61 protein-coding genes (1 of these 61 running past the window's edge) are annotated in these 57671 nt (G+C 40.5%); 13 read left to right on the top strand and 48 right to left on the bottom strand.

Annotated elements, in window-relative coordinates:
* A protein-coding gene (locus H5200_RS07560) for a CNNM domain-containing protein (RefSeq protein ID WP_182718562.1) crosses the window boundary here: on the bottom strand, positions 1–585 show its 5' portion. The gene continues 492 nt to the left of window position 1, outside the view; the window shows 585 of its 1077 coding nt (coding positions 1–585); it begins with the start codon at positions 583–585; the stop codon falls past the left edge of the window.
* Between the two features lie 156 nt (positions 586–741).
* On the opposite strand from H5200_RS07560, the gene H5200_RS07555 reads away from it, so the two are divergent.
* Positions 742–3237 (top strand): S9 family peptidase, encoded by a 2496-nt coding sequence (locus tag H5200_RS07555; protein WP_182718557.1) that lies wholly within the window; start codon positions 742–744, stop codon positions 3235–3237.
* A gap of 154 nt (positions 3238–3391) precedes the next feature.
* A complete protein-coding gene (locus H5200_RS07550) occupies positions 3392–4099 on the top strand; it encodes a response regulator transcription factor (protein WP_149980436.1) in 708 nt (235 codons plus the stop codon).
* Positions 4100–4112: 13 nt separating this feature from the next.
* Here the strand turns inward: H5200_RS07550 and H5200_RS07545 are convergent, their stop codons facing one another.
* The 3 genes from H5200_RS07545 to dinF all read right to left on the bottom strand — a co-directional run bounded on the left by H5200_RS07545 (position 4113) and on the right by dinF (position 7725).
* Positions 4113–5627 (bottom strand): YifB family Mg chelatase-like AAA ATPase, encoded by a 1515-nt coding sequence (locus tag H5200_RS07545; protein ID WP_182761253.1) that lies wholly within the window; start codon positions 5625–5627, stop codon positions 4113–4115.
* A gap of 33 nt (positions 5628–5660) precedes the next feature.
* Positions 5661–6275: a trimeric intracellular cation channel family protein gene (locus tag H5200_RS07540; protein WP_182761252.1), complete on the bottom strand. Its 615-nt coding sequence runs from the start codon at positions 6273–6275 to the stop codon at positions 5661–5663.
* Positions 6276–6390: 115 nt separating this feature from the next.
* Positions 6391–7725: an MATE family efflux transporter DinF gene (gene dinF / locus H5200_RS07535; protein WP_149980434.1), complete on the bottom strand. Its 1335-nt coding sequence runs from the start codon at positions 7723–7725 to the stop codon at positions 6391–6393.
* On the opposite strand from dinF, the gene H5200_RS07530 reads away from it, so the two are divergent.
* Complete coding sequence (locus H5200_RS07530) at positions 7702–8733, top strand: polysaccharide deacetylase family protein (RefSeq protein ID WP_182739921.1); 1032 nt, start codon at positions 7702–7704, stop codon at positions 8731–8733. The genes dinF and H5200_RS07530 overlap by 24 nt on opposite strands.
* A 64-nt stretch (positions 8734–8797) precedes the next feature.
* On the opposite strand, the gene H5200_RS07525 is transcribed toward H5200_RS07530, so the two are convergent.
* The 13 genes from H5200_RS07525 to H5200_RS07465 all read right to left on the bottom strand — a co-directional run bounded on the left by H5200_RS07525 (position 8798) and on the right by H5200_RS07465 (position 21301).
* Complete coding sequence (locus H5200_RS07525) at positions 8798–9829, bottom strand: chemotaxis response regulator protein-glutamate methylesterase (protein WP_182761251.1); 1032 nt, start codon at positions 9827–9829, stop codon at positions 8798–8800.
* A 10-nt stretch (positions 9830–9839) separates the two neighbouring features.
* Complete coding sequence (gene cheD / locus H5200_RS07520; protein ID WP_182718552.1) at positions 9840–10457, bottom strand: chemoreceptor glutamine deamidase CheD; 618 nt, start codon at positions 10455–10457, stop codon at positions 9840–9842.
* Entirely contained in the window at positions 10450–11271 is an 822-nt protein-coding gene (locus H5200_RS07515) for a protein-glutamate O-methyltransferase CheR (RefSeq protein WP_182718551.1), read from the bottom strand. Before H5200_RS07515 ends, cheD begins: the two co-directional genes overlap by 8 nt.
* Positions 11272–11392: 121 nt before the next feature.
* On the bottom strand, positions 11393–14080 hold the full coding sequence (locus tag H5200_RS07510) for a methyl-accepting chemotaxis protein (RefSeq protein ID WP_182761250.1): 2688 nt from the start codon (positions 14078–14080) through the stop codon (positions 11393–11395).
* 47 nt (positions 14081–14127) lie between these two features.
* A complete protein-coding gene (locus H5200_RS07505; protein ID WP_149980428.1) occupies positions 14128–14613 on the bottom strand; it encodes a chemotaxis protein CheW in 486 nt (161 codons plus the stop codon).
* Complete coding sequence (locus H5200_RS07500; protein ID WP_182739923.1) at positions 14610–16697, bottom strand: chemotaxis protein CheA; 2088 nt, start codon at positions 16695–16697, stop codon at positions 14610–14612. The genes H5200_RS07505 and H5200_RS07500 overlap by 4 nt, the downstream gene beginning before the upstream one ends.
* A 15-nt stretch (positions 16698–16712) precedes the next feature.
* Complete coding sequence (locus H5200_RS07495; RefSeq protein ID WP_145237813.1) at positions 16713–17075, bottom strand: response regulator; 363 nt, start codon at positions 17073–17075, stop codon at positions 16713–16715.
* A 9-nt stretch (positions 17076–17084) separates the two neighbouring features.
* Complete coding sequence (locus H5200_RS07490; protein WP_149980677.1) at positions 17085–17357, bottom strand: lipid asymmetry maintenance protein MlaB; 273 nt, start codon at positions 17355–17357, stop codon at positions 17085–17087.
* 168 nt (positions 17358–17525) lie between these two features.
* On the bottom strand, positions 17526–18149 hold the full coding sequence (locus H5200_RS07485; protein ID WP_182761249.1) for an SCO family protein: 624 nt from the start codon (positions 18147–18149) through the stop codon (positions 17526–17528).
* Entirely contained in the window at positions 18146–19054 is a 909-nt protein-coding gene (cyoE, locus tag H5200_RS07480) for a heme o synthase (RefSeq protein ID WP_182761248.1), read from the bottom strand. The genes H5200_RS07485 and cyoE overlap by 4 nt, the downstream gene beginning before the upstream one ends.
* 8 nt (positions 19055–19062) lie before the next feature.
* Positions 19063–20052: a heme A synthase gene (locus H5200_RS07475; RefSeq protein ID WP_145237805.1), complete on the bottom strand. Its 990-nt coding sequence runs from the start codon at positions 20050–20052 to the stop codon at positions 19063–19065.
* 17 nt (positions 20053–20069) lie between these two features.
* On the bottom strand, positions 20070–20564 hold the full coding sequence (locus tag H5200_RS07470; protein ID WP_182718545.1) for a transmembrane cytochrome oxidase associated protein: 495 nt from the start codon (positions 20562–20564) through the stop codon (positions 20070–20072).
* Entirely contained in the window at positions 20561–21301 is a 741-nt protein-coding gene (locus tag H5200_RS07465) for an SURF1 family protein (RefSeq protein WP_182761247.1), read from the bottom strand. Before H5200_RS07465 ends, H5200_RS07470 begins: the two co-directional genes overlap by 4 nt.
* 12 nt (positions 21302–21313) lie before the next feature.
* Here H5200_RS07465 and H5200_RS24345 point away from each other — a divergent pair, with 12 nt between their 5' ends.
* Complete coding sequence (locus H5200_RS24345) at positions 21314–21628, top strand: DUF2909 domain-containing protein (RefSeq protein WP_149980424.1); 315 nt, start codon at positions 21314–21316, stop codon at positions 21626–21628.
* On the opposite strand, the gene H5200_RS07455 is transcribed toward H5200_RS24345, so the two are convergent.
* From H5200_RS07455 to H5200_RS07430, 6 genes are all read right to left on the bottom strand, one after another.
* Positions 21528–22403, bottom strand: a complete 876-nt coding sequence (locus tag H5200_RS07455) for a cytochrome c oxidase subunit 3 (RefSeq protein WP_182718544.1) — start codon at positions 22401–22403, stop codon at positions 21528–21530. The two genes, H5200_RS24345 and H5200_RS07455, sit on opposite strands and share 101 nt — an antisense overlap.
* 35 nt (positions 22404–22438) lie before the next feature.
* Positions 22439–22966, bottom strand: a complete 528-nt coding sequence (locus tag H5200_RS07450; protein ID WP_149980422.1) for a cytochrome c oxidase assembly protein — start codon at positions 22964–22966, stop codon at positions 22439–22441.
* A complete protein-coding gene (gene ctaD / locus H5200_RS07445) occupies positions 22966–24564 on the bottom strand; it encodes a cytochrome c oxidase subunit I (RefSeq protein WP_145237784.1) in 1599 nt (532 codons plus the stop codon). The genes H5200_RS07450 and ctaD overlap by 1 nt, the downstream gene beginning before the upstream one ends.
* Entirely contained in the window at positions 24564–25706 is a 1143-nt protein-coding gene (gene coxB / locus H5200_RS07440) for a cytochrome c oxidase subunit II (RefSeq protein WP_182718542.1), read from the bottom strand. Before coxB ends, ctaD begins: the two co-directional genes overlap by 1 nt.
* Positions 25707–26127: 421 nt before the next feature.
* Positions 26128–26745, bottom strand: coding sequence for a transcriptional repressor LexA (gene lexA, locus H5200_RS07435; protein ID WP_145237778.1), 618 nt, complete (start codon positions 26743–26745; stop codon positions 26128–26130).
* A gap of 74 nt (positions 26746–26819) precedes the next feature.
* Positions 26820–27614 carry a hypothetical protein gene (locus H5200_RS07430; RefSeq protein WP_182761246.1) on the bottom strand — a complete coding sequence of 265 codons (795 nt, stop codon included), beginning with the start codon at positions 27612–27614 and terminating at the stop codon, positions 26820–26822.
* 121 nt (positions 27615–27735) lie between these two features.
* Here H5200_RS07430 and H5200_RS07425 point away from each other — a divergent pair, with 121 nt between their 5' ends.
* A complete protein-coding gene (locus tag H5200_RS07425; protein WP_149980420.1) occupies positions 27736–28179 on the top strand; it encodes a PaaI family thioesterase in 444 nt (147 codons plus the stop codon).
* Here the strand turns inward: H5200_RS07425 and H5200_RS07420 are convergent.
* Positions 28176–28556, bottom strand: coding sequence for a hypothetical protein (locus tag H5200_RS07420; protein ID WP_145242456.1), 381 nt, complete (start codon positions 28554–28556; stop codon positions 28176–28178). The genes H5200_RS07425 and H5200_RS07420 overlap by 4 nt on opposite strands.
* Positions 28557–28723: 167 nt before the next feature.
* Between H5200_RS07420 and H5200_RS07415 the strand changes: the two genes are divergently transcribed.
* Entirely contained in the window at positions 28724–29440 is a 717-nt protein-coding gene (locus tag H5200_RS07415; protein WP_182761245.1) for a hypothetical protein, read from the top strand.
* A 112-nt stretch (positions 29441–29552) separates the two neighbouring features.
* Positions 29553–30206, top strand: a complete 654-nt coding sequence (locus H5200_RS07410) for an endonuclease (RefSeq protein WP_145242452.1) — start codon at positions 29553–29555, stop codon at positions 30204–30206.
* A 67-nt stretch (positions 30207–30273) separates the two neighbouring features.
* Here the strand turns inward: H5200_RS07410 and hmpA are convergent, their stop codons facing one another.
* A complete protein-coding gene (gene hmpA, locus H5200_RS07405; protein ID WP_182718539.1) occupies positions 30274–31455 on the bottom strand; it encodes an NO-inducible flavohemoprotein in 1182 nt (393 codons plus the stop codon).
* A 10-nt stretch (positions 31456–31465) separates the two neighbouring features.
* Complete coding sequence (locus H5200_RS07400; RefSeq protein WP_182731722.1) at positions 31466–32698, bottom strand: NnrS family protein; 1233 nt, start codon at positions 32696–32698, stop codon at positions 31466–31468.
* Positions 32699–32864: 166 nt separating this feature from the next.
* Here H5200_RS07400 and norR point away from each other — a divergent pair, with 166 nt between their 5' ends.
* Positions 32865–34433: a nitric oxide reductase transcriptional regulator NorR gene (gene norR, locus H5200_RS07395; RefSeq protein WP_182761244.1), complete on the top strand. Its 1569-nt coding sequence runs from the start codon at positions 32865–32867 to the stop codon at positions 34431–34433.
* 234 nt (positions 34434–34667) lie between these two features.
* Positions 34668–35717, top strand: coding sequence for a ribosome small subunit-dependent GTPase A (rsgA, locus tag H5200_RS07390; protein WP_149980415.1), 1050 nt, complete (start codon positions 34668–34670; stop codon positions 35715–35717).
* A gap of 84 nt (positions 35718–35801) precedes the next feature.
* On the opposite strand, the gene H5200_RS07385 is transcribed toward rsgA, so the two are convergent.
* Complete coding sequence (locus tag H5200_RS07385) at positions 35802–36698, bottom strand: LysR family transcriptional regulator (protein WP_145242443.1); 897 nt, start codon at positions 36696–36698, stop codon at positions 35802–35804.
* 126 nt (positions 36699–36824) lie between these two features.
* On the opposite strand from H5200_RS07385, the gene H5200_RS07380 reads away from it, so the two are divergent.
* The gene (locus H5200_RS07380; RefSeq protein ID WP_145242441.1) at positions 36825–37394 is read left to right on the top strand and encodes an NADPH-dependent FMN reductase; all 570 of its coding nucleotides are present in this window, start codon (positions 36825–36827) and stop codon (positions 37392–37394) included.
* Positions 37395–37399: 5 nt separating this feature from the next.
* Here the strand turns inward: H5200_RS07380 and H5200_RS07375 are convergent, their stop codons facing one another.
* On the bottom strand, positions 37400–37846 hold the full coding sequence (locus H5200_RS07375) for a TerB family tellurite resistance protein (RefSeq protein ID WP_145242439.1): 447 nt from the start codon (positions 37844–37846) through the stop codon (positions 37400–37402).
* Positions 37847–37942: 96 nt separating this feature from the next.
* On the opposite strand from H5200_RS07375, the gene H5200_RS07370 reads away from it, so the two are divergent.
* Positions 37943–38314 (top strand): hypothetical protein, encoded by a 372-nt coding sequence (locus H5200_RS07370; RefSeq protein WP_182718534.1) that lies wholly within the window; start codon positions 37943–37945, stop codon positions 38312–38314.
* Between the two features lie 3 nt (positions 38315–38317).
* Here H5200_RS07370 and H5200_RS07365 read toward each other — a convergent pair whose 3' ends face one another.
* From H5200_RS07365 to H5200_RS07335, 7 genes are all read right to left on the bottom strand, one after another.
* Entirely contained in the window at positions 38318–38911 is a 594-nt protein-coding gene (locus tag H5200_RS07365; RefSeq protein ID WP_182761243.1) for a hypothetical protein, read from the bottom strand.
* Between the two features lie 125 nt (positions 38912–39036).
* Positions 39037–40002, bottom strand: coding sequence for a hypothetical protein (locus H5200_RS07360; RefSeq protein ID WP_182761242.1), 966 nt, complete (start codon positions 40000–40002; stop codon positions 39037–39039).
* A 118-nt stretch (positions 40003–40120) separates the two neighbouring features.
* Positions 40121–40720: a 3-isopropylmalate dehydratase small subunit gene (gene leuD, locus H5200_RS07355; protein WP_182718532.1), complete on the bottom strand. Its 600-nt coding sequence runs from the start codon at positions 40718–40720 to the stop codon at positions 40121–40123.
* Complete coding sequence (gene leuC, locus H5200_RS07350) at positions 40720–42120, bottom strand: 3-isopropylmalate dehydratase large subunit (RefSeq protein WP_145242429.1); 1401 nt, start codon at positions 42118–42120, stop codon at positions 40720–40722. The genes leuD and leuC overlap by 1 nt, the downstream gene beginning before the upstream one ends.
* Before the next feature lie 75 nt (positions 42121–42195).
* On the bottom strand, positions 42196–43272 hold the full coding sequence (gene leuB / locus H5200_RS07345; protein WP_182761241.1) for a 3-isopropylmalate dehydrogenase: 1077 nt from the start codon (positions 43270–43272) through the stop codon (positions 42196–42198).
* Positions 43269–44822, bottom strand: coding sequence for a 2-isopropylmalate synthase (leuA, locus tag H5200_RS07340; protein WP_182761240.1), 1554 nt, complete (start codon positions 44820–44822; stop codon positions 43269–43271). Before leuA ends, leuB begins: the two co-directional genes overlap by 4 nt.
* Positions 44823–45376: 554 nt before the next feature.
* Complete coding sequence (locus tag H5200_RS07335) at positions 45377–46591, bottom strand: ankyrin repeat domain-containing protein (protein WP_182718531.1); 1215 nt, start codon at positions 46589–46591, stop codon at positions 45377–45379.
* Between the two features lie 142 nt (positions 46592–46733).
* Between H5200_RS07335 and H5200_RS07330 the strand changes: the two genes are divergently transcribed.
* Both H5200_RS07330 and H5200_RS07325 read left to right on the top strand, forming a co-directional pair.
* Positions 46734–49424 (top strand): hypothetical protein, encoded by a 2691-nt coding sequence (locus H5200_RS07330; protein ID WP_182761239.1) that lies wholly within the window; start codon positions 46734–46736, stop codon positions 49422–49424.
* Entirely contained in the window at positions 49421–50776 is a 1356-nt protein-coding gene (locus H5200_RS07325) for a tetratricopeptide repeat protein (RefSeq protein WP_182761238.1), read from the top strand. The genes H5200_RS07330 and H5200_RS07325 overlap by 4 nt, the downstream gene beginning before the upstream one ends.
* A 72-nt stretch (positions 50777–50848) precedes the next feature.
* Here the strand turns inward: H5200_RS07325 and H5200_RS07320 are convergent, their stop codons facing one another.
* The 13 genes from H5200_RS07320 to H5200_RS07265 all read right to left on the bottom strand — a co-directional run.
* Positions 50849–51292 carry a hypothetical protein gene (locus H5200_RS07320; protein ID WP_182718528.1) on the bottom strand — a complete coding sequence of 148 codons (444 nt, stop codon included), beginning with the start codon at positions 51290–51292 and terminating at the stop codon, positions 50849–50851.
* 155 nt (positions 51293–51447) lie between these two features.
* Positions 51448–51696 (bottom strand): hypothetical protein, encoded by a 249-nt coding sequence (locus tag H5200_RS07315; protein ID WP_182761237.1) that lies wholly within the window; start codon positions 51694–51696, stop codon positions 51448–51450.
* 1 nt (position 51697) lies between these two features.
* Positions 51698–52294, bottom strand: a complete 597-nt coding sequence (locus H5200_RS23950) for a hypothetical protein (RefSeq protein ID WP_259399189.1) — start codon at positions 52292–52294, stop codon at positions 51698–51700.
* Positions 52291–53424, bottom strand: coding sequence for a hypothetical protein (locus tag H5200_RS07305; RefSeq protein ID WP_182761236.1), 1134 nt, complete (start codon positions 53422–53424; stop codon positions 52291–52293). Before H5200_RS07305 ends, H5200_RS23950 begins: the two co-directional genes overlap by 4 nt.
* Entirely contained in the window at positions 53424–53732 is a 309-nt protein-coding gene (locus tag H5200_RS07300) for a hypothetical protein (protein ID WP_182719706.1), read from the bottom strand. The genes H5200_RS07305 and H5200_RS07300 overlap by 1 nt, the downstream gene beginning before the upstream one ends.
* The gene (locus H5200_RS23945) at positions 53732–53884 is read right to left on the bottom strand and encodes a hypothetical protein (protein ID WP_259398924.1); all 153 of its coding nucleotides are present in this window, start codon (positions 53882–53884) and stop codon (positions 53732–53734) included. The genes H5200_RS07300 and H5200_RS23945 overlap by 1 nt, the downstream gene beginning before the upstream one ends.
* A 202-nt stretch (positions 53885–54086) precedes the next feature.
* Complete coding sequence (locus H5200_RS07295) at positions 54087–54821, bottom strand: hypothetical protein (protein ID WP_259399188.1); 735 nt, start codon at positions 54819–54821, stop codon at positions 54087–54089.
* 73 nt (positions 54822–54894) lie between these two features.
* Positions 54895–55281 carry a hypothetical protein gene (locus tag H5200_RS07290; protein WP_182761235.1) on the bottom strand — a complete coding sequence of 129 codons (387 nt, stop codon included), beginning with the start codon at positions 55279–55281 and terminating at the stop codon, positions 54895–54897.
* 1 nt (position 55282) lies between these two features.
* Positions 55283–55939: a peptidoglycan-binding protein gene (locus H5200_RS07285; RefSeq protein WP_182761234.1), complete on the bottom strand. Its 657-nt coding sequence runs from the start codon at positions 55937–55939 to the stop codon at positions 55283–55285.
* Between the two features lie 49 nt (positions 55940–55988).
* Entirely contained in the window at positions 55989–56333 is a 345-nt protein-coding gene (locus tag H5200_RS07280) for a hypothetical protein (RefSeq protein WP_259399187.1), read from the bottom strand.
* Between the two features lie 126 nt (positions 56334–56459).
* Complete coding sequence (locus H5200_RS07275; protein WP_182761233.1) at positions 56460–56972, bottom strand: DUF2931 family protein; 513 nt, start codon at positions 56970–56972, stop codon at positions 56460–56462.
* A complete protein-coding gene (locus H5200_RS07270; RefSeq protein ID WP_259399186.1) occupies positions 56957–57223 on the bottom strand; it encodes a hypothetical protein in 267 nt (88 codons plus the stop codon). Before H5200_RS07270 ends, H5200_RS07275 begins: the two co-directional genes overlap by 16 nt.
* On the bottom strand, positions 57210–57671 hold a 462-nt coding region (locus H5200_RS07265; RefSeq protein ID WP_182761232.1), incomplete at its 5' end, for a DUF2931 domain-containing protein. The genes H5200_RS07265 and H5200_RS07270, both read right to left, overlap by 14 nt.

The raw sequence follows: 57671 nt of genomic DNA, 5'->3' as shown, positions 1-57671 counted from the left end.
ATCTAATTTGGCGTGACGAAAATGCAATAAACTACGGATGATTTCAGACTCTTCCTGATGTAAGGCACCTGATTGCGATCCCATATCAGCCATGGCTTCAATTTCTTGGCGAATATAGTACTCTTCGTTGTAATTACGACCCAACATACCGGTGAGTTTTTCAGCAAGCCACACAAAAGGTTTGAGTGCGATAACTAAATACTGTAATGCTTTGGTCACCATAGGAGCAAGCGTTCGCCAATGCTTTGCGCCCAGAGTTTTTGGAATGATTTCCGACAACACTAATACTAACAAAGTCATTATCGCCGAAGCAATTCCCACCGCCGCATCAGAAAAAACTACGGCAGCTTGTGCCCCTACACCGGCAGCTCCAGCAGTATGGGCAACCGTATTTAAGGTTAAAATAGCAGCTAAAGGCTGATCAACATTGGTTTTCAAGTGCTCGAAACGCTTGGCTAGTTTAGGCTTTTTTTTACGTAATACTGCAACATAGCTAGGCGTTATACTCAATAATACGGCTTCCATAATCGAACATAAAAAAGAAATCGTAATCGCCGCTACCATGTAAACGATTAATAATGTCACTGTTACCTCTACGCTACTCAATTGCTCAACACCTTACCAAGTGTCAGCCCTAACCTCAAACCTTATACTGCTGAGCAATGGAATCCATCGCAGAGCACTTTTTGACATCACAACCACATGCTATATTAAATTAAATTCCCTACATCAGGCTCAATAATGAATTTTAGTTCACTATGGCGCGGAAAAACACCTCGCCTAACAACCACACTCGCGGTGTTAACTTTAAGCACGTTAAGTAGCGCTCTAGTGGCTGCACCATTAGATAAAGCAGATATTAAGTTTATTGGCCCAATTGCAGCCGACATGCAGCTAAAGCCATACCAAACTGAGCATCAAGATGCGATTATTAACGCCCTATTACCTAGCATTCAACAACCAACAACAAGCATTACGGTATTTGGCGAAAAATTAAAATGGCAAACCTTAGATAAAGTAAATGCATTAACCCTCGGCGGTCTACAAGCATTAAAGTTTACCACTCATGCTGAGCGCTTTAGCCAAGGCACATTGACACTCAAAGGTATCGAAAAAGCGCAGTTGTTTATCAATGGTGAAAAACAAACAGCCACAAAAGAAAGCTATGAACTGGCATTACCGCAAGGCGATCACCAAATAGTGATTATTGCTGAACAAGTTGCTAATTGGCACGATGTTGACGTTGATTTCGAGCCTAAAGCAGCAATTGATCGATTAACTTTTAGCAATAAAGAGCAACATGGTTTATCTGCCAAGCAACTGTTTGATGCCACAACGGTCAGTTCACTATCTTTAGCACCTGATGCCAAACACTATTTAGTGGCAAAACGCCATTATCAAGATAGCACGGGTAATCAAGCAAATGTGATCACTGAGCTAAAAAATGATGATAATCAAATAGTTTACCGTTTTGAGTCGGGTCAACCGAGTAACATTATTTGGAGCCCTGATAACAATTATTTAGTCTATCTATTAGATGGAAAATTAAAGCAATTAAACCGCAAAACCCTTAATCTTAAAGTGATTGCCAACAACCTAGAGGGCGCGGGTGACTTTGCTTATTACGATAACAACAGCTTAATCTTCAGCTGGTCCAAATCACCAGCAGCTGATAACAGCCTAACTAAACACTACCAAGGTTTACAAGATCGCTGGTCATATGCCCGCACAACCTCACAAGCTTACTTATTAGATATAAGTACAGGCCTGAGTAAAGCATTGAGCCAAGGACCACTTAGTCACAGTATTGAAGATTTTAATAGCAAACGTGGTACGGTATTACTGAGTCGTGGTGTGCAAGTAATGCAAGCGTCGACTCACCCCACCACAGAGTTAGTGGAACTGAATATTGCCAATGCGAGCAACACAGTTATTGGTCAGTTTACTACGTTTAATCAAGCTAAATACACAGGTGATGACATTTATGTCACTGCGGGTCCTGATTTTAAAGATGGTTTAGGCAGAAACCTACCTGAGAATATGCTTGCCAACAACTATGATGGACAGCTTTACCTATTAACTGATCATGGTAAAAATGCAGCACCATTAAGTCGTGAATTTGATCCTGCCATTGGTCAACTTGAAGTACTCGCTAATGGCGATGCCCTCGTTAAAGTCACTGAGCAAGATACGATTGCTTTATACCTGTACGATAAAAGTAAACAACGCTTTAGCAAACTCAAAACAGGTTTTGATGTAGTTGAACAATTCAGTTATTCAAACAACCGCAGCCCAGCTATTTTAGTTAGCGGCTCTAATGCATCATCTCCACAGCAATTAAAACAGTTAAGTATTAATAAAAACACCGCAACCACATTGTGGGATTCTAAACCACAAGCGTATGCAAATACCGATATAGCCAGCTTAGATGAATTTAACTTCATCAATACCGCAGGTGTTGAAATTAAAGGTCGTGTTTACTTTCCAAGCAATCTTGATAAGAACAAACACTACCCAGCATTAGTATATTACTATGGCGGTACATCACCGGTTACTCGTGGTTTTACTGGGCGTTATCCTTTCAATTTATGGGCAGAGCATGGCTATGTGGTTTATGTAGTGCAACCGACCGGTGCAACTGGATTTGGCCAACAGTTCTCTGCTAAGCATGTGAATGCGTGGGGTCAATATACTGCTGACGATATTATGCAAGGTACCCAAGCACTATTAAAACAGTATCCATTTATTGATAAAAATCGTTTAGGTAATTTAGGCGCATCATACGGTGGCTTTATGACTATGTTACTGACCACTAAAACAGACATGTTTAGTGCCTCAATCGCACACGCGGGGATTTCTAATATTACCTCGTATTGGGGTCACGGTTGGTGGGGCTATTTATATTCTGGCGAAGCCTCTAAAAACAGCTATCCTTGGAATAATAGTGAACTATACAGCCAACATAGCCCGGTTTTCCATGCAGACAAAGTAACCACACCGCTACTGCTATTACATGGTGATGCTGATACCAATGTACCTGTAGGCGAAAGTCACACTATGTATACTGCGCTGAAACTACTAGGCAAAGATGTTGACCTTATTGAATATAAAGGGGCGGACCATCAAATTTTTGCTCGCGATCAACGCTTTGATTGGTGGAATACTATGCTTGCCTACTTCGATAAGCATTTAAAAGAGCAACCACAGTGGTGGCAGTACTTATACCCTGAAAAGTAGCTTTTATTCTGTTCAACAGGTAAACCTAGTATGTTTACCTGTTGATAATAATTAAATAATCACCTAAATAGTGCATAAATACTAAAAATCGCCCTTCTCACCTTTTACGAATGAGTGATAACATAGAGGCATCATTAAAGGTAATTAAGATACTATGACTATTCATGTTTTATTGGTTGAAGATGACGAACTATTAGTTAAACGCATAATCAATCATTTTGCAGAGACTGAATTTTGCATTGAGAATGATGCAACTGGCGCTGATGCCTTAGCTATAGTGCAATCTCGCGCTAATAATTATGATGCCATATCATTAGCAATTATTGACATAGTATTACCTAAACGTGATGGCTTACATTTAGCAAAAGAACTCAACACCCTCACAGACATTGGTGTGATCATGCTTTCAAGCCGAGATTCTCAAGCCGATCGTATTGCCGGACTTGCTCAAGGCGCTGATGACTATATTTGTAAACCTGTTGATTTATTAGAGCTTGAACTGCGTATAAGAGCACTTTATAAGCGCTTAAAAAGCAATAATAACAGTAGCGATGAAAGCGAAGAATTTATTGAATATGCTGACTTCAAACTGCATCCAGACAACCGCACTTTAATCACTGCTAATGGCATTGAATCTAGGCTCACTGAAGCGGAACATAAAGTGTTAATTTGTTTGATCTCAAACGCAGGAAAAGCCACGTCTCGTGAAAAAATATCAGAAGAAATTGGCCAGCCAGATTGGAGTCCAAATGACAGAACTGTTGATGTTTTAATTGGTCGCTTACGTAAAAAACTGAGCGATGAAAAAGACCAAAAACGCATCGTTACGGTACGCGGTAAAGGCTACATGCTGTCAATTTAATGCAATCTAACCACTAATACTGGGTTAATTGTGATAACAAACGTTCAAATGCACGATAATTGAGTGCCTCTTTTAGTTCATCTAAACTAATATTATCTTGCCCTTTTAGATCACTAATAGTTCGCGCTACTTTGATCACTCGATGATAAGAGCGTGGCGATAATGATAGCTTTTCACTGGCTTTAGCTAAAAACTGTAACTCTGGCGCTGCAAGCGCGCAATACACACTCATTTCTTTATTATTAAGTCGCGCATTGACTTTACCTTGGCGACGCAATTGCAGATTATATGCCGCCTCCACCCGCGTGCGCACAGTCGCACTACTTTGTTCTTCTTGAGTGCTTTGCAATTGCGCACTGTTTAAACGTGGTAGCTCTATTTGTAAATCAATACGGTCAATAAATGGTCCTGACACTCGCGATAAATAACGCATAACTTGATCCGGAGTCGCGCGCTTATCATTATGGCAACCCGTAGGACTTGGATTGAGAGCCGCATTTAATTGAAACTGTGCAGGAAACTCCATTTGCCTTGCCGCTCTTGAAATCGTTACAGTGCCTGTCTCCATTGGCTCGCGTAATGAGTCAAGCACCTTACGTTCAAACTCAGGTAGTTCGTCAAGAAATAATACGCCATTATGTGCCAGTGAAATCTCCCCTGGTTTTGGGTTTGAAGAGCCTCCGACTAGCGCCACAGCGGAGCATGTGTGATGAGGATTACGAAATGGTCGCTTGCGCCAGTTAGTTAGATCGACACTTTGGCCAATAATTGAATACAACGCTGCGGTGGAAAGTGCCTCATCATCAGACATGCCCGGCATAATAGTCGGCATACGTTGCGCGAGCATTGACTTCCCCGTACCAGGTGGCCCCAAAAAAAGTAAATTATGGCCACCCGCCGCAGCGATTTCTAACACCCTTTTCGCGCCCGGCTGGCCTTTTACATCACTTAAATCAATTAAGAATTCAACACCGCTATGTTGCTGTTCTGGGTAGCTAATATTAAGAGGTAAAGGCTGCTGATTGAGTAAATCACTCCATACTTCTTGGATAGAAGAGACCGCTTTGCGCTCAACGCCATTTACTAAACTCGCTAAACTGTCATTTACTAAAGGTAAAAAACAACAACGCCCTTGTGCTTTAGCTGCTAAAACTGATGGGAGTATTGCATTCACGCCACGCACTTCGCCATTCAGTGCCAGCTCACCATAAAATTCATAGCGTTCAATATCAGTGCAAACAATTTGCTCTGAAGCGATGAGAATACCAACCGCAATCGCTAAATCAAAACGCCCCCCCTCTTTGGGTAAATCAGCAGGTGCTAAATTGACTGTAATGCGTTGGTCTGGAAAACCAAATTTAGAGTTTTCTAATGCGCTGCGTACGCGATCTTTGGCTTCTTTTACTGAGGCTTCGGGCAAACCTACAATATGAAATGCTGGTAAACCATTACCTAGATGCACCTCAACGATCACTTCAGGTGCTTGAATGCCCACTTGGGCACGAGAATAAATTCGAGCTAATGACATCCTTTGTCCCTGTAACGTTCTGTTCTTTACAGTCTAGTCAGGATATTTAAAAATATGTAGTGTTAGTTGCCATTTCATTGCTGCAAGGCGTAACAGCAAGGTGGTTAACATAGCTAACACCATCGCCATCTCTGTCTCAATGTTCAATACAATTGCTTGGGTATAAACAATACCACCAGCAATACAAGTAATTGCATATAGCTCACCTTTTAATAGCATAGGAATATTGCCTGCCAACACATCTCGCGTTACCCCGCCAAAGCAACCGGTGATCACCCCCATAATAATTGCGGTTGTAGCTGGCATCCCCGCGAGCAATGCTTTTTGCGCCCCCATTACAGCAAAGAACGCTAAACCAAACGCATCTGCAACTTGTAAATGATATAAAGGAATTGATTTTTGCTTATTGATCAATCGCGTGGTAACAAAGACAGACGCAAATATCGCGATAAAATAACTTTGGTCATGTAACCAAAATACCGGAACATCTAAAATCAAATCTCGAATTGTGCCACCACCTATCGCGGTGACCGTCGCCAGTACCACGACTCCAAAGCCATCCATTTTTTTATCATAGGCAATTAAAGTGCCTGACATGGCAAATACGGCGATGCCAATTAAATCAAACCAATGATAAAGTTCAGTCATATATCTAAGCCATCCCAAGATGCGAATCGAAGTTAAAATAAACATTGCTTAACGACGCCGTTTTAGCACAATAAATGCAAAGTTTTAAGCGAACTTAGATTTATTGCTATTTCTATTAATTCAGTAACTGCTGCGCTGTCTGCAACTGCTTATAGCGTACGATCAATGTAACACCACGCAGTAGCATAAAGCAGGTCATTGCTAACCAAAGCGCATGATTTTGCCAAGCATTAAACACCCAAAACACGCCAAAGAACCCAACTAATGCTGAAATTAGCATAGTATTTCGCATATCTTGAGCTCTGGTTAGGCCAACAAAAATACCATCAAACAAAAAGCAACTCATTGCCGCTAATGGCATAAAAATCAACCATGGTAAGTATTCATAGGCGGCTTTGATCACTTCAGGAATATCTGTTAATAAGGTAATAATTTGCGAACCAAACAATGCAAAAAACACGCTATAACAAAAAGCAAATAGCACTCCCCAAAATACGCTTATTTTTACCCATAAGTTTATACGTCGTACGCTATGTTGACCTTTTGCTTGGCCAACTTTTGCTTCACTTGCATAGGCAATACCATCAAGAGCAAAGCTCACTAGCATTAAAAAGTTCAGTAATACAGCATTTACCGCAAGCGTTACCTCGCCAATGCGTGCACCATAGAAGGTCATAAAGCTAAAACACAGTTGTAAAATTAAGGAGCGAATAAAAATATCACGGTTAAGACTTAATAACGCCCACATTTTATCTCGGCTAAACCACCCACCTAAAAATAGCGGCACAGTCATTTTTTTCGCCAACCTAAAAACCAAGAATAACGCAAATAATAGCGCGGTATAATCGGCAATCAACGATGCCCAAGCAGCTCCGGCGACTTGCCAATCTAAGTACACAACAAAATAAATATCTAAAACAATGTTGGTGATATTAGTAACTAGTAATAAATAAAAAGGCCCTTTACCGTAATGAATCCCTAACATCCAAGCTAATAATACCAAGTTACATAATGCCGCTGGTGCACTAAAAATACGAATTTCAAAATAACTATAAGCTTGTGCGAGCACCTGCGCACTGGAACCAGAAAGGTAAGCTATGGCATTTTTAATAAGTGGCGATAAAGCAATTAAAGAAAATGCCACGATAAGCGCTAATACTAAACTGCGCTTTAATAATCCGGCTAATTGAGGATAATCTTTCTTGCCATAAGCTTGCGCAACCAGCCCTGTGGTACTCATGCGTAAAAAGCCCGCCAACCAAAATAGCAATGAAATTACCGTGGCGCCCAAGGCAATTCCGGCAAGAAAATGAGCACTACCAAGATGCCCTATTACTGCAGTATCAACTATTCCTAACAGTGGCACGGTTATATTTGATAATATCATTGGACCAGCTAACAACAGCAAGCTTTTATGGTGTGCTTTATGACGATTAAGAAATTTTTTCACAGTCTGCTATCGATCCTATTTTGTCTATCTTTACCTGCTCACAGCGCAGTTATTTTACAGTATCACCATGTCAGTGAGACCCTGCCAGCAGTCACCAGTGTCAGTGCAGAAACCTTCACTGAGCATTTAAACTATCTAAAACAGCATGACTTTAACGTAGTGCCACTGAATGAATTACTATCTGCTTTACAACAAGGCCAAAGTTTACCAGATAAAACCGTCGCTATTACCTTTGATGATGGTTACAACAATAATTATGAACAAGCAGCGCCGATATTAGAAAAGTTTGCTTACCCCTATACGATTTTCGTTAATCCAAAATTGATTGATGAAGGTAAAGGCTATGTAATGGGCTGGAATAAACTCAGAGAACTTGCCAAAAAAGGTGCTCTGATCAGCAATCACAGCGCACAACATGATTACCTACATCGTAAATTAGCCGATGAAACACCCCAACAATGGCAGGCGCGTATTAAGCAAGATATTTTGTCATCACAACAACGGATCAAAGAAGAAATTGGCCATGACTATAAATACTTAGCATATCCATATGGCGAGTTTAATAACCAATTACAAAGTTTAGTGAAAGAGTTGGGCTTTATTGGTATTGGCCAACACTCTGGTGCCATCAACAAAGACTCTGATTTTAGCCGTTTACCACGCTTTCCGGCTTCTGGGTTTTATAGCAAGCTTGATACGCTAGTGACCAAACTAAACTCTCGCGCATTTTCAATCCAAGAGCTTACTTATATTGATAGCGTGACCAGCCAAAATCCACCTCAGATCAGCATTAAATTTAATATGGGAGACTTTCATAAAAGTCAGCTAGCTTGTTATGTATCGGGCATCGGTCAGGCAAAACTAGACTGGTCAGCAGCTGATACTGTGACCATAAATTCACCGAAAAATTTAGCTCAAGGGCGATCACGATTTAACTGCACAGCGCCATCAATTGCTCATAAGAATAGCTATTATTGGTTTTCACAACCGTGGGTAATTGTGCAGTAAAAATATAATCCCTTGATAATTATCAACCTGAGCCCGGGATAATCAGCTCAAGTTTATAAGGTGACTACTTTTTCATTGCTTGGTTTAGTAGATGCTGCGTCACTTTATCAAGCGAGACCACCGCTAAAGCTGCTCCGATCTCTACAGCGGCTTTAGGCATGCCCCATACCACTGACGATAGTTCATCTTGCGCTACGGTATAAGCACCATGCTGTTTTAGCGCCAGTAAACCTTGCGCACCATCGCTCCCCATACCCGTTAATAAAGCTGCGATGGTATTTTTAGGGCACACTTTAACCAGCGAGTTAAACAATACATCAACCGCAGGACGATGACGGTTAACCGGCTCGCTCTCATCAAGCTGACAATATAAGCTGCCTCCTTGCTGTATAACGCTTAAGTGTTGACCACCCGGGGCGATAAACGCCCAGCCAGCTTTTAACTTATCGCCTTTCTGCGCCTCTTTGACATTGATAGTACATGTCCTATCCATGCGCAAAGCAAATGAACTACTAAACACAGGTGGAATATGCTGCGTGATAACGATCGGAGGGCAGTTTTCTGGCATTCTTATTAGCACCTCTTTAATCGCCTCTGTTCCTCCTGTTGAAGCTCCAATCGCCAAAACCTTATTGATACTAAACTGTGCATTACTTAACGTTTCGATAGGTTGTACTTGGCTTAATTTAAAAGGCCGTACTCGTGCAGCCGCTGCCGTACGGACCTTTTGTTGCACTAATTTAGCATACTGGCTTAATTGCTCAGATACATTGACTGTCGGCTTAGCTATAAAATCAACTGCCCCTAATTCCAGCGCCTCCAAAGTCATCGGTGAACCTTTTTGGGTGAGCGTTGATATCATTACCACAGGCATAGGCCGTAGACGCATTAGGTTTTTCAAAAAACTAATGCCATCCATTTTCGGCATTTCAATATCTAAAGTCAGCACATCGGGATTAAGCTGTTTAATCATTTCTCGTGCTTGATAAGGGTCTTCTGCACACCCTACGACCTGAATATCATCAGCCTGGTGTAGTACCTCCGTCAATACTCGTCGAATCAATGGCGAGTCATCAATCACTAACACCTTGACCATTTTTTACCCCTTAAAATAACTCAATATCGGTTTTAGAATCTTGTTCTTCAATATCGTGTAAATAACGGACTTCGCGTTTTTCAATCACATCAGTGTGCATGTCGCGCAATTTTTTAACCTGTGCTTTGCCTGTTTGAGGGTTAAAATTGACCTTACGCGGCCAAGGCCCCCCCACATCATGAGACACTAATTCTAGCCCTTCTTCTTGCACATAAGAATAAGCAAAGCGAATATTACCAAGGCCAATATCTGTCATCGAGCGAATAATTTTACCGCCGCCAAACAGTTTTATTTTTAGATTTTGCCTAGAGGCGCCATTTTTAAGTACTTCATTAATTAAAAACTCCATCGCCCAGTTACCATAACGACAATTTAAGTTATGCGCACTAGTTGGCTCTGCGCCTTTTTCAATCGGTAACATAAAGTGATTCATGCCACCCACACCAAGCTTGTCATCATAAATGCAAGCTGCAATACATGAACCTAGCACAGTGGAAATCATCTCATCGTTTTTTGACACGTAAAATTCACCGGGCAATACTTTAGCAATAACTTGCCGCTGACCTGAGTCCCAAAACCGCTTAATATGCTCAAAGCCATGTAATACTGGCTTAAAATGACTATCCATAAATCACCTTCTGATACATAGTTTTACCTAAGTTTTTAAACTCACTATGCTCCTTTCCCATGGTTTCAGAATGACCTAATAATAGGTATCCATGATCAGCTAAAATATGACAATAACGGTGGAATAGCTGATCTTTTGTTTCTTTATCAAAATAAATCACCACATTACGACAAAAGATCACATCAAAAGGCCCTTTCATTGGCCAGTCTTGTAATAAATTCAACCGCTTAAAATGAATTTTTTGCTGTAATTCAGGTTTAACTTTGAATAACTCACCATCTTTAGTTTTTAAAAACCAGCGCTGTAATTGATGTTGTTCAAGTCCATTCACATTAGCCGCAGTGTAGGTACCTGATTGTGCTTTAGCTAATACGTTTGAATCCAAATCAGTGGCTAAAATTTTCACATCCCAATCGGCTGGAAATAACCCATGTAAGGTCATAGCTAAAGAATAGGGTTCTTCCCCAGTTGAACAACCTGCAGACCATATCCGAACTCGCCGAGTACTTTTATTTGTCACTAATAACTTTGGTATTACATGGGATTGCAAATAATCAAAATGATGTGATTCACGAAAAAAAGAAGTCAGATTAGTTGTTATTGCATTGATAAAATCACTAAATTCTTGCTCTTTATGTGCCTCTAAATAAGCTAAATACTGTTTAAAATTTGTCAGCTGCAATGTTCTGAGCCGACGAGCAAGACGTGAATAGACCATTTCTCGTTTATGATCACCTAATACAATGCCACACGCGTCATAAACTATTGCAGCTATTTGCTTGAAATCATGGTCGGTTAGTAAAAACTCTTTCATTACAATTACTCGCAATAGGCGTGACTGAGCTGCGATTGAATATTAACAAAATTGCTAAAAGTTAAGACTCTGGATTTTTCAAAGTACAGAGGCTTAACTAGTAATCCGATTGCAAAAAACGTTAAAATTCCTCCCATTCATCAGCTGAATTAGCAAAGTTATTACCTCGCGCTTTACTACGGATATTATTACTACGTGGTGGCGCGGTAGTAGGAGTTACTGATGCAGTATTAATTACAGCGTCTTGCTGACTTATAGTAAAAAAGTTCAGTAACCGGGTCATATCATTCGCTTGCTCTGACATTGACTCGCTGGCCGCGGATGCTTGCTCAACTAAGGCCGCATTTTGCTGGGTCATTTCATCCATTTGCGAAATAGCTTTGTTGACTTGCTCAATACCTGAACTTTGCTCTTCGGATGCTGCTGCAATATCAGATATCATTTCAGTTACTTTTTGTACTGCAATAACAATTTCTTTTAAAGTGGCTCCTGATTCATTAACTAATAAAGTGCCATCTTCAACTTTACCAACGCTATCTCTGATCAACTCTTTAATTTCTTTTGCAGCCCCCGCGGAACGCTGCGCTAGATTACGCACTTCGCCGGCAACGACAGCAAAGCCACGCCCTTGTTCACCAGCTCTAGCAGCTTCAACAGCGGCATTAAGAGCTAATAAATTAGTTTGAAAGGCAATCTCGTCAATCACGCTAATAATATCGGCAATTTTTTTACTCGACTCATTAATTGCCGACATGCTGATCACCGCGCGATTAACAACTTCGCCCCCTTGCTGCGCTTTGTCGCGCGTTTCTTCTGCTAATTCATTAACCACTTTTGCATTATCAGCATTTTGACGTACTGTACTGGTCATTTCCTCCATGCTAGATGCTGTTTCTTCAAGCGATGAGGCCTGCTCTTCTGTACGCTGGCTTAGATCAGCGTTGCCTTGAGATATTTCCTCTGCCCCACTTGCCACTAAGGTTGCCGAGGTATTAATACGATTAATGACTTCCGTTAATTTATCAGCCGTGGTATTGGCATCACGCTTGAGTTTTTCAAACGACCCCTGATACTCTTGCTCTATCCGTTTTGATAAATCACCATTGGCCATCGCATCAAGCATATTAGCAGTACCGGTGACAGCATCATCAACAATACCAATTAAACCATTTAGACCTTTAGCTAAACGTAAAAAGAAACCGCCCTTACCTTGCTCTGTAACACGAGCGTCTAGATTACCTTTGCGTGCAGAGCTGACTAAGTCAGCAATTTCTTTTTCTATTGCGACTTCGGCTGTTCGATCTTCCCACTCCACCACAGTGCCGATTCGTTCATTTTCTGAGTTAAAAATAGGGTTAGCAACTAAACCAAAAGTGCGCCCGCCAACCAGTATCTCTGCACTGTAAGTATCGGTTAGCTTGCTTAACAGATTGCGTTGATGCGCTGGATTTTTATGAAATACATCAATGTTTTGCCCTAATAACTGGCTACTATCAAAATTAGGTAAATCGCGACGTAAATCTTGCTCAGCGTTGCGCATCATATTTTGCACTGCTTCATTCATATAAATAATATCGTTTTTAGTATTTGCAATCATGGTATTTGTTGCAACTCGATCCAGGGCTTGACGCACCCTAAGATTTTCTTCAGCAGCACGTTTTTCAGCAGTCGCTTTTTTAATACTTTCGGTTAAATCTTGCCACTCAATTATAGTTCCTAATCGTTTACCTTCTTTATTAAACCAAGGGGTCGCAATAATATTAAAAATTAACGATGCAATTTCTAGTTTTGATTCAACAGAGTCGGTCAAGTTTGTATACAACTGAGCCTGCTGTGCTGTATTTTCAAAAAATGCCGTAATACTTGAGCCCACTATACTATTGACGGAAAAATCACCTAGTACACTCTGCAGCTCACCTTGTCTGGCTTGGAGCATTTGTTTTAGTTGATTATTAGCAAACACTATCTGTAAATCATTGTCTGCCATCATCACACTCGCCTGGCAGATCGTTAATGCGCTCGATAGATCAGCATCCCTTTTTGATTCTTTTTCTAATTCTTTTTGAGCTGTGATGTCTGTCGCATATTTAACCACCTTATAAGGTTTGCCACTGAGATCAAATATTGGATTATAAGATGCTTGGATCCATACTTCACTGCCATCTTTAGCAATACGTAAATACTCACCGGAGTCAAATTCACCACGGCCTAATTTTTGCCAAAACAGTTGGTATTGCTCACTTTTAGCAACCTCAGGCTCAATAAATATACGATGATGCCGTCCGACTATTTCCTCTAACTGATAACCAAATGTCTGCAAAAAGTTGTCATTCGCGGTCAACACGCTGCCATCTAAATCAAACTCAATCACCGCTTGAGATTTACTAATAGCAGCAATTTGCCCCGCAGCTTCAACAGCGACCATCTTTTGCGCCGAAATATCACTGGCAAATTTCACAACTTTTATAACATTTCCATGCTCATCCTTAACGGGGTTATAAGTTGCTTGGATCCACACTTCTTTGCCACTTTTACTGATCCGCTTAAACTCATCAGCAATAAACTCTCCGCCTTTCAAGCTTTGCCAAAAGCTTTTATATTCACTGCTCTGAGCTTCTTTTTTAGATACAAATATTGAATGATGCTGGCCCTGAATTTCTTCTAAGGGGTAACCCATTACATCTAAAAAGTTATTATTCGCCGTAATAATTATGCCGCTAGGCTCAAACTCAATCACCGCAAGTGACTTATTTAATGCCGTAACGATTAAATCATTATTTGATTTTTTAGAATTACTAAACCACCCCATGCCCATCACCTTCTTGTTGATCACCATTTGCTATATTTAGTATTTGGCTAAATATCCATTGTTTTTTGCAGGTCCAATAACGCGACCATCTTCTCACCGACATTCACTAACCCTGCGATAAATTCAGCATTCTCTGAGCCGCTAAAGTTAGGCACCGTCTTCGCATCTTGCTCTACAATACTGTAAACATCAGATACGGCATCGACTACCATTCCCATAATCTTGCTATTTTGCTCAAAAATTACTTTCACTACGATCACCACTGTTAACGGTCCATAGTCAATCGTCGCTAAGCCAAACCGTAATCTAAGATCTAAAATAGGTACTATGGTGCCACGTAGATTAATCACCCCTTTTACATAATCTGGGGCATTCGGGATCTCGGTGATCTCCTCCCAACTACGAATTTCTTGAACAGTTAAAATATCAACACCGTATTCTTCATCAGCCATAATAAAGGTTAAAAACTGCTTAACTCCTTGGCCCTGTTCAAGCATTATTTTGTTATTTAATTCGCTGTGCGCAGAGATCATGAAGCCTCCAAGTTAGCTTGCGATTCAATAATCAATTCTTGGCTACCGGGTTTTCTTAATCCTGATAATTTAATTAAGCCGCTGATATCGACAATCAACGAAACCCGACCATCCCCTAATATAGTGGCACCTGACACGCCATCTACTTTTTGGTAATTAGCTTCTAAACTTTTAATCACTACTTGTTGCTGTGACAATAAATCATCAACTAACAAACCAATTTTTTGATTATCGCTTTCAACTACCACTAACAAGGTTTTATCAAGCGTTTCTATCGCACCTTGATGATTGAAAATACTGTATAAACGCAAGATAGGAATGTATTCATCACGCAGTCTAAGTACGTCTAAGTCTTTACCCACTCGACTGACTTTATTGATATCAATTTGTAATGATTCAACAATAGATATTAATGGAATAATATAGGTGTGCTTTGCAACCCTCACTAACTGACCATCTAAAATAGCCAGCGTAAGTGGCAAGCGAATAGTAAAGGTAGACCCAACACCTGCAGCAGATGACACTTCAACCGAGCCATTGAGTGATTGGATATTACGCCTGACCACATCCATACCTACCCCACGTCCGGATATGTCACTTACCTCATCTGCGGTTGAAAAACCGGGCATAAAAATGAGCTCATTAATTTCATCATCATCCAACTCATCAGCTTCACTTACTAGCCCATTAGCAACCGCTTTTTGTTTAATCTTTACAGTATTAAGGCCTTGTCCGTCATCCATGATCTCTATAACAATATTGCCACCTTGGTGAAATGCATTAAGTGTGACTGTACCGACTGGGTCTTTACCTGCAGCAAGACGCTGTTCAACCGTTTCTAGCCCATGATCCAGCGAATTTCGTACTAAGTGCACCATAGGATCTGATATTTTTTCCATTACAGTTTTATCAAGCTCGGTCTGTTCACCTAACAGTTTTAGTTCAACTTGCTTATTTAGCTTTTGCGAAATATCTCGTACTAAACGCGGAAAACGACTAAATACAAAGCTGATTGGCAGCATTCGGATACGCATTACATTTTCTTGTAAATCACGAGTATTATGAGCCAATTGCGCTAAACCTTCCTGCAAAGAGGCGATCGTCGCTTCGGTGATCTCTTGTTGACCAATTTGGCTCAACATCGCTTGAGTGATAACCAGCTCTCCAACCATATTGATCAATGAGTCAACTTTATCTATGCCTACTCTGATTGAAGTAGATTCTGCAGCTGGAGTGCTTGCTTTGACCGCAGTACCTTTTTTTATTGGCTTAACCGCAGCAACATTGACAACTGCTGGGGCTGAAGTTGAATTAGAGTTTTCCTCAATTACATCAGGTGTTGTAATTTGCGCATCATCATCAGCAAATAAGCCGCCACACAACGCGATGGTAATATCAGCATCATCTTCAACCCACTCAAATATTTCTCGAATCGCACTCTCATCTTTTGCTGTGTTTAAAAAGAATCGCCAAGATAAAAAACAATCGTCGGGACTTAAATCAGCAATGTCAGGGATCTCATTATTGAAAGCTTGAGTCTCTAAATCGCCCAATTCAGCCAACTCACTGATCATATAAAGTGGCTCATTGCCTGTTTTAAATAAATGATGATGTGGTTTAAAATCAATCTGATAGGTGTTTAGCGCAAGTTGAGCGGGGCTAGCAGTGACTTCCAGTTTATTTTGTTCGGCTTGGTTTACTCCTAAAATCTGTTCAAACTTAATTCTCAGTGCAATTGCTTCTTCTAAATTAGGTTCTTGCTCTGCTTGTAAGCCACGAAGTAACTCCCGCAAGCAATCAACAGATTTAAGTAATAGGTTAACATGCTCTGCGGTAAGCTCTCGTTTCCCCTCACGAATTTGATCTAATAGGGTTTCTAGCACATGAGTAAAGTCAGACACAGAGTTAAAACCAAATGTACCACTGCCGCCTTTGATAGAATGCGCAGCACGAAAAATGGTATTGATTGTTTCTAAATCTTCTTCGCCAGGTACTAAGTTTAATAACTCAGCTTCCATCGCATCTAAGCCTTCAAAACTTTCCTCAAAGAAGACTTCAAAAAATTGACTTAAATCTATACTCATACCCCGTCCCCTAGATTAGCGAATTACTTTTTTTAAAACCGCTAATAACTGTTCAGGATTAAAAGGTTTAACTATCCAGCCTGTTGCACCAGCAGCTTTCCCTTCTACTTTTTTGTCCATTCCTGATTCTGTTGTTAGCATTAGCAATGGCGTAAATTTATAGTTTGGTAAGGTGCGTAACTCCCTGATCAAAGTAATACCATCCATCACTGGCATGTTGACATCGGAAATCACAGCATCAAAACCTTGTTGTTTTGCGATGCTAAGTGCTTCACTTCCGTCCTTTGCCTCAGTGACATCAAAACCCGCCTTTTTCAGTGTAAAACTCACCATTTGACGCATTGATGCCGAATCATCCACGGCTAAAATTCTTTTCATATGAACCCCTTAATCTACATTTTCAAGTATCAGATATTCACTTAGGCCTAAGCGACTAATGGCATTTTTTAAAGGCTCACTTTGCCCAACCCAAATAATTTTGTGATGTACGCATAGCAAGTGCTTTTGCAGAGCACACAATAATTGAATAGAGGCAGTATCTACGCGCACAACTTCACTAATGTCTAAACAAACATCATCATTGCGGTGTAATTCTTGTAATAAATCTTGGTGTAAGTTTTCAACTTGGGTGATTGCTAGTTCAGCGGGAAGCTTCATCATATTGTTCGCACTTTCCATGTTTAACCAATTCATAACAAAAGCTTAGACTGAGTTAGTAAAAATGCCATAAATGCGTTGAAAAAAGAGTGAAATTATTTACAGGGGATAAAAGAAAAACAAAAAAGGAGCTAAACGCTCCTCGAAAATAATTAAAATATACTTATTCTATTAATAATGATCCGCAATCTGTTTAAACTCAGTTATTAATAATTTAGCATTAATTAATGGCACACTGCCCTGTTTAAATTCAGGTTTAAATATGGCCCTTACCGCCCCTTGAGGATCAACCATCGCAATTGAAGCACTATGGTCAACGGCATATTCTTGCTCATCACTATTACTAATTGCGTAAATCAAACCTAACTCTCTAACTAGTGGAAATAGATCTTTATGTTCCCCTGAGACCGCTAAAAAATCAGGATTAAAATAATCAATGTAGGCTTTGCGTTTAGCGACTGTATCGCGTTTTGGATCGACCGCTAAAAACCAAATTTGCAATGGGTATTCATCTTTCAACGCTTTATAAACGCCATTGAGTTTAGCTAATGTCAGAGGGCAAATATCTGGGCAACTGGTATAACCTAAAAACACTAAATTCCATTGACCTTGCAATGTTTGCTTAGTTACTGGCTGAGCATTTTGATCTTGTAAAGTAAAATCACTCAAAGGTTTGGCTTGTTCATATACCAAAGCTTCAACGTCAGGCGTAGCGCTGTCACTACAAGCTGTTAACAGCAATAAACTTAACGCCAACCACACTCTCGCCCCACGCTTAACTGCTAAGCTATTCATATAACGAACCATTTATCTATAAATAAGGCGACAAAGAGTATCATTAAATGAATAATTGAAAAACGGAATAAATCCATTGCTGTATCGTCATTCCCCGCTATTTTTAGTTTTACCGCTTTATAGATGAAAATCCCATTAAGTAGTGTCGCAGCAATTAAATAAATGAGCCCCGACATACCAATTAAATAAGGCAATACACATACCAAGGCCAATAAAATAGAGTATGCAACTACACAGGTTTTACAAAAATCAATACCATGAGTGACTGGCAACATGGGGATCTTAGCGCGTTCGTAATCACTTTTGCGAGCAATTGCCAGCGCCCAAAAATGCGGCGGAGTCCAAGTAAATATGATCATCACCAATAACCAAGGAGCCGCTGCCATATGCCCGGTTTCTGATACCCACCCTAACAACGGCGGCATGGCACCGGCCAGCCCTCCTATAACAATATTTTGTGGCGTTGCACGCTTTAAAAAGGAGGTATAAATAAACGCATAACCAACTAACGCAAATAAGGTTAATACAGCGGTTAAAGTATTAGCCCAGATCATCAACATAATGAAACCACTCACCCCAATAACAGTAGCAAAACTTAAAGCATGCAGTTTAGATAACCGCCCCTTCGCCACTGGCCGATGGCGTGTACGTGCCATTTTGCTATCTATTTCGCTATCAACCACATGATTGATCACCGCAGCTGCTGCGGATAACAAGCCAATCCCCAGTAAACTAATAAACTGTACGCCAATACCACGACCAACATCGGGTGCCAGCGCTAAACCAACCCATGCTGTTAATACCAACATCGCGACTACTTTAAATTTACTGATCGCTAAATAATCATTTATTAAGCCGCTAATTTGGCTAGGTGCTAACTTTGTTATTGCTATTAATGGTGTCATAACTGCCCCTATGTACGTGCTTTTAAGTAAAAACATAAACGAACGACTGTTAACAATAGTATGGCAGCCATTAAATTATGTGCCAGCGCAACGCCGAGCGGGAAATGCCAGTGCACAACCGCCAAGCCCAAACAAATTTGACACAGCAACGCGACCAATACGGAGACTGTACAATGCTTTATTTTTCTCGACACAGCACGGCTATAAATGCGCCACATGATCAGCGCTAATACTACACAGGTAACTAACGCCCACATTCGATGTAATAAATGGATCGACATTCTAGCCTGCTGTGAAAGTACACCATATTCATAAGTACTTTGCTCTAATGGCAACTGAAATACACTACTCAATGAAAACGGCTGTCCGTAACTACACAATGGCAAGCCATTGCAGTGCGGCGCCGCATAATTAGCAGCAAGCCAACCGCCTAGCGCTATTTGCAATACCAACACCACTAATGCGACTAGACTAAGTTTAAAGTAACGCCGAGCTGGGGCGTCGCCGCCAAAAATTGGTTTTGCCGTTAGCCGTAAATACAATAATGTAACCAATGATAAAATACTAAATCCACCTAATAAGTGCCCCAATACAATCAGCGGCTGTAAATTCATGGTGACGGTCCACATCCCTAAAGCCGCTTGAAACACCACCAGTATTAGTAATAGTAAGGGTAATTTAATTGGCGTGGTTGGATATTGACGTTTTAATAAAGCCAATATAAATAACGCTAAAATAAGTAAACCTAACGTGCCGGCAAAATAGCGATGGATCATTTCTTTCCACGCTTTAGCGGTTTCGAACATCATATCTGGGTAGGTTTGCTCTACATGGGCTAAATCAGCCTCATGCTTGGGTACCGTCAAAAAGCCATAGCAACCGGGCCAATCCGGACAACCCAATCCGGCATCACTCAAGCGCGTATAAGCCCCTAAGCCAACAACTAAGATCGATAACATAAAAGTGGCTAATACCAAATGTTTATAGTTTTTATACATAATTGGCACTCCTTAAATTAGCTAGAACGCGAATAGTTAAGTAATTTTTTTAAATCTTTTAACAGTCCTTTTTGAGTCAAACGGTTTTGCTGTGGCTCACTATGGTAAGGATACTGCAAGACCACTAAGCCCATATGATCAATTAGATATAAACTAGCTGGTTGCAGTACATCAACCTCAGGTAACTGACGCCATGGCAGCTCTTTTTGCTGTGTCTGGCCAAGGATGGCTACATCGACTTTACCTTGATTTTTACCAAGAGCGATGTAGAGGTTCTCTAGTGCTTGTAACTGCTGTGCACAAGCTTGTTGGCATTGTGCTGGGTGATTTAAAGCAATAGTCCATTGTTTATGCTCCGTTTTTTTCCAATCTTGTAGTTTTATTTCCTGTTTTAAAAATTCCCCTTTATTACTCGATGCACTAGGTATCCACTCAAGCTTTAACGCCAAATACGCCAGTATTAAAGGCACTAAACAACAGCCAATAAATATTAATAACGGATTGTTTTTCATTGTAATTCCTTCTTTTTAAAAGCAAATACAGCAATAACAAGGCAGGCAATCGCAATCAATAACCATTGCACTGCGTAGGCTTGATGTTTTTCGGGGCTCATCACCACAGCTTGGTAATGCGGCGCAGCAATCTCATCCGCGATACCTTGCCGATAACCAATAAAGTCAATCATGTCGCGACCTGTTTGCTGTGAAAACATTGCTAAATCGATAATTTGTACGCGCTTGGGCCATGCTGTATCCGTCTTGTGTTGTGCATCTTGCAAAGTAAAGCCACTGAGCTTTCCTTGCTTTAATTGCACGGTCATTGCCAAAGGAGTCGATGGTAGGTTTATACTAGGGAGTTGCTGGCGAGTAAGTGGTGCTTTAACCCAACCCAAATTCACCAACAGAGTTTGCTTACTTTGCTGTAAACGCAGCAAGGTAAGTACATCGTAGCCAACCTGACCTTGGTAAACTTGATTATCTAACAACCAATATTGCTGCGTATCTAGCACTCCAGAGATACTTATCTGCAAGCCCGTTTTATTCCAATCACTAGGCAGTTGCTGCATTTGCTGCCAGCTCATTACTCCCTGACTTTGCAGGGCTGCTATTTGTGTTAATTGCTCAGTTTTACTTTCAGCTCGCTGTAATTGCCAATACCCTAGGCGTAAACATACCAATACCACAATGGTTACCACGCAAATGGTAATAATTGAGCTAAGCTTTTGTTTACGCCATAAAATTAACTGCATAAAGGTGACCCAGTGATTATTAAAATTATTATCGTACTGTTGCTACTATTTATACTTTTTAACTTGTTCCGTGCCTTATTTATTATGGTATCGGGTAAAACAGATGGACGGCCTATGTCTCACTATTTAGGCCGTCGTGTGCTGTTTTCTGTTATCGTCTTAGTAATTGTTATTGCAGCCCTTAAACTAGGTTTCATCCACAGTAACTCATCACCAATTGATAAAGTTACAGCACATATACAAACACAAATAAACACAACCACACCACATCAACAAAATGCCAATACCAAGCTGCGGCTTGAAACGCAAAATGTTTATCTGGGCTAAAGTGGCCCTTTAAAATACGGATCAGCATGACTAATAATAAAATAGTTCCTAAGGTCACATGCATGCCATGAAAGCCGGTTAGTAAAAAGAAAGTATTGCCATATACGCCAGCATCTAAGGTCAGTCCTAAATCCTGATAAGCATGCATATACTCTACGACTTGCAGCCCTAAAAAACAGACCCCTAATACGATTGTCAGTGCCATAAATACTTTTAATGGCCCACGCTTATTGTTCTCCATGCCTACATGAGCAAAATGTAAGGTAACCGACGAGGTTAGTAATATTAATGTGTTGATCAGCGGCAATCCCTGCCAACCCATAGCCTGTGTCGTACTACCACCGGGTGTAGTAACTAATGGCCAGATTGCTTCAAAAGTAGGCCACAGTACCTCATTGGTCATGGCATTATTTCCGGCGCCGCCAAGCCAAGGCACAGAGATCATCCGGGCATAAAAAAGGGCACCGAAAAAAGCCATAAAAAACATTACTTCAGAGAAAATAAACCAGCTCATACCTTGACGAAACGAGCGATCCATTTGCGCTGAGTATAAGCCTTGATCAGACTCTTCAATGACATTTTTAAACCAGCGAAATAGCATAAACAGCAACACACCAATTCCTGCGTAAAGCACATAATGACCAGCACCACCGCCGCTGCTTGCTTGCATTACGGTAAGACCTGCACCAACAGCAATAAAAAACATCGCAAATGCGCCAACTATTGGCCAGGGACTTTGCGCGGGAACATAATATTTTTCGTAATTTTTATCCATTTTGTTTGCTCCTAATTAGCTATTAGCTTGGCAACCTAATTACTAGCCACTATCTGCCCGCTAATATCAAACACGGTATAAGACAAAGTTAACTCTTCAACATCTTCAGGTAATTGCGTATCAACATAAAAAAGCAGTTTAAATTCCACTTCTTCACCTGCTTTCAAAGGTTGTTGATCGAAACAAAAGCAAGCCATTTTATGCAAATACTTAGCTGCTTTGCCTGGAGACACCGACGGTACCGCTTGCATAACTTTATCTTCATTACTGGTATTTTTTGCTCTAAACAGCACTTCGCGCATAGCTCCGGGCTTTACTACCACACTATACTCATGTGATTGCACCTCAAATGGCGCTCCACTTTGCGCATGAGTTGTGAAGCTTACGTCGATTTCTCGTGCCTCATTAACACTCGTACTTTGCTTTGCTTGCTCTAACGAAGGCTTACCATTAAGGCCTGTTACATCACAAAAAACGTCGTACAACGGCACCAAAGCAAACGCAAAAGCGAACATGCCAAGACATATTAAAACTAAGCGCTTAAGCAGTGGTGCATGACTCATTACTTAATCTCCGGTGGCGTTTCAAAAGTATGATAAGGCGCAGGAGACGCCACCTCCCATTCCAAACCCTCAGCACCATCCCACACTTTGGCGGGCACTTTATCGCCGCCTCGTGCACACTTAAATACTACAACCACAAATAACAATTGTGATAAACCAAAAGCAAAGCCACCAATACTAATAATCGCGTTAAAGTCTGCAAATTGCAGTGCGTAGTCAGGAATCCGGCGCGGCATACCGGCCAAACCAACAAAGTGCATAGGGAAAAACAATACATTCACGCTCACTAACGACAACCAAAAATGCCATTTAGCCAAGGTGATATTGAACATATTTCCCGTCCATTTTGGCAGCCAATAATACGCCCCGGCCATAATTGAAAATATCGCCCCAGTCACTAACACATAATGAAAATGCGCCACCACAAAATAAGTATCATGGTATTGAAAATCAGCAGGAGTAATCGCCAGCATCAACCCAGAGAAACCACCTAAAGTGAATAACACAATAAACGCAATACTAAATAACATAGGCACTTCAAAACTAATCGAACCACGCCACATGGTGGCTACCCAGTTAAATACTTTGACCCCAGTTGGCACCGATATCAGCATAGTGGCATACATAAAAAATAATTCGCCAGCAACAGGCATACCTGTGGTAAACATATGATGCGCCCAAACTATAAAGCTCAGTAAAGCAATCGAAGATGTGGCATATACCATAGAGGCATAACCAAATAATTTTTTACGTGAAAAGGTCGGCACTATAGTCGAGATAATGCCAAAGGCTGGCAGAATCATAATGTACACTTCAGGGTGACCAAAAAACCAAAATATGTGCTGGAACATCACCGGATCACCGCCCCCAGCAGCATCAAAAAAGCTGGTTGCAAAATACTTATCAGTCAATACCATAGTCACAGCACCGGCCAATACCGGCATCACAGCAATCAATAAAAAAGCGGTGATAAGCCATGTCCACACAAACAGCGGCAGCTTCATCCAAGTCATACCTGGCGCACGTAAATTAACGATAGTTACAATCACATTGATTGCGCCCATAATTGAGCTAATACCCATGATGTGAATAGCAAAAACAAATAATGCGGTATTATCGTTACTGTAAGTTGTTGACAGTGGTGCATAAAAAGTCCAGCCAAATGCCGGGCCACCACCTGGCATAAACAGGGATGCCAGTAAAATAATAAAAGCAAAAGGTAAAATCCAAAAGCTCCAATTATTCATCCGTGGTAATGCCATATCTGGTGCGCCAATCATGAGTGGTACCATCCAGTTAGCCAATCCTGTAAAGGCCGGCATAACAGCACCAAATACCATGATCAAGCCATGTACTGTGGTCATTTGATTGAAAAAGTGAGGCTCTACTAACTGTAAGCCAGGTTGAAATAACTCTGCGCGGATCACCATCGCCATGGCGCCACCAATTAAAAACATCGTCAACGAAAAAATTAAATATAAGCTACCGATATCTTTATGGTTAGTAGTATAAAGCCAGCGTTTAAAACCTTTCGCAGGATGATGATGTCCATCATGGTGTGCAGCTTGATCATGTTGTTGCTCTGTTACGCTACTCATTATTTAGCCTCCGAAGTTGCATCAATCGCGGCTTGTATCTGACTCGGTTGAATTACATCCCCAGTGTCATTGCCCCATGCATTACGCTTATAGGTGATCACAGCTGCTAGCTGCTTGATTGATAACTGCTTGTCAAATGCTTGCATAGCGGTACCTGGGCGACCATGAAGCACTACATCAATATGATCTTTAATATCTCCTAATACTACCGGACTGCCTTTGAGCGCCGGGAAAACCCCCGGTAAGCCCATACCTGTTGGTTGGTGACACGCAGCGCAACTGGCCATATAGACTTGCTCGCCGAGTGTCATTAATTCTTCTTTTGGTAATGTTTGATCTAATAATGCAGCATCAGCAATTGCAGCGTTTGCTTTTGCCTGCTTAGCTTCGCTCAGCCAGTTTGCAAATGCTTGCTCAGATTTAGCTTCAACCACCACAGGCATAAAGCCATGATCCTTTCCGCATAGTTCTGCACATTGCCCTCGATAAATGCCCTCTTCATTAATTCTGGTCCAAGTTTCATTGATAAACCCAGGGTTAGCATCTTTTTTCACTGCAAAATCAGGCACCCACCAAGAATGAATAACGTCGTCTGAGGTCATTAAAAATCGTACTTTTTGATTAATTGGCAACACCAAAGGTTTATCAACCTCTAGTAAATAGGTGCTTGATTTATCTGCTTGGTTGGTAATTTGTTCTTGCGGGGTAGCTAAAATAGAGTAAAAAGAAACATCTTCTCCCATATACTCATAATGCCACTTCCATTGAGAACCAGTAATTTTAATGGTGAGATCAGCCTTACTGGCGTCTTCCATCGAAATTAAGGTTTTAGTGGCGGGAACAGCCATGGCAATTAAAATCACAAATGGGATTGCCGTCCAAAGGATTTCAACTTTAGTACTTTCATGAAATTGGGCTGGTTTTGCCCCTTTAGATTTACGGTGGTGGATCAGTGCCCAAAACATCACGGCGAACACGATGACCCCAATCACACAACATATAATAAATATTGTCATGTGCAGCTGATAAACATCATTACTTATATCTGTTACGCCCTTACGCATATTAAACTGGCTATTAGCCAATACTTGCTGCGGTAGAACAAACAATATAAGCCACAAGGTAGAGCTCAATTTACCCATGTGACGGCTCCTTTAAATGCTATTGCAAAACGCAAAGCGAAAAGGCGGCACAGCTTTATTCGCGCCAATTCGTTATTTTTTATTGTTACTGAATATTAACGCAACCCTAAATTATGCTATTGAGCAAAATTGTTAGACTTTTAAAGTAGCTGTTAACACAGTGTATTAACCAATTAGTTAAAAAATGAACAATTAGCAAGTTTTAAGAGCAATTAAATTCTTTTTTGGTGCATAAATAACAGCTAAAAATCAGCGCGTTATTTTGTAATTAGGGATAATATTAGAGGGCTAAAAGTAGCTGGTAAGTAGATTTGATAGGGCTTAGGACGCTATAGCTAAGTATAAAATCTAGCCATTAAAGCGGTAAAAAATTAAATGCACCAAACTTCACCAATTTGGTGCAAAATATAGATCAAAAAATTTACATCCAATCAGCGTTGCGGATCACCCCAACAGCCAACCCTTCAATATTGAAAGATTCATGTTCAAGATCCACTTCAATCGGTGAAAATTCATCATTTTCAGCATGTAAAAAAACTTTTTTACCTGCTTTTTCAAGGCGTTTTACTGTTACATCGTCATCAACACGGGCAACCACCACTTGGCCATTTTCAGCAACTTGAGTGCTGTGTACTGCCAATAAATCGCCATCCATAATACCAATGTCTTTCATACTCATGCCTTGCACACGCAGTAAAAAATCAGCAGCCGGTTTAAACAAGAGTGGATCTATTTTGCAATGACTTTCAACATGCTGCTCTGCCAAAATAGGCTCACCAGCGGCAACTCTGCCTATTAGAGGTAAACCAAGTTGTTCCGGCTCATCCTCTTCAACTAACTGAATACCTCGACTAGCACCGGGCTTCATTTTAATAACGCCCTTTTTCGCTAATGCCTTTAAATGTTCTTCCGCTGCATTAGCACTTTTAAAACCTAACGTTTGCGCAATCTCAGCACGGGTTGGCGGCATACCGGTATCTTTAATAAAAACTTTAATAAGTTCGAGAATTTGAGCTTGGCGATTCGTTAATGGGCGCATACAACTGGTTTTCCATACAGTACATTTAACTGTAAGTATATACAGTTATCTGAAAATCGCAAATATAAATTGGCTTAAAATCGCGCCGTTAATAACAAGCTCATACTATTTAAACCACTTCCAGAATCTAGCGCAGATCCAAGACCAAACTTTAATGCTACATGTTGATTAAACCAATATTGCGTTTGCAGTTCATAGTTGTCTTTTAGATTTTTCTGATTACGAATATTAGCAACGACTCCCACTGACCATGCTTGATTTACATAATAAACCGCCTGCCCCTGCACATAACGATAACGCCCTGCCAATTGCTTTAGCTCTAAATCCCAACCTTGATTGCTAACTATATTTGTCCAACGAACATAAGGAGCATAAGTCCATTCAACCGCGACTCTTTCATTATCTTTGCCAAACCACATATCATGGCGCTCTAAGCGACTGTAATATACATTGAACCCTAGTTGTAACTGCTCATTCATTTGCTTACCAACAGCGGCACTCACTAAATAATCAGTATTTTGCCAATAGCTATTATCTTCACAGAGGCGCTGCGCGCTGGCACTAATAACTAATCCTGCGGGACCATAGATGGCAGCATCGGTATTTAAATAGCTAAAATCATCATTAGCAAACCCACCAATAGCATAATTATTGACTTGATTTAAATACGCTTTTAGCTCGTATGGACCAGTCAACGATTCAAGATCTTGCGCAAAATATCGGTATCGTGCGCCTAAAAAAGATTCATCTAAACCAGCTAAATCGGTAAAACCAATATCGAGTTGATGTTGGGTACTAGCAACAGCCTGCGGCTGAGCAACAAGGCTCATTAATAATATTGCACCACATCCAAATACCTTTACTTTCATCCTTAAGATCCATTAACAGTTAGATAATATAGGTACATTTTATCTATTTTTATGATCTTAACTGTAGGAAAATGTTTAAAAGTGTAGACTGATTTAGTAAATAACTTAGTGAGGCAGGCAGATGAGTATTTGGTATCAACCGATCACCCTAGCACAATGTAAGCAACTTGATGACGGCATAAGTGGTCAAGGCACATTGATGAAAACCATGGGCATTGAAATAAGTGAAATAGGCGATGATTATTTAGTAGCAACGATGCCCGCGATCCCAGCTCATCATAACCCTATGGGTATGGTGCATGGCGGCGCAAATGTTGTACTTGCAGAAACGGTGGCGAGTTATGCTGCAAACTTTGCTGTTGATTTTACAAAGTTTTATTGTGTTGGCCAGGAGATCAATGCCAATCATCTAAAAGCATCACGTAATGGTATATTAACCGCGATAGCAACACCACTACACTTAGGCAAGCGTACATCCGTATGGGAAATAAAAATCACCAATAGTCGTGGAGAACTGTGCTGCGTATCAAGAATGACCGCAGCAATTGTAGAGCGAAAAGGCTAACTTGAAAGTGGATAAATTGTAATTTCAATACCTGCGCCAATAGCAGAAATACGCAATAAAGTATCGGCACTGAGCGCTTGATTAAAGCATTTTGGCGAAGTGCCTGATTCAAAGCCAATATCAAAGGTGCGCTTTGAGCATGATAACCACTGCTTTAATGCATTGCGTGAGCAAGATTCAATTAACTCACATAAGTGGTTAATCGCTTTATCTGGTGAGATAACGTCTTCATTAGACTCAATACGTGCTAGTTGACGGTACTCATCTTTATCGTAATGCAAAACCACAGCACTTTTTTTTAAGTCTGCAACTAACAAACTAATATCTTGCTTTGATTCAAGCTCTAGATCTACATTTAAAAATTGAATTTCCGACATTGTTTCATTTTTACCCTGCGTTAATAACAACGCAAACTTTAACCTAATTTTGCGTATATACCAAATCTAGAGTAGCCAGTTTTATTTTGTTGATGCGACAATTTGCCACATTGGCAAACTCAATATAATTTATAGAATACCGCACTAATAACAAACAGGTAGTCACTATGGATAAACGCATTTTTAAACATGCGCGTAAGTTTCACAAATGGTTAGGTTACTTATTAGCGCTACAAATTTTTGCATGGTTACTCGGTGGTTTAATCATGAGTGCTATACCGCTTGAAAAAGTTCACGGTAAACATTTAGCTGCGCGGCAATTAAATAACCCATTCAAACAAGCTGATTATCTAGCCTCAGTTGATAATATCGTTGCACAAATTACTCAACCAAGACAAATTAGTTATAGTCACTTTTTAACAATCCCTACCATTATTGTGAGCAACAGTAACGGTGAGTACAGCTTTAACGGAGTTACTGGCCGTCCTTTGGTAGCACCGAGTAAAGCGCAAATTATTGCCAATGCCCAAGCTCATCTATTAATTAATGCGCAAGTAATAGACGTGATCAAACTAGCTAAAGGTACTCGCGAAGTTGGCTTTAAAGAAAATATTTGGCAAGTAAATTTTGACGATACGTTTAACACCACACTATATTTATCCGCTGATAGCGGCCAAGTTATTACTGTTCGCAGCACAATTTGGCGAATTTTCGATTTTTTCTGGATGTTACACATAATGGACTATGAGCAACGTGAAGATTTTAATAACCCATTATTAATAAGTTTTGCAGCCAGTAGCGTATTGTTTTGTTTAACTGGCTTTATTTTATTACTACAGAATATCCGTTTTAGAAAACGTACTTCCCGTCGCCCAAGTAGCTAACCTTACCTTAGAGATGAGTTAAAATTCCCACTACATCACACAGTTAAGCGATTTACTTTTTGAATAATCGCTCTAAACTAGCGCTTCCTGTAGTTCACTAAAGTGATTGGATATGCCGCATTTAATTATTGCGCTGGTATTGTGTTGTGTGAGTTTTAACCTTTATGCAGAACAATTCACCAGTTTTTACAGCGCAAAAAAACACCTCATCAAAACCCTTCCTGATAACGCCACCAGCCTCTATTGTGGCTGTAATATTAAACGCCAAGGTAAAAAACTGGTGCCCGACCCAAATGCATGTGGTTATGTGCCTCGCAATGCGGTTACTCGTTCAGGCAAACCAAATGCGCGCGCAACTCGGATTGAGTGGGAACATATTGTGTCTGCATGGGAATTTGGTCACCAGCTACAATGCTGGCAAGATGGCGGCCGAAAAAATTGCATTAAAGTCAGTGCGCAATTTCGGAAAATGGAAGCTGATATAAATAATCTCGCTCCGGCAATTGGTGAAATAAACGCAGACCGATCTAATTACAGCTTTGGCATGATTGCAGGTAATGCAAGCCAATATGGTCGCTGCCAGGTAAAGGTAGATTTTAAACAGCGTGTGGTAGAGCCGCCCTTTTATGCACGAAAACGCATTGCCGATGCTTATTTTTATATGCAAAAAACCTATGGTTTAAAAATTTCCGACAAGCAACAAAAATTATTTACCGCATGGCAAAACCAAGCTTTAGCAGCGAAAAATAGCAATGCTGTACTTTAAGTAGCCAAAACCATAAAAAAGGCGCATTTCGCGCCTTTTCACTTAAAACCTGCATTTAGTTTCGTCATTAAATATCTTGATGTGGGCCAAACACCTCGTAGTGAATACGCTCAGCAGCGACTCCTAATACGAGTAATTGCTGTTTAATTGCAGCCATAAACCCCGTTGGGCCACAGATGTAGAAATCACCTTCTTCAAGCGGTAGCTGCTCAGCAACAGCGCTGACATTCATCAATCCAGTAAACTCAGCTCCCTCGCCACCTTGATTAAACCAAGTGTAGTAATTTAATCGAGTATGCGCCGCGGCTTGCTCCGCCAAAAACTGACTAAATGAATGCTGCAGGATATTTTCACAGGCGTGTAAATAGGTGACCGCTTGATTCGATGTATCACATAATAATGTTTGTAACATTGCCAGCATCGGTGTTTGACCAACGCCCGCAGAAATTAATACCACAGGTTTTTTATTTGCGCGTAAAAAGAAGTCTCCAGCCGGTGGATAAAGCTCCACAACGCTGCCCACATCAAGTGAGTGCAAATAATTAGATACAATCCCCGCTGCTGGCAATAACTCTTTTTTCACGCTAATACGGTAATTTTCACCATTACTTTGCTGAGAAATAGAGTATTGGCGTATCTCACTATACTGTGTATAAGCTGGTTTTACTTTGATACCTAAATACTGCCCTGGTTTATGAGTCATTACCGCTTTACCATCGACTGGCACTAAAGTAAAACTGGTTACTAACTCTGATTCAGGCTGTTTTTTAGCAATAACAAATGCTCTAGTACCCGACCAGCCACCGTGGTTATTTTTACTGTGCTCGTATAGCGCCGCTTCTTCGGTAATACAAATATCAGCAAGTAGTGCGTAAGCCTCACGCCATGCATATTCAACTTCAGCTGTAAATTGCTCAGGGAGCAATTCTTTTAAAGTGCCAATCAGGTGTCCGCCAACTATTGGATAATGCTCAGGTAAAATATGCATGCTGGTATGCTTATGATTAATGCGTGCCAGCGCCTCTTTTAATACGGCTAAATTATCAATATTTTGAGCATACGCAGCCAAGGCATTAAATAATGCAAATTGCTGACGGCCACTACGTTGATTGGCCATATTAAAAATATCCTGCAGCTCAGGGTTATGACTAAACAGCCGGTTATAAAAATGCTCCGTGACAACGGTGCCCGCCTGCGCCAATAAAGGCGCTGTGCTTTTTACTATTTCAATGGTTTTATCAGATAACATACAACTTCCTTTAACCACGACGCCCATCAACACGACGCCGCGTTAAAATAGGAATACAGTGGAATAAGAACAATAAAAATGCCACGATCCACAGTACAGCACTCAGCTGCCATGCGATGTGTGGCCCAATAACAACAGGTAATAACGAACGAATAATTGCTGCAATAAACACTAAAGCAAACGCCACAGCCATAAAGTGAGGAATAGTTAAAGGGCGGCCAGTATGACCATGAGATACCCGCGTCATCATCGCTAAGATCATCATGCCAATCGTACCTATAGTGATCATATGCAGCGCGTCTTTAAACAAAATAACCGAGCTGTAAAAACTCAGCGCAAGCAATACTAAACCAAGCCCAAGAGCTAGATAAGAGAAGTGCAACGACCATAACAGTGGTACTTTGAGCATTTGATTATTCCACCACAACAATGAGCGACTTAAATGCACTACAGCAACAACAGCCAATGCCCAACCAGGATTAACGCTTGCTATAAATAATTGGCTGATAAAATAAAGCGCGACAGCAAACAATGAGCTGTAAAGCAGCACTTTATCTAAACGAGGAGTACGCACTTGCTCCGCTAAACCAAGACCACGAGCAGTAAAAAAAGGTAATACCCGCCCAGCCACCACACCGACAAGTAAGGTCATTACTAGTACTGCGGTATCGGCGACTGCCAATGCAAGTAGCATGTTTTGTTGTATTGCTAAGCATAAATAAATAATATTGAGCACACACAATGCGCTTAGCATCGGTAAAAATTGGTAGTTATTTTTATTGCCAGCTTTAAGGAGCATATTAGCCAGCGCCATAACTGCACCTAACCACCAAAGCAATTGGAACAATAACACCGCATATAAACTAAAGTTTTCAATACCTGCACTGGTAATAAAAAACGCAACACGAGCTGCTAGCCACACTAGGGTTAGCAACATCAATTTACGACCATTAATACTCGCAACCCCGCTCCAAGTTTGTGCTGCGGTTAATAAAAACCCCACAGCTACAGCGCCTGCAAAGCCAAACATCATTTCATGGGCATGCCAAAGTGTTGCTGGCATAGTCAATTGCCATCTGGCATGGCCTGTTAAAATGAGTAACCAATAACTAATCGACAAAACGGCCAATAAGCCAGCTCCTAAAAAGTAGGGCCGAAATGCTAACATCCATAACGGCCATTGACTGACTTGATAAAAACGCACTTTTTTGGGCATTGGTTCGGTTAAATTGATTGCTCGCATCAGCGTATTAGACTCATCTATCTAGGTATTTATAACACGCTATTGCACAAGCCGAGCCAAGATTTAAACTGCTTATTATTCAAGATATTAACTATTTTGCTATTGACAAAAAAGTCTTTATGACTCACCTTTAAATAAGATAAAAACACATTTGAGTCATTTTGACATGGTAGATAAACAAAGCTTACTTAATGTCGCCCTTGTGCTTGCTAAAGTGAGCGACCAAAAGCAGCCTTTTCAGCAGTTAATTCAGTGTATCAAACAAGTAATACCCAGTGACGCTATTGCACTGCTTACCTTACAAGGAGATGTGTTAAAACCACAAGCTATTCATGGACTGACGCCTGACACCCTAGGACGACGCTTTGTAATAAACGAGCATCCACGTTTACATGCCATTTGCAACGCTAAGCAACCATTACAGTTTGCCCATGATTGCCCAATTCCTGATCCGTACGACGGTTTACTATCGAGCAAAACTGGCGATATCCCTGTTCATGCTTGCTTAGGCATCCCCCTACTTGATAGCGAAGATAACTTACTAGGGGTGATCACCCTCGACAGTCTCGATGCAAATGCATTCGACAGTTTTGACCTTGAGCTATTTACTCAACTAGGTACGCTTTGCACCGCGCATTTGCAAACTGTATTAAAACTGCAGCAATATCAAAACCACGCGCAACATAGTAGCGCTTTAGTGCAAGAGCTAAACCGCGAAGCGCTTACCCGCGATGGTGCAGAGATCATCGGCCAAAGCACCGCCATGCAAGCCCTTCGAAGCGATATAAAACTAGTGGCGGCTTCTGAGTTTAGTGTCTTGATCCAAGGTGATACCGGGGTAGGTAAAGAGCTTGTAGCACGCAATATCCATCTTCATTCAAAGCGTAGCGAAATGCCGTTAATTCACTTAAATTGTGCATCATTACCAGAGAATCTCGCCGAAAGTGAATTTTTTGGCCACGCCAAAGGCGCATTTACCGGCGCCCATAATGCACGTCAAGGCAAGTTTCAGCTGGCTGATGGTGGCACCTTATTTTTAGATGAAATTGGTGAACTACCACTTGCCATGCAAAGTAAACTATTGCGCGTCTTACAAAGTGGTGAAATCCAAACGGTTGGCGAAGATGAAGTAAAATACGTCGATGTAAGGGTTATTGCGGCTACAAACAGGCATTTAAAAAACGAAGTCGCTCAAGGGCGTTTTCGAGCCGATTTATATCATCGGTTAAGTGTTTACCCGCTCAACGTTGCGCCACTTAAACAACGCGAAAACGATGTAATTTTACTTGCAGGTTACTTTGTTGAAAGAACAGCCCGTAAGCTAGCTATCAAACAACTCAAACTCAGCGTCGAAACGCAACTACTACTCACTCAATATGACTGGCCGGGAAATGTGCGAGAACTTGAGCATGTGATCAGCCGTGCAGCATTAAAAGCCAAACAAAGCCAGTGGCAGCAAGCAATAATTACTATTGAACCTGCTCATTGTGAACTTAACCTAAGTACAAATAACCCAACGCCTGTCGCATTAACAACTGCCGATAACAATAACATAAATAAACAAAATTTCTCGCTCAAACAAGCAACGGATACATTTACTCAGCATTTAATCAGCCAACAGCTAGAACAACATAATTACAACTGGGCCAGTGCAGCACGAACATTAAAAGTTGATCGCGCTAACTTAGTGCGATTAGCCAAACGTCTTGGTATTACAGTAAAAAAATCTATTTAATGTGTATTTTATTCACCCAAACTTGGCTATAGTACCAACTGGTGTAAAACCACAATAAACATCTAAACAGGAGATATTTGATGATTGTATTAAACCCCCTTGCTGGGCAAGTAAGTGCTTAATTTTATTTTTTAATATTAAGTTTTGCCCGGCCATTAGCCGGGGCGCTGTTGATAGCTAAAATTTAACAGCAAACCCCTTTGTTATTTTTACTCTTTGCAGTAATGGGGTTATATGAATACTAATTTAAGTTTAAGCCAACTGGGTTGGCGCGCATTTTTCCAACAACAACTTACGCTCAATGATTTAGAGCACACACTGATTGCACGGATCATTACCTACCATCGCGACCACTTTGTTGTACAGAGTGAGCAGGGTTGCCACAAGGTATTGGTAAATTCAGATCATCCCCCCTTAACTGTGGGTGACTGGATATTACTTACGCAACACAACGAACACTGGCTGTTTACCCGATTGCTTGAGCGCTTAACATTGCTCAGTCGCAAAAGTGCGGGAAGTAAATTAAGTGAACAGCTTATTGGCGCTAATATTGATACTTTGTTTATTGTCAGCTCGCATAATCAAGATTTCAATCTAAGCCGCTTTGAACGCTACTTAGCGTTAGCGTATCAAAGTGAGTGTTTACCCGTTGTTGTACTGACCAAACGCGATCAATGTGCAGAACCAGAGCAACATATAGCACAACTAACAGCGCTTGATAATCACTTAACCGTGCTGTCTGTTAATGCATTAGAGCGTGGCAGTGTTGAGCAATTAATGCCATGGTGCGGCAAAGGTCAAACATTAGCTTTTGTTGGGTCTTCGGGTGTAGGTAAATCCAGCTTAGTTAATAGCTTATGTGAACAGCAGCTAAGTGACACTGGTGCAATTCGTGAGGACGACAGCAAAGGTCGCCACACCACGACTCATCGAGCATTGCATGTTCTTAACGTAGGAGCGCTGTTACTCGATACTCCCGGCATACGAGAGCTGCAACTAAGTGACTGTCAACAAGGTGTAGAGCTTACTTTTAACGATATAAGTGAACTGGCGCAGCAGTGTCGATTTGCCGATTGTAGTCATCAGCTAGAACCCGGTTGTCAGGTGCTAGCTGCGTTACAAAAAGGCTTATTAACGCAGCGGCGTATCACTAATTATCAAAAACTGTTAAAAGAGCAGCAACGCAATACTCAGAGCCTTGCGCAATTACGTAGCCAAGATAGAAGCTTAGGTCGGTTTTATCGTAACGTACAAGCAGACATGCGTAATTTAAAAGGACGTTAATTAATTTTTCTCAGTCGTTAAACAAAACGTGGCTAAATACTGTTTAGCCACGTTTTTGCTGATAGAAAGATTAACGCAGCTAAATTACGCGAGCTTATGCTCCTTAAAATACGCTTTTAAAAGCTGACTGAACGCCTGTACCTTAGCTGTTCGGTGCACTAAGTGATGGGTTACTAGCCATAAATCCGTTGGCCAACTCAGTTCATCCGCTAGTATTGGTACTAAATCAGCATACTGCGCCGCCACGTCATGCTGCATCCCGCCAATTCCCAAGCCTTTAACAATCGCACGGGTTGCCTCTGAGGTTTCAGACACGCGTAATTTCACTTGTGAAGTTGGTATATTTTCATCAACCCAAACAAAATAAGGCACTTTGCCATTATAGCCGGCCACCCCCGAAACAAAATTATGCAACGGCAATTGCTTAATACTTTTTGGCACGCCATGCTTATCAATATAACGCTTTGATGCATAAAATCCTGACGACAAATGCGCCAAATGCTGGGCGATATAATCACCTTCATCAGGACGGGGACCTGCGCGAACCGCTATATGTGCTTGGCCGTGGTCAAGACGTAACCGGTTTTGATCTAATATAACTTCCAGCTGCACCTGTGGATGTAAACTTTGAAATTGTTCACACACATCACTCAGTACATCAATAAAACCACTGACCGTTGTAAGCAATAAACTACCACGCAAAGTACTATCTGCGGCAATAATATCATTGTGTAAGCGTTCAAGTTCACTATTAATAGACTGCGCTGCTGTAAAGAGTTTAGCGCCAATCTCAGTTACTTTATAACCCCGGGCATGACGATGAAATAAACGTGCATTTAAACTTTGCTCAAGGTTATTAATGCGCCTAAGTACCGTACTGTGATGAACGTTGAGCTTTTCAGCCGCCGCTGTTAACGTTCCTAACCGCGCAACTTCATAGGCTACTTTTACATCTTGCCAGTCATCAAATTGAATCGCCATACCTGCCCTTAACCTTAAGTGTGCGTATATGCACATAAGTTTTGCGTTTATTTGGCTTTTCTGCAAGTAAATATTTGCTAAAGTAGTTAACAGGCAAACCCAACTACGTTATTGAAGGCGACCACCATGACAGCACCAAAAATTATTGCCTTAGCAGGCAGCTTACGTAAAGACAGCTTTAACCAAAAATTGATCAATGAAGCAGCCCGCTTTGCATTAGAAAGCGGTGCAGAAGTTGAAGTAATTAAACTGGCAGATCTAAACTTACCCATGTTTGACGAAGACGTTGAAGCGCAAGGCACACCAGTAGGCGCTCAGTTATTAAAAGACAAACTACGCGCTGCAGATGGCATCTTACTTGCCAGCCCTGAATATAACGGTTCAATTACCGCGGTACTAAAAAATGCCATTGATTGGGCATCACGTACTGAGCAAGGCGCAGTTCCAGCATTTCGTAACAAGGTAACGGCTTTATACGCCTCATCACCGGGAGGCTTAGGTGGCTTGCGTGGTCTAAATCACGTTCGCGATATTTTATCGGGTATCGGCAGCTTGGTATTGGCAGATCAACTTGCCGTACCTGCAATTCACACTTTGCTTGATGAAAATGGCCGCATTAGTGACCCTGTGACAGCAGAACGAATTGCAGGCCTTGCTCAGCAGCTCGTCAGCGTTGCCAGCAAATTAAATAAATAAACCGCTTAAGAAAGCTTTGTCGCTGCTAACTTGGCAGCGATAAAATCCTCATGCGCGACATACAACAAGTTAGAAACACGGCGAATTACATACTCTTCTTGCGGATCTAACTCACCATCGGCATACGCTAAGCGCCATAGCAGCTCTATAATTTCAATGCGTTGCTCTGCGCTGCATTGATCATTAATTTGTTTAGAAAACTGAAAGTAATCAATCGCGTCATCCAAACTTTTTCCTGCGCTTTGCATTAGCTCACTAACGTCTTCATCACTCAAATTAAAATACTTTTTTAAAGTCAGAGATAACGTTTTCAATTCATCGTCTTGCTGCTCGCGATCAGCACGCATTACTTCAATCAATAATGCCGCTACAGCCGTTTTCAAATCATGCTCTTGCAGCTGAGCTGGTTGCTCATCAAAAGCTGAAAATAGTTGTTTTATTTGTTTGAACATCACATTTTCCCTTTTTGGGTGTTAGACTTACAGCATAACTCGTTGCATCACTGTAATTAAATAGTGCGCTCAATACAATAATGGAGTTAAAGGTTTATGAAAGGAAAAACAGCAAATAGGCTAGTAATTATCAGTGCACTGGCACTATTAATAGGCAGTAATGCGGTATTAGCAGATAAAGGTGAAACCGAAAAACTCTATGACTTCGATGAAAAAGTCCATTATTACCAAACAAAATTAGACGCAAATAACTATCATCTAGAAATTCAATCTGACGACTATCAGCACTTTAAAAATCAAAGTGTATTTTTATTGCGCCATGCTGACCGTTTATGCCGTGGTAATCCGTTTATGCTAAAAGTGACTGATGGTGTACAAGAGTATGATCGTTTCCCAACCAAACCCCGCGCCTATCAGCCACCTTTAACGGTATTACTACAATGTGAGACAAAGCCCAGCAAAGACTAATCTTTAGTCTTTATAACCCCAAGGCGCTGGCGGTGGTGTAACTGGTTTTATTAAATCAAAATCAACGCGAAACTCGCGGCCTTGGCGAATTAAACGATAAGTAAACTTTTCAGGGTAAATATACATCTGCCATGTATTACCGATAGATTGTGGAATACCTTGGCTAACAAACAATTCTTTTGAATACTGATCCGCAGGGAACGACTGCACGTTAGCAAACCCAGCATCAACCGTATGACCACCGTACATAGTCGATACATCATCAGTCCCATCTTGATGGCGATGATCGTGTTTTAAACTCAAACCACTACCGGTTTTGGTAATGATCCACGTACGTGATGCATCATCACCTACATGAAACGGAATTTGTAACTCACTATCAGTACATTTACGAACATGCATGACTAGTTTTTTGCCTGCAAACGAGCTAGGACCAGTGGCATTATCAACCGTTACTTTACCCTCAAAAGCTTTACCACAATAGGCGGCAATATTATCAAAAAAATCATCATGTGTTGGGATAGATACTAAAGGCGCAGGGCGAGCAAACGCCGCCGTAGATGCCAGCAATAAAGTTGCCGCAGTTAATAATTTCATAGCATGTTCCTAAAAGTATAAAGTTGCAGCTTAGCCTGTTAATAAATACAAAGGAAGTAATCGCGGTGAATGGTGGTCCAGCGGTGAGTAAGCTAAAAAAGTTTGCAAGCCAACCATAAAATAGCTTAAACGGCTTTTTCAGCTCGGCTTTTCATCAACTTTAATAGTGAATTATGAAAGTCTTGAAAAATAACCTCACCCCATAATCGAGAGTAAATAGTAAAGTTGGTATTATCTTCAACAGTGGTTTTTAACGTTAAAACGGTTTGTCCATTAGCGGTTTCTGCTAAATAATAGCCTCCATAAAGAGGAGAAAAATATTCTCCACCTAGCTTTACATGTTTATCTAGTGCGTTGTCTGGAATCAAATCAGGGTCGATATCAAACTGGTAGAGCATTTGTTTATTTGGCTGCCAATCTGTTATAACTTCTTTAAATACAACGCCATTTTGCCATTTACTAGTTCTCACTGCACCTACACCTTGTGCATCCATATCCGCCTGCAAAGGGCGAGGAATACCAATCAATTGCGAAAATGACATTGGGAACTCCCCCTCTGCAATGTAACTTACATTCGCCAATTGCCGCCAAACAACATCTATTGGTGCATTGATAACAACTGAATTTTTAACTTCGTATGTTTGCGATAGCTTTAAAAAATTCACCTCTAGCGGTGATAAAATCAAAGGTATTAATGCCACTGACATGACGACTTTTTTACTTTCTTTTTCTAATTTACGATGTACAAATCCAGCTAAGACTCCTCCTATACTTGCAAATAACATAAATGCAGGTAGCGCCATAGCGACACAGATACTCCCCTCTAAAAGAGTGACTATACTGACCAGTAAAAATACAAAAATAGGCTGCCAAGCCTTAACTGCCATTTGCTTATAAGACATTGATTTATTGAGTTTGCATTCAAAATAAATACGAATATAGCCAATCGCAATGGGGACTAAAAACATAAAAGAAATAGTGACTAAACTGCCGAAGTTAAACGCATCACTAAACTCTAGAAATACCCGTATAGATATGCCGTAAAGCACACCTAAAATAATGCCTATATATTTTGGAGAAAGCGTTCGCATAAATAGTTCTTTCAATGTTTAATTGCCAATAATGTTCCGAAGTTAACAACTATTTCTAACCGCAGCAATAAAAAACGCGGCCTGAGCCGCGTTTCATTGTTTAATAACTTTTAAACCTTTACTGCCAAGGGCGCTCAGCGTTAAGCTTTGCCTCAAAGGCGTCAATTTGTGGGTTGAGGGTTTCGGTGACGCCGATAAAATCTAAGCCACTTAATAAACGCTCTTTTACGTCTTTGCGAATATCAAAGCAAATTGGTGCAAACTTGTTACTGATAAGTACCTGATTTTCAAGATCGATGTCGATATGAATATCGTCGTGTTGCTCGCTCAGTACAAACAAGTCTTCCAATGTTTGCGCTGGTAGTGCAATAGCTAGCATCTGGTTATTGCCACAGTTATTAAAGAAAATATCAGCAAAGCTTTCCGCTAAAATCACTTCAAAACCATATTGCTTAAGCGCCCATGGTGCATGTTCACGTGATGAGCCGCAGCCAAAGTTATCGCGAGTTAGTAATATTTGCGCGCCTTGGTAACATGGCCGATTTAAAATAAACTCAGGGTTTGGCTCGTCGTTATCTAAATAGCGCCAATCATAAAACAATGCCGCATCAAAACCATCACGGCTGGTTGAGGTTAAAAACTGCTTTGGAATGATTTGGTCGGTATCGACGTTGTTTTTATCAAGTGGGGCCATTAAGCCACTAAAAAAAATGCTCATTAGGCTTCTCCTCTAATATCAACAAAGCGACCATGAATAGCTGCCGCAGCGGCCATTGCAGGGCTTACTAAGTGTGTACGACCACCACGGCCTTGGCGACCTTCAAAGTTACGGTTTGAGGTGGATGCACAGCGCTTGCCTGCACCTAAGCGGTCATCGTTCATGGCTAAGCACATTGAGCAACCCGGTTCACGCCACTCAAAACCAGCAGCTTTGAAAATATCAGCTAGGCCTTCATCTTCAGCCTGTTTTTTCACCAAGCCAGAGCCAGGTACAATTAACGCCTCAACACCAGCAGCCACTTTTTTACCTTCAACAATCTGTGCGGCGGCGCGTAAATCTTCAATTCGGCTATTGGTACATGAACCAATAAATACCGTATCTACGCTCGCTGACGATAACTTATCACCGGCTGTTAAACCCATGTATTTAAGCGCGCTGCGAATCGCATCAGCTTTAATTAAATCAGGCTCTTGATCTGGATCTGGAATGCATTCATCAACACCAATAACTTGCTCAGGGCTAGTGCCCCAAGTAATTTGCGGCTGAATGCTACTCGCTTCTAGTTCAACTTCTAAATCAAACTGCGCACCTTCGTCAGTTTTTAAGGTTTCCCAGTAGGCAACTGCAGCTTCAAAATCATCGCCTTGTGGAGCAAATGGGCGGCCTTTTAAGTAATCATAAGTGATTTGGTCTGAAGCGATTAAACCCGCTTTAGCGCCCATTTCAATACTCATGTTACACAATGTCATACGCGCTTCCATTGACAGTGCTGCAATACCTTCACCACAAAACTCTGCCACATAACCTGTACCACCAGCGGTACCTAGCTTACCAATCACCGCCATGATCAAATCTTTGGCTGTAACCGTTGGACGTAGTACACCATTAATTTGAATTTTTAATGACTTGGCTTTTTTCTGTTGTAGTGTTTGCGTCGCGAGTACGTGCTCAACCTCAGACGTACCAATACCATGGGCCAGGGCACCAAATGCACCGTGAGTAGAGGTATGGCTATCACCACAAACAATGGTAGTGCCAGGTAAAGTAATACCTTGCTCAGGCCCCATTACATGCACTATGCCTTGGTTAATTGAGTTTAAATCGTAAAGTACAATACCAAACTCTTTGCAGTTGGCATCAAGCGCCATCAATTGGTTTTTTGATACTTCACTGGCGGCATCTAATGAGCGGCTTTTGGTCGATACATTATGATCCATCGTTGCGATGGTTTTTTCAGGACAACGCACTTTACGGTTTTTCTCTCGCAGGCCAGCAAAAGCTTGCGGCGATGTCACTTCATGTACTAAATGACGGTCAATATAAAGTAAATCGGTTTGCTCATTAATACTAGCAACTACATGTGCTTGCCAGATTTTATCGTATAACGTTTGGGCCACTTGCTGATCCCCTAATTTGTTTGACTCGCCGCGTGACGGTGCAGCGAGTGAATAATTGTTTAAATACGTGCTGTTTTATATACGAGCGACAATTGCTGCGGCAACGTCTTGCGTTGTATAACCTGCATTTGGGTAAATATCCGGTGTACCTACGCCTGCTTCGACCGCTTCGGCTACTGCTTTTTCAATGCTGCGCGCCGCTTCATCTTGGCCTAGTGAATAACGTAACATTAACGCGGCACTTAAAATTTGTGCGATTGGGTTTGCAACCCCTTTGCCAGCAATATCAGGTGCCGAACCACCAGCAGGTTCATACATACCAAAGCCTGACTGATTTAAACTTGCCGATGGCAATAAGCCCATAGATCCGGTGATCATCGCGCATTCATCTGACAATATGTCACCAAATAAGTTATCACACAGTAACACATCAAACTGGCTAGGTTGTTTAACCAGTTGCATTGCCGCGTTATCAACGTAAATATAATCAAGGCTTACTTCTGGGAAGTCTTTGCTTACTTCGGTTACTACTTCGCGCCATAATACACTTGATGCTAATACGTTGGCTTTATCAACCGACGTTACATGGTTATTACGTAATTTTGCTGCTTCAAAGGCAAAACGTGCAATGCGTTCAATTTCTTTGCGTGAATAAGTTTGCGTATCAAACGCCACTTCTTCAGCCCCTTCGCCACTGCGGCCTTTTTCGCCAAAGTAAATACCGCCGGTTAATTCACGCACGCATAAGATATCAAAGCCTTTTTCGCTTATATCTGCACGTAATGGCGATGCAGCGCTCAGTGCTGGTAATAGTTGCGCTGGGCGTAAGTTACAAAACAAACCAAAGTGTTTACGTAGTGGCAAAAGTGATGCGCGCTCTGGTTGCTCATTGGCAGGAAGATGCTCCCACTTTGGACCGCCCACTGAACCAAACAAAATTGCATCGGCACTTTCACACGCTGCAAGGGTTTGCTCGGGTAACGCTTTACCAAATTGATCAATCGCAGCGCCGCCAATGGCATGATGATGACGAGTTAAAGTAAAACCAAATTTACTGCTCACAGCATCCAATACTTGCTCTGCTGCTGCCATTACTTCTGGGCCGATACCGTCGCCTGCTAATACTGCAACGCTATAATTTGATTGACTCATCCTGCTTTCCTTTGTTGTTTTAAATCAGACACTTTTTGTGCACGATAAATTAAGTTATAAACGCGGATCATGGCGCGTACTGACGCCTCAACCACATCCGCTGCAATGCCCGCGCCGTGATAAGGGCGGCCATCGTATTTAGCTATTATATTTACTTCACCTAATGAGCTGGCACCTTCACCGGTAGCTTCTAGATTAAATTCAATCATTTCAACAGCCATACCCGTTAAACGTTCAATCGCTAAGAATGATGCCTCTACAGGGCCATTACCAGTGGCGGCTTCTTGTTTAGACTCACCATTAATCGCCATACCAATAGTAGAGCTTGCCACTGATTGCGAGTTAGACGTTGAGTTAACAAACTCTAATTGGTACTTGTCGTCTTTATCACTGATTTGGTTAAAATAAATCATCGCTTCTAGATCGTAGTCGTACACTGTACCTTTTTGATCGGCAAGGGTTAAGAAGCTTTCATATAGGCTATCCATATCGTAATCAGACTGTTGATAGCCTAATTCTTCAAGGCGGTGCTCAATAACATGACGACCCGAACGTGAGGTCATATTTAATTGGTTATTTGGTACGCCGACGCTTTCTGGTGACATAATTTCATAGGTATTTTGCGCTTTTAGTACACCGTCTTGATGAATACCTGAACTGTGGGCAAAAGCATTCTCGCCAACAATCGCTTTGTTAGGTTGCACTGGCATATTACAAATTTTCGCCACTTGGCGTGATGCGCGATAAATCTCTTCACTGCGAATATCGGTATACACTTTTAAGTGGTCTTGGCGCATCTTCATGATCATCGCCACTTCTTCAAGTGAACAGTTACCCGCACGCTCACCAATACCATTAATAGTACATTCGATTTGCCGTGCACCGGCTTGCACCGCTGCAACAGAATTGGCAACAGCCAAACCTAAATCATTATGACAATGTACACTTAACCGCGCTTTATCAATATTTGGCACGTTATTCATTAAATGGCGGATCATCGCCGCGTATTCGTCTGGCGTAACAAAACCAACTGTATCTGGTAAGTTGATGGTTGATGCACCAGCATTAATCGCCTGCTCAACAATTTTGCATAAATCCCAATGCGGTGTACGGCCTGCGTCTTCGCATGAAAATTCCACATCATCAGTATAATTACGGGCAAGCTTAATTGATTTAACCGCCATGGCTGTCGCATCATCTAAGCTCATACGTAGCTTGTGTTCTAAATGCAAAGGGCTGGTAGCAATAAAAGTATGAATTCGACTTTGTTGTGCTGTGCGAAGTGCTTCGCCACAGGCTTCAATATCTTTAGCAACAGCGCGTGCTAAACCACAAATAATAGGGCCTTTCACTTCTGTAGCTATACGTTGCACTGAACGAAAATCGGCAGGGCTCGAAACCGGAAAACCTACTTCCATCACATCCACATTTAGGCGGCTAATAGTATGCGCCAGCTGGATTTTATCTTCTTCAGTCAGGCTCGCTTTAAGCGCTTGCTCACCATCACGTAAAGTGGTGTCGAAAATCCATACTTTATCTTGTTCTTGCATAATCTACCCTTAATTCTCTGCTGCCCTGGATGCGAGATAAAAAAAACCCCGCGATATGCGGGGTTTTTTGTGTTTACTTAATGCAAATACACTAATCCCCGCTCACGTGCGCTTGCAGTAATAAGAGGTTCAGTTTTAATGTAATTAAATGAGTGTTTTGCATCGTCTTTACTAAATGTGTGTGTTCAGTGAGCCCCATTTTTAACACTTCAAAACTGCGCATGCAAGCATAATCTCACCTTTAAATGGAATGAAAAACCACAATAAAAGAAAATAAATTTCGTATAAAACCAACTTTAAGGTTATATAATTCAAACCAAACCTAAAGCAACCATAATATACTTTACTTTATGGCCGATCCTGCTTAGATAAGTTTTCTATTTTAATGTCAACCTACTCGCCGATAATACAATCCCGATATGCTCAATTAACAACGCCAACTTACTTATTGCATCAATTGCAGCTTTACTCACAGATACTTGAAGTGTCATGTTAGAAATAAAAGGCTAGCCGACATAAAGCAGCCTCTCTAATTGTCACTCATTCAATAAGTGTTATTTATATACATAAAGAGAATATTCTTTTAAAAGCTCTAAACTCGCTTTTTCTACTTTTAAGTTATTTACTTTTTTATGCGAGCCATACCATTGGATGGAGCCTTGGAATTCATCATCAAATGGTAACACTATAAAAGAAGATGTTTCTGAACCAATCGGTGAATTTGGCTCATACCAAATAAGATTACTATCTTGAGAGTAAATCCTCCCAGACTTGCCAGTAATGAGGTAATGGTAATACTTCCAATCCGGGCAACCTCCAAAAACAAATGCATCCATTCCTGTAGACATACTCAGCGTATTATTCATTTGTTCATTGAGCGTTATCCCCTGAGGACCATTCCTTGGCCCACCCATTAAACGAAAAGAACAACTTAAATCGAGGTTGTGAGCATTTATAAAATTTGTCCAATAATCCATATATTTAGACCAAGAAGCCTGCCTTTTTTTCTGCCTTTCTAAAAACTCTTGCTCGCGCTTATTTTGTATCTTTAATTGCAAGGCATTATTGACAACTTCACCATTAATATAGCTCTGCGCGCCTTTAGATTTTAAAAGATCGATGACTTTTGAATTATCATTTGTAATAGCAATGCCTAATGCTGTACTGCGGTCCATGTTTTTATAATTTAAATCAGCACCATACTTTATAAATATCTCAGTATGTTTTGCGTTCCCGCTATTATTGATAGAGTACATCAAGGGTGTGTCGCCAAATACATTCTGATGATTAATATCAACGCCTAGTCTTACTAACTTATCAATATATAACGCCAATGTTCTGTAATTCAAAGAACTAGACATTATATGAAAAGCATTTTCACCCACTTCATTTTCATATGAGTAGTTACAACCATTACTAGCCATGTAGTTCATTAAAGTAAGGTCAGTGGTATCTTTTAAAAGAGTTTCCATACAGACAGGCAAGCTGTCACGACTCTCTTTGCAATTAGGGTCAACCCCACCTTCAAGCGCATATTTAATCAAAGAAAAATAACTATGTTCAATGCCTTGGCTAAGCGTTCTGCAGCTTTTAGCTATTTTTTCATCATCCATAAAATCTTGTAATCGAGGAGTAACTTTTTTACCACCTCGAATAATCTCTACATCTAAAACTCGCTCATAATAACCACTGTTGTTTTTTTTATAATACAAATAGCTCGCCCAAGCGATAAGGCTCAGTAATACAAAACTTAAAAATATTTTTTTCATCTGTTATTCCTTAACGTAATTTATTAGAAGTTCCTTTTTTTTACACAACCGAATAGTGTATTATATTTACCGAAAATACGATATTACTTTTGCATTTTCAATAGTCATGTAAGACACGGAAACATTTTATAAAGGATTATTTATGCCAAAGCATACTGCTTTTAAGATCATTACATACCTCATTTTTGTCACTTTGCTTGGTTGTGAAAAGACTGACCCTGACCCTGACACACAAAAAAACGAATCTAAAGCAACCCAACCCATAGCTTTAAAAGAAGATATCACCGACGCTGCGCAATTTGATCAAGAGCGTATCCAGTTTTTGTGGCAGGGACCTCAGCAAGAAAAAAGAACGATATGGAGCATCAAAATAGATGGAACAGATCTTCGCCAGGTGCTTGATGAGAAAGAACTTTCATTCAACACCCCTCCTGGCGGTAATGGTGGGCACATAACATACCTTTCTCGCTCACCAAATAACCGCTATTTAGCGCTAATTATGTACCAAGAAGTCATTGTTTATGATCTGTTAACTCGAGATCACCTTATCATCGGTGAAGCAGTAAGAGGCCAACCACAACTGATAATTTGGAAAGATAATACCTTCAATGTTTACATGTCTAAATTTGGCGACCACTCGCGAAACTTATATGTCGACTTGAACAACCTAACAGTAACAGAGAAAAAAGAAAATAGTGATACGGTCTATTTAAAAGATGGTTCAACTCTCTCTTTTCACAAGTTTCATATGAGTAAATACAAGGACGATAAAAGGCTCTTTAAAATTGATCTAGATGGGTATGATAAACTTAACAAACCATATCTAAATGGATACGATAAACTTAATGAACTATATCTTAATAATGAACAAACACATGGGCTACTGCACACTAAAGAAAGGTCTTTTTACTTTAATATAACAACTGGAAAAATACTCAGCACCTTCGATAATAACTTTTTTACACCGTGGCATATTAACCATGCTAATAGCCAACTAATAGGCACTGACAAAGAGCATAAACAGTTAACCTTTTATAATATAACGACAAAAACAACAACAAACATTTTAACCTCCGCCACCAAATTAAGAATAATAAGCCCACTTAAAGCAAGTGCCTACAATCAAGAAAAGCCCTCCCTTTTACCTAAACTCTCAAACTTACCAAAAGGGTACATTTACGGAGACCGCAAAGTCGATGAAAATTATTATTTTGGAGAAAAAGTTGATGGAAAAGCAGAAGGTTATGGGGAAATGTATCAACGTTACACTCACCTTTGGCAATATCAAGAAAAAAACAATACTCTGATACCGCTTCACTATAAAGGAAATTGGAAAGCGGGTGTATTTGAGGGTAATGGCGAGGTTATTTATACAAACGGTAGTCGCTATAAAGGAGAGTTTTCTTCTTACCTTCATCACGGTCAAGGACGTTTTACTGATAAAGACGGAAACGGCTTTGATGGAAGCTGGAACAAAGGACAAAAACATGGCCGTGGCCTCTGCCTTACCTACCGTAAACCAACTCCATGTGAATACTACTACAATGCAATAGTTACTTATGAGGGAGAGCTAGACGACAACGGCATACGTAACGGTACGGGTACTTTTAGTTGGGTACCTTACATTAAAAAAAACATCTATAAAGGTAACTTCAAAAATGATTTATTTCACGGTCAAGGCGTGCTAACCAAGACCTATTATAGTAACGACGTTTATAAAGGGCAATGGCAATTGGGCCTGCGCCACGGTCAAGGCACACAAACCAATGGCGAAACTCATTATGAAGGACAATGGAAAGCCGATAAGCGCCATGGTAAAGGTACACAAACTAAAGGCAACATTCGCTACGAAGGCATGTGGCGAGTCGATTATTATAATGGTCAAGGAACATTAAATGAAAATGGTAATATCTACAGTGGACTATTCAGTGCTGGCTGGCTATTTGGTCAAGGCACATATAAAAACAAAAATGGAGACAGCTATAACGGAGAATTTGAATACTCCCGTTACAATGGATATGGAGTAATGAACTACGCAAATGGTGATCAATACAGTGGCCAATGGCTATCCCACATGAGGTGGGGTAAAGGCAAGTTAACCTTAGCAAATGGTGACTTTTATGATGGCGATTGGGACAACGATGCAAAGCATGGCGAAGGAGTCTGTCAAGAGAATTCAGAGGAATACCCATGCCAATACTTTCGTGGTTATAAATTACATAATATACGTGATGGTTATACAAAATCTAGAGTTATCATAGACGATGGCTACGGTGAGGTGTTGGGCGACTATATTGGGGAGCTTGAAAACAATATCCCCCATGGACAAGGGTCATTTATAAATAAATATCAACGTTTTTATATTGGTCACTTTGACCACGGTCTATTCAATGGTCAGGGGATATTACTAACTTCACATCATGGCATTATCTATGATGGTATGTGGATCAAAGGCAAACCTAATGGCTACGGAAAAACGAATATATTTGAAGGGCACTGGAAAGATGGCGTGGCTCATGGAGTAGGTAAGTTACATATAGGTATTAACAGCACGAGGCGTATTATTAAAGGTAACTGGCAAGATGGAGAAATCAGTGAGGGAACTATTATATACCAAGATGTTGATTATATAGAAGATAAAGCTATTTACACTAATAACTGTGTTTATACTGGGAGGTTATCGTTATCTATTAATACAAAAATTACCTATTCAACAAGTGACATGACTTTTGTTAAGGTCACCCCACAAGGGAAATGTGTACGTGTAGAACAAGAAAAAGAACACAACACTAATGCTTTGAGTAAAAACCATTTACAAAAGGATAGCAAATGAAACGTATTATAGTATCGATATTAGTCATTTGTTTTAGCTTAGGCGAGTGCGAACATGAAGCTCGAGCTCAAGTCCCACCTAAAATGGAAGCACAGCAAATCAAACAACCATTACTTGACTTGTTTGCCAAGCCAAAGTTGACAACTGAAAAAGCTAAACTAGAGGAAGCGCTTATTCTAAAAGCAATAGCAGATGACCCTTCGGCCCAAATCGCATTAGCAAATATGTATGAAAATGATAACCAACAAAAACGCGCCTTATTTTGGTATCAGCAAGCAGTTGAACATGGCGGTATAGATGAAGAAAATGCCATTCTTAAATTTTCTCAACAAAAACTAGCACAAAGTAACGACCCTAAAGATATATTTATGTGGACAAAGTATGCAGCTGAACACGGCGATATTAGCGCACAAGAAAAAACAATGGAATACTATCGTAGGGGTCAAAAAGTTAAAAAAAACCTTATTGAAGCCGAAAAATGGCTAAGAAAACTAATTAGCCACGAAGCCAAAAAACCTACATTTAAACTGGTAGAGCTACAGTTAGATACAATTAATTCAAATAGAGAAAAGAACATCCCTAGCGCGATTGCCCTAGCCAAAAAACTCGCTGAATCGGGGTCTGTAGACGCGGCTTATTTTTTAGGTTGGTTGCACCAATTTGGCTCATTGTTGGATAAAGATATTACCAAAGCGATTTACTGGTATAAAAAAGCAGCCGAGTTAGCTGATATTCGTGCATATCGCAGTTTAGGGTGGATATATCACTCTCACTATAACGATAATAAAGCAGCCGCTCACTGGTATGAAAAATCTGCTTATTTAGAAGATCAAGTATCTCAGTTTAATTTAGCCGTTTTATATCACTTAGGGAAAGGGGTAGATAAAGATTTAAAAACTGCAGCCCAACTGTATGAAAAAGCAGCTTATACAGGGCATAATTCCGCAAGAATTAATTTGGCTAATATGTATGCGAATGGTATTGGGGTGAGCAAAAATAAAGAGCTGGCCGAGCAATATTATAACGGTTATCAGCATATAAACCTCGCGACTGAAAAAAAACAAAGTCAGCTAAATATAGAACCAAATATTGATTATATAAAAATAGATATAGCAGATTTGGATTTATCAACGCAAAAATTTTTTACACTCCATGAGCGTTTAGGAATTTATAGCCACTCAATTGATATAAGCAAACTTCCCGTTTTAGAAGATAACTCAGTGATCCTATTATTTGTTAATATACCAACTTTAGGGCATTACTCTGTAAGTAAAGGAACAAAAAGTAGCTTATACCAACGAACTCTTATTAATGATGTAACTATTAATAATTTTAGATCTGGTAATTTATAACACAATAAAACGTTGGTCCATTATCATGGGTCAACGTTCATAATAAGCGCTTAAATAGGATAATTAAAAACATCACTCCAGTATTATGGACGGCATTACGGGCACATCCGAATACGGATTGTAAAGATCTTTATAGGCTACACCTTTTAAAATGTAAGTAGGATCTTCCCCATTTCTAAGATCTTGTAATAAATCAAAATCACCACTTTTAGGTATGTCGGTAAATTTTATATTTACATAAGCATTACCATCGAAAACACTAGATATTGACCTAATCTGCTGCCAGTCATGTTGTTTGTTTCTAAAAATCAATTGCGCTTGGCCATAATTAGGGTTACTGGCATTAACTTTGTAAACGTATTCATAATCACTGCTGGTAATTATTACTTTATTCAATTGGTTAACTTGGATTGGCACCAGCGGCGAAGCTTTAATACTAGCCGCCCCGAGCGAATTTTGCGATAGTAGCGCACTTAAGGCAACAATGACTGTTGTGTATCTTTTCAAAAAAAGCATTTTTCCCTCCTTGGTAAATTAAGATATGTTTATACTTTCACTTAAACTTTGTAGTAGAGCAACAACCAGCCACTATACTACGGCATAACATTAAACCATTGTTGTTCCTACTAGGTTTACCCATTAATGATAGTCGCACACTCTTCTCAACTGTTCTAGCAATCGTTTTTCCGATTTATTTTTGCACAATGGCTGTCAAGACAATAGTAAAGCTTTTTATCATCGTCATAGCATTGTTGCATTAATCTGGCTTGATATTCGCTATCGCTCAACGTTAATAGATTATTCAGCTCAGATATTACTGATTTATTTTGCATGTCCCACTTTTGCGTTCTCAGCTTTTGATCATTATTATTAATTACAGCGGTGTAAACTTTACTATCAGCAGCAAGCTCATCCTCCATATTAAAAAAATCCTGCAATGGGCCTTTCAGCGTCTTTTACTACTTCAACATTACCATCGCCGGCTGCCAACGGAATAGAGCGATTTACACTGAGCAACAGCGCACGTGTTTTAGGTATTACATAACCATAAATATGGGTTACCTTGCTCTTAATAATGTGTTCGTTATACCAATCGCTGTAGGTTTTATCTTTATTATTAGTGTCGGGGCGTTGTAAATCTGCAACTGCAATTTTTTTGTAGCTCAGGGTATTAGTCTTGCCCTTATAACTCCCGAGCTGAGTTTTAAACGTATCAAACCACTTATCACCTTGGCTTGCTGCTAACAAGCTTATCGCATCAACCGGCGGCACAATAATAGGTCGGGTTTTATGGGCATGAAACGGGTTTCGTGTTGTTAACTGCTTGTCATCAACAGTTTCTAACACCGCGCCTTCATCACTGCTTAATAGTATTGGTATCGCTTCATTACTATCAGCCACCACCACACGGTTAAACAGCGGGGTGAGCTTGCTGATTGGCTCGCCTCTATTAACATAGCCCGTGAGTAAATACGCTTTAGGAAAACTAGATTGCCCTGTATTCAATAGCTCTGTCATTGTTCATCCTTGATATTAAACACGTCATAAATAAATATTCCGGTCATGCCCCAAATATTACTTTCTTTAATCGGTATCTCTTTTGTTTGCCGGGTCACTAAATCTAACTCAATAAAGTAATAATTATTAAACGCCCAACCATTCCCAAGAAGCTCAGTAGACTTTCTTTTAGATTTTGTTAACACTTTATTTTTTTTATCTGAGAAAAAGTAAGTATCTGCTTTTCTTGGTGATATAATGCGCTTATTGGGGTCCGATAAGTTAATCCAGTAATTTTGCGCCGCCCCAAGCCCTTCTGATAAAAAATAAATATAATCGCCGAAGGGGGATACTTCTAAATACTTCATAGTAAAATGGTTATTAAAACCTAAATCGACCTTCTCTATCACGTCGCCATTAAAATCATGTAACCAGTATTTATTTTTTTTATCGGCTAAAAAAGTTTTACCATCTGGCAATAAAAACAAGCCATTAGAGTAAATAATTGGCCGCTCAGTAAGTGTTTTAGTGGGTACATGGTAGTTATAATGCTTACCACTGGCGTAAAAAATCACATTCTCACTGTCTTTAGTCCAATTAAAATGAGCATAACCATGGCCTTTACTCATAAAAATAAACTGTTGGGTTTTGGTATCCCACAGCTCGCGGGTAAAGCCGTGCTCTGTTGTATCCATAGATAAAGCAATGTAGCGGTTATCTGGCGAGCGCACCGGTTTATGTAGCCCAACCATCCATTTATCTTCAAATGCAGTTTCGGGAATAATGCGGCGCCTATCAGAGAGATCCATGCGCGCAGAAAATAATGTAGTTTGCCCCGTCCACTCTATGTTGGTTTTAAATAAAATCCGCGGAGTTGAAAACGTTTCTTTATCGCCATACACCTCATTGCGCACCTCTTTAGGCCATTCAGGGTGGTATGTATGACGATACGCCAATTTATCTTTACTAAATCGGCTGGGTTGCTCTTCAACAACTTGTTTAGCAGGTGGATTAGGCTCCTCACCACAGCCTGCTAATAGCAGCGTAGCGACACTTAGTAACATTATGACTGCACGGCGTGAAAATGACTTAGTTAACAGCGGCGTTAAAAACGGTTTAAATCGTGCTGTGTTTTCTGAGATTAATGACATCAATAGTCCTTGATTGTACGGTGTGAATTGGTCGCAAGTGCAGCAGTGCAAAGCTTGAGAAGCTTAAGATAAATAGTTTTATGAGCATGAAACGGTGTGCGTGTTGTCAACTGCTTGTCATCAACAACCTCGATCACCGCACCTTCATCAGTGCTTAATAGTATTGGTATCGCTTCATTACTATCAGCCACCACCACACGATTAAACAACAGAGTGAGCTTACTGATTGGCTTACCTTCATTCACATAGCCCGTGAGTAAATACGCTTTAGGGAAGCTACATATCCCTGTATTCAATTGCTCTGTCATTATTCATCCTTGATATTAAACACGCCATAGAAATTATATATTGCCCCCATACCCCATATATTACTTTCTTTAAGTCGCATTTCTCGTGTTTGCTGAGTATTTAAATCAAACTCAACCAATAATTCATCTTGATAATATTGACCATTACCCATAAGTTCCCTTGATTCTATTAACCAAAATGTTATTGCTTTATTTTTTTATCCGAGAAAATATACGAGCTTATACTTCGTGATGTAATACGTTTACTGGGGTCGGATAAATTAATAAAGTAATGTGTACTCCCTGATTTAAAATAAATATAATCGCCGAAAGGGGATACTTCTAAACCCTGCATAGTAGAATGGTTATTAATACCTAAATCGACCTTCTCCAACACGTCGCCATTAAAATCATGCAACCAATACTCATTTTTTTATATGCTAAAAAAGTTTTACCATCTGGTAATAAATATAAGCCATTGGAGTTAATAATTGGCCGTTCTCTGAGCTTTTTAGTGGGTACATGGTAATTATAATGCTTACCATTGATGTAAAAAAGCACGTTTTCACTGTCGTTAGTCCAATTAAAATGGATAGCGCCATAGCCTTCGCTCATAAAAATAAACTGCTGGGTTTTAGTATCCCAAAGCTCAAGTGTTTGGCCAACCTCAGGGCCATACATCAACATTGCGATGTATCGATTATCAGGAGAGCGCTCAGGTTTACGGCCGTCGATCATTCTCTTACCCGAAAATGCACTTTCTGGAATGATCCGGCGCCTATCAGAGCCATCCATACGTGCAGAAAATAATGTAGTTTGCCCTATCCACTCTATCTCAGCACTAAATAAAATACGCGGGGTTGAAAATGTTTCTTTATCGCCATACACCTCATTACGCACCTCTTTTGGCCACTCCGGATGGTATGTATGGCGATACGCTATTTTATCTTTACTAAAGTTAGATTCACCGCCACACGCAGTTAAAAACAGCGTAGTAATACTTAGTAATATCATGGCGCTGCTACGCACGCTTTTACTAAACGCCTTTATATTCGTTATGCTGTGTAAAAGCGGTTTAAATCGGGCTATGTTTTCTGAGATTAATGACATGGGTAATCCTAGTATATATGGTGTAAATTTATTAATAGATTTATCTTATAAATCTATGTTATTTATAACAAATTCATTCATCATCTATATTAATGCTTGGCATTAGTTCTGCTTGCGGTGTTTGACCACTCAACTGCGTATAAGGCACTCGTTCGAAAATATAAAAAGGCTCAGCCCCATCATCTGGATCTTGTATTAAATTAAAAGTACCTTCTGTGGGGATTTTTTTAAACGTGAGCCGAACCCAATCTGTATCTACAATACGCCGTTCTCCAACAGGGCATTCTTGGCGCCAACAGCTTTCAACATGCTCAAGAATAACTTTCTCATTGAGCGGGTTTATTGGTTTAGCCGATGATTTAGTTAAATTTAACTGGTATGCAAAGGTGATTTTTGGCTCTGTAATATACTTTTTATTTCTATTATTAACTTGCATTGGCATGCACTGCGAAACACTCATATTAGCTCCCAAATACTTGCTGTAATTTTGCTTTGGTTTTCTTCCCTGCAATTCCATCTACTTCAAGGTCGTGCTCGTATTGAAAATCCCTCACCCCGGCTTTAGTTTTTGCGCCGTTAACGCCATCTACCTTACCGCAGTCAAAGCCCAATAAGTTACAACGCGCTTGTACACCCGAAAGTGTGTCAATGGGGTCTAAATGACCAACTTGTGCGGTAAAACTTTCACTGGGTGAGCTTTGATCTTCCTTGAGATATAAATCAACCTGAGCGGTGAGCGTGTCGTTCTCATTTAGCTCAACTTCAACTAGGCCGTCGCTCGGTAAAACGGTATCGATAGTTTGGCTGCCGATGTTGAGTACAATACGTTTGCCAGTGATGTCATCACCATCTTCATGAATTATTTGCAGGCGAAAATACTCCTTTTCGTTTTGTACAACAAACGTATTTAGGCTGTTGGCGCGCAGCGGCATAAACTTTTCTTTTTTAGGTGGTATGGTAATAACGTCACCGGGGTAAATTAAATTAGGATCGGGCCGCAGTGCTTTAAACTCGGCATTACTGGGGTGGTTATATAATGCTGTTGAGGTTTTATAACCATATTGGCGTGCTATGCGTAGCAGTGTTTCGCCTTGTGCGACGGTGTGTTGTTGTGTCATTGAAATATCCTTATCCCTAAATATAAATATCGCCAGATCAAGTCTACGTTTAGGTGATGTTGCCTACTGACCAATCGTGATCGGCGAGTTCAAAAAAGCTGACTTTGGCGTTTTCAAAATCAGGGCCTGATACGTTGGCGTAGCCGTTTTTATCGAGCTGTCCGGTGATAATATGGCCGTTACGTAAGCGAATTTTGTACCCCATATTCGCTTGCGGCTCGCCTACTTCATCACGCAATTCAATTTCGTAGCCTAACGCGGGCTGTTCAACGGTAAAGGTAGTGGTATCTACTGCGCCGCTGGCAGTTGCAGTGACATTATAAGCCCCTGGTTTAACCTCAAAATAGTGCTGCCAAAAGGATACTTCGTCTGGGCGTTTTTTTGCTAGTTGCAAGGTTACTTGCCCGCTGGTTGGCCCTTGCCATTGTTACTACATGAACCTTCAATATGTTGTTTTTAGTGGTAAATTCCGGCCCATATTCAGAACCACGGGCCAAAGCTACAGATGGAAATCGCTTTACTAGTTATTCTCACGCCACTGGGCTTGTCCTGAGGCTAGTTCGTGTAATACACGGCCTGTAAATCCCGCTGAACGGGTATTAGATAACCAAACTTTGATTTCACCTGACTCACCCATACCGACTATTAAGTATGGTTTTATTTCCTTAAATACTTCACCTGTTGATAACGTAAAATAAGGGAGAGATTTAGCTAACTTATAACCATTTTTATCTATTGCCACTTCACCAAAGTAAATTCTATTTTCTGACTTATCTAACCATTCAACCGCGACTTTTTCTGGGAATTTTTGATCGTAAACACTTACCGTACCACCAGCTTGTGCGTAACAGCATTCTATTGCACCGGAAGGGATCCCCCACTCATCATCAAATACTATTGAGCGGCCCCAAATTGCATTGCCATTTTCGGTGCCGACACCTGCGACCATGTAATCAATTTTACCTGTTGACGAGCAACCTATTACAAATAATGTTAAAGCGAGTGTGGTGAGACATTTTATGAGCTTGTCCATAATTTATATCCATTTATTAGTTGTGATTGCCATTGTACACTTGCTTCAGCTTGTTCCGGCTGGTTATAAAAAAGTTCACGTTGTTGGTTTTTAGTGGTGAATTCAGCGTCTTCTTCTGGGCCATGAGCAATCGCATCAATCGTTGCTGAATATTTAACACTGTGATGGATGTAATCTTTGTATAAAGCCTGCCAAGTATCACTTTGTGAGCCAAATCTACAGATGGAAATCGCTTTACTAGTTATTCTCACGCCATTGTGCTTGCCCAGAGCCAAGCTCGTGTAATACGCGACCTGTTCTATTCATTCCTGAGCTTGTATTTGACAGCCACACTTTTATTTCGCCAGTTTCGCCCATGCCAACAATTAAATAAGGCCTGATATTTTCTTCTACTTCTCCTGTACTTACCCATGTATAAGCAGGTAAATTTTTAGCTAATTTATAGCCATTTTTATCTATTGCAACTTCGCCAAAGTAAATTCTATTTTCAGACTTATCTAACCATTCAACCGCGACTTTTCCTGGGAATACCCTATCATATACTCCAACCATAGCCCCCGCTGTGGCTCTGCAGCAAGACATAGTTCCTGCGGGTACATCCCACTGGTCATCAAACTTAATTAAAGTCACGAATATATCATTACCTTCATCCGTTGAACCCGATACAACCATATAATCTATTTCACCTGTTGTTGCACA

This window comes from Pseudoalteromonas sp. SG43-7 (assembly GCF_014164295.1).
In the GTDB taxonomy this organism is placed as follows: Bacteria; Pseudomonadota; Gammaproteobacteria; order Enterobacterales; family Alteromonadaceae; genus Pseudoalteromonas; species Pseudoalteromonas rhizosphaerae.
The sequence above is the reverse complement of the archived record's forward strand: the minus strand, read 5'-3'. Positions and strand labels throughout refer to the sequence as shown.

Excerpts from the sequence above, each read along its gene's own strand:
- leuD (WP_182718532.1), bottom strand. The coding sequence starts at position 40,720 with ATGAGCATTTTTTTTAGTGGCTTAATGGCCCCACTTGATAAAAACAAC.
- H5200_RS07365 (WP_182761243.1), bottom strand. The coding sequence starts at position 38,911 with ATGAAATTATTAACTGCGGCAACTTTATTGCTGGCATCTACGGCGGCG.
- cyoE (WP_182761248.1), bottom strand. The coding sequence starts at position 19,054 with ATGACACCATTAATAGCAATAACAAAGTTAGCACCTAGCCAAATTAGC.
- H5200_RS07525 (WP_182761251.1), bottom strand. The coding sequence starts at position 9,829 with ATGGTCAAGGTGTTAGTGATTGATGACTCGCCATTGATTCGACGAGTA.
- H5200_RS07315 (WP_182761237.1), bottom strand. The coding sequence starts at position 51,696 with ATGGAGGATGAGCTTGCTGCTGATAGTAAAGTTTACACCGCTGTAATT.
- norR (WP_182761244.1), top strand. The coding sequence starts at position 32,865 with ATGGTAGATAAACAAAGCTTACTTAATGTCGCCCTTGTGCTTGCTAAA.
- ctaD (WP_145237784.1), bottom strand. The coding sequence starts at position 24,564 with ATGAGTAGCGTAACAGAGCAACAACATGATCAAGCTGCACACCATGAT.
- H5200_RS07430 (WP_182761246.1), bottom strand. The coding sequence starts at position 27,614 with ATGAAAGTAAAGGTATTTGGATGTGGTGCAATATTATTAATGAGCCTT.
- H5200_RS07515 (WP_182718551.1), bottom strand. The coding sequence starts at position 11,271 with ATGAAAGAGTTTTTACTAACCGACCATGATTTCAAGCAAATAGCTGCA.
- lexA (WP_145237778.1), bottom strand. The coding sequence starts at position 26,745 with ATGCGCCCATTAACGAATCGCCAAGCTCAAATTCTCGAACTTATTAAA.
- rsgA (WP_149980415.1), top strand. The coding sequence starts at position 34,668 with ATGAATACTAATTTAAGTTTAAGCCAACTGGGTTGGCGCGCATTTTTC.
- H5200_RS07555 (WP_182718557.1), top strand. The coding sequence starts at position 742 with ATGAATTTTAGTTCACTATGGCGCGGAAAAACACCTCGCCTAACAACC.
- H5200_RS07510 (WP_182761250.1), bottom strand. The coding sequence starts at position 14,080 with ATGGGGTGGTTTAGTAATTCTAAAAAATCAAATAATGATTTAATCGTT.
- H5200_RS07530 (WP_182739921.1), top strand. The coding sequence starts at position 7,702 with ATGACGATTAAGAAATTTTTTCACAGTCTGCTATCGATCCTATTTTGT.
- H5200_RS07330 (WP_182761239.1), top strand. The coding sequence starts at position 46,734 with ATGCCAAAGCATACTGCTTTTAAGATCATTACATACCTCATTTTTGTC.
- H5200_RS07550 (WP_149980436.1), top strand. The coding sequence starts at position 3,392 with ATGACTATTCATGTTTTATTGGTTGAAGATGACGAACTATTAGTTAAA.
- H5200_RS07495 (WP_145237813.1), bottom strand. The coding sequence starts at position 17,075 with ATGAAAAGAATTTTAGCCGTGGATGATTCGGCATCAATGCGTCAAATG.
- H5200_RS07380 (WP_145242441.1), top strand. The coding sequence starts at position 36,825 with ATGACAGCACCAAAAATTATTGCCTTAGCAGGCAGCTTACGTAAAGAC.
- H5200_RS07335 (WP_182718531.1), bottom strand. The coding sequence starts at position 46,591 with ATGAAAAAAATATTTTTAAGTTTTGTATTACTGAGCCTTATCGCTTGG.
- H5200_RS07360 (WP_182761242.1), bottom strand. The coding sequence starts at position 40,002 with ATGCGAACGCTTTCTCCAAAATATATAGGCATTATTTTAGGTGTGCTT.
- coxB (WP_182718542.1), bottom strand. The coding sequence starts at position 25,706 with ATGGGTAAATTGAGCTCTACCTTGTGGCTTATATTGTTTGTTCTACCG.
- H5200_RS07305 (WP_182761236.1), bottom strand. The coding sequence starts at position 53,424 with ATGTCATTAATCTCAGAAAACACAGCACGATTTAAACCGTTTTTAACG.
- H5200_RS07375 (WP_145242439.1), bottom strand. The coding sequence starts at position 37,846 with ATGTTCAAACAAATAAAACAACTATTTTCAGCTTTTGATGAGCAACCA.
- H5200_RS07455 (WP_182718544.1), bottom strand. The coding sequence starts at position 22,403 with ATGGATAAAAATTACGAAAAATATTATGTTCCCGCGCAAAGTCCCTGG.
- H5200_RS07420 (WP_145242456.1), bottom strand. The coding sequence starts at position 28,556 with ATGTCGGAAATTCAATTTTTAAATGTAGATCTAGAGCTTGAATCAAAG.
- H5200_RS07285 (WP_182761234.1), bottom strand. The coding sequence starts at position 55,939 with ATGACACAACAACACACCGTCGCACAAGGCGAAACACTGCTACGCATA.
- H5200_RS23950 (WP_259399189.1), bottom strand. The coding sequence starts at position 52,294 with ATGACAGAGCTATTGAATACAGGGCAATCTAGTTTTCCTAAAGCGTAT.
- H5200_RS07540 (WP_182761252.1), bottom strand. The coding sequence starts at position 6,275 with ATGACTGAACTTTATCATTGGTTTGATTTAATTGGCATCGCCGTATTT.
- H5200_RS07490 (WP_149980677.1), bottom strand. The coding sequence starts at position 17,357 with ATGATGAAGCTTCCCGCTGAACTAGCAATCACCCAAGTTGAAAACTTA.
- leuB (WP_182761241.1), bottom strand. The coding sequence starts at position 43,272 with ATGAGTCAATCAAATTATAGCGTTGCAGTATTAGCAGGCGACGGTATC.
- H5200_RS07425 (WP_149980420.1), top strand. The coding sequence starts at position 27,736 with ATGAGTATTTGGTATCAACCGATCACCCTAGCACAATGTAAGCAACTT.
- H5200_RS07545 (WP_182761253.1), bottom strand. The coding sequence starts at position 5,627 with ATGTCATTAGCTCGAATTTATTCTCGTGCCCAAGTGGGCATTCAAGCA.
- H5200_RS07465 (WP_182761247.1), bottom strand. The coding sequence starts at position 21,301 with ATGCAGTTAATTTTATGGCGTAAACAAAAGCTTAGCTCAATTATTACC.
- cheD (WP_182718552.1), bottom strand. The coding sequence starts at position 10,457 with ATGGATAGTCATTTTAAGCCAGTATTACATGGCTTTGAGCATATTAAG.
- leuA (WP_182761240.1), bottom strand. The coding sequence starts at position 44,822 with ATGCAAGAACAAGATAAAGTATGGATTTTCGACACCACTTTACGTGAT.
- H5200_RS07450 (WP_149980422.1), bottom strand. The coding sequence starts at position 22,966 with ATGAGTCATGCACCACTGCTTAAGCGCTTAGTTTTAATATGTCTTGGC.
- H5200_RS07290 (WP_182761235.1), bottom strand. The coding sequence starts at position 55,281 with ATGAGTGTTTCGCAGTGCATGCCAATGCAAGTTAATAATAGAAATAAA.
- H5200_RS07295 (WP_259399188.1), bottom strand. The coding sequence starts at position 54,821 with ATGTCATTAATCTCAGAAAACATAGCCCGATTTAAACCGCTTTTACAC.
- H5200_RS07410 (WP_145242452.1), top strand. The coding sequence starts at position 29,553 with ATGCCGCATTTAATTATTGCGCTGGTATTGTGTTGTGTGAGTTTTAAC.
- H5200_RS07385 (WP_145242443.1), bottom strand. The coding sequence starts at position 36,698 with ATGGCGATTCAATTTGATGACTGGCAAGATGTAAAAGTAGCCTATGAA.
- H5200_RS07470 (WP_182718545.1), bottom strand. The coding sequence starts at position 20,564 with ATGAAAAACAATCCGTTATTAATATTTATTGGCTGTTGTTTAGTGCCT.
- H5200_RS23945 (WP_259398924.1), bottom strand. The coding sequence starts at position 53,884 with ATGGGTAATGGTCAATATTATCAAGATGAATTATTGGTTGAGTTTGAT.
- H5200_RS07415 (WP_182761245.1), top strand. The coding sequence starts at position 28,724 with ATGGATAAACGCATTTTTAAACATGCGCGTAAGTTTCACAAATGGTTA.
- H5200_RS07485 (WP_182761249.1), bottom strand. The coding sequence starts at position 18,149 with ATGAATAGCTTAGCAGTTAAGCGTGGGGCGAGAGTGTGGTTGGCGTTA.
- H5200_RS07370 (WP_182718534.1), top strand. The coding sequence starts at position 37,943 with ATGAAAGGAAAAACAGCAAATAGGCTAGTAATTATCAGTGCACTGGCA.
- H5200_RS07300 (WP_182719706.1), bottom strand. The coding sequence starts at position 53,732 with ATGACAGAGCAATTGAATACAGGGATATGTAGCTTCCCTAAAGCGTAT.
- H5200_RS07325 (WP_182761238.1), top strand. The coding sequence starts at position 49,421 with ATGAAACGTATTATAGTATCGATATTAGTCATTTGTTTTAGCTTAGGC.
- H5200_RS07475 (WP_145237805.1), bottom strand. The coding sequence starts at position 20,052 with ATGTATAAAAACTATAAACATTTGGTATTAGCCACTTTTATGTTATCG.
- H5200_RS07400 (WP_182731722.1), bottom strand. The coding sequence starts at position 32,698 with ATGCGAGCAATCAATTTAACCGAACCAATGCCCAAAAAAGTGCGTTTT.
- H5200_RS07275 (WP_182761233.1), bottom strand. The coding sequence starts at position 56,972 with ATGGACAAGCTCATAAAATGTCTCACCACACTCGCTTTAACATTATTT.
- H5200_RS07500 (WP_182739923.1), bottom strand. The coding sequence starts at position 16,697 with ATGAGTATAGATTTAAGTCAATTTTTTGAAGTCTTCTTTGAGGAAAGT.
- hmpA (WP_182718539.1), bottom strand. The coding sequence starts at position 31,455 with ATGTTATCTGATAAAACCATTGAAATAGTAAAAAGCACAGCGCCTTTA.
- H5200_RS07505 (WP_149980428.1), bottom strand. The coding sequence starts at position 14,613 with ATGATCTCTGCGCACAGCGAATTAAATAACAAAATAATGCTTGAACAG.
- H5200_RS07320 (WP_182718528.1), bottom strand. The coding sequence starts at position 51,292 with ATGCTTTTTTTGAAAAGATACACAACAGTCATTGTTGCCTTAAGTGCG.